The sequence below is a fragment of the Streptomyces sp. NPDC050619 genome, assembly GCF_040654815.1.
GTDB lineage: Bacteria > Actinomycetota > Actinomycetes > Streptomycetales > Streptomycetaceae > Streptomyces.
In genome coordinates this window covers 56,525-113,929 of the sequence record NZ_JBFAIR010000004.1, presented here as the reverse complement: position 1 = coordinate 113,929, position 57,405 = coordinate 56,525, and the positions used below count along the sequence as shown (strand labels likewise).

Genomic DNA, 57,405 nt, shown 5'->3' with positions numbered 1-57,405 from the left:
GACACCTACCGGCGACTGTCCCGGGAGATGATCAGCGCCGAGCGCGCGGTGTTCGTCAAGCTGCGCGACGGCCGCTATATCGACGACGAGATGCTGCGGATCCTGCTGCGTCGGCTGGACCTGGAGGAGGCGGCGGCCTACCGGGAGGCGGCGTAGAGGATGCGGCGTACTACGACCGGAGGGTGAGGCAGAGGAGGCGGCCTACCACGACCGGAGGGTGAGTCAGGGGAAGGGCCGGCCGGTGACGACGGCCGCCACCGTCGTTCCGCGCGCGAAGGCGCCCTCTTTCGCCAGGGCGACAAGTCCGTACAGCAACTTGGCGACATAGAGACGCTCGACGGGGAGCCGGTGGCGGTCTTCGAAGTCCTCGGCGAAGGCGTCGAGCTCGGGGGTGGTGCGCGCGTAGCCGCCGAAGTGGAAGCGGTCGTCGAGGTGCCAGGCGCCGCTTCGGCCGCCGAAGGCCCGTTCCTGAAGGTCCTGTATGCCGGCCGTCAGGAAGCCGCCCTTGAGGACGGGGATGCCTATGGTGCGTTGGCCCGGGGCCAGCCCCGCGGCCAGGCCCGCGAGGGTGCCGCCGGTGCCGCAGGCGATCGCGACGACATCGGCCTGTCCGGCCAGCTCCTCGCCGAGCGCACGGCATCCCCGTACGGCATGGACGTTGCTGCCGCCCTCCGGGACGACGTACGCCCCCTCGGCGTCCACCGCGCGCAGCACGGCCGCCAGCGTGCCCGGCTCGGTCTTGCGGCGATACGTCGATCTGTCGACGAAGTGCAGCCGCATGCCGTCGGCCGCGCACCGGGCCAGCGACGGGTTCAGCGGGCGGTGGGCCAGTTCCTGGCCGCGGACCACGCCCACGGTGGGCAGTTGGAGGAGACGGCCCGCGGCGGCCGTGGCGCGCAGGTGGTTGGAGTACGCGCCGCCGAAGGTGACGACGGTACGGCCGGCCGCGACCGCGAGGTTCGGCGCGAGCTTGCGCCACTTATTGCCGATCAGCTCCGGGTGGATGAGGTCGTCGCGCTTCAGCAGCAGCCGGACGCCGTGGCGGCTGAAACGGGGGTCCTCGACCTCCCGCAGGGGTGACGGGAGCCGGGGGCGTAGGGTGGCGAGGCTGGTCACGGCACCATTGTCACGCCGCAACTCCGGCTGCCGTCACTTCAGCCGGTCCCGGATCCGCTCCCGCATCGACGCCATTGTGAAGCCGCGCGGATCCACCTTCCCCGGCTGCCACTCCCGGTGCCCGATGACCGACCGTTCCGACCAGCCGTGGTGGCGGCAGATCGCGGCGGCGGCTTTCTCGATCGCCTCCAGCTGGGCGGCCGGCCAGGGGTCCTCCCCGTCGCCTAGGTTCTCGCACTCGAAGCCGTAGAAGTGGCGGTTGCCGTCGGTGTTGGCCTCGTTGTCGTGCGGCAGCGCCTTCTCGGCGATCACCGCGCGCAGTACGTCGTCGTCGCCGGGGCCCGCGTGGTTGGCCCGGCCGTAGCCGACGAGGTGGACTCTGCCGTCCTTGGTGATGACGCCGTGGCACAGCGGCCCCGGCAGGGCCTTGTGGCCGTCCCGGCAGAGCTTCACCGTCCGCTCGCTGCCCTTGGTCACCGTGTGGTGGATCATCACGCCGTGGACGGGTCCCCAGGGTCCCTTGTGGTTGCGGTTGTGGTCTTCCCAGTCGCCCACCTCGACGACGGTGAGCCCCTCCGCCTTCAGTGCGGCCAGGAACCTGCTCGCGGACATGGGTGAGGCCATGGCCCCCTCCTTCGCGCTGCGCGCCGACCGCCGTGCGCGGCCGTCTCCTACCGGTGCTTGTACCGGATTCGGACGATCCGGACTCCTCGTTCGCACAGTGTGCGAGCCGATTCGGACAAGATCATTCCGCTCGCCCGGACGGGAGCCGACGCGGGCGAAATCGCGCATGTGCCCAGTCACCGGTGATCCATTCCCGCTCTTTCGGGTAATAGCATCAGCACGCTCTGTCCTGGAAGGCTTGCTCCCGCACATCGATGCGCGGCGCAGATCAGTGCCGTGTACGACCGGGAGGGCAATTCCTTATGTCGGTAGGCGAAGAGATCCGCACCGAGCAGGACCGGCCGCAGCAGAGTCTCGGCACGGCGGCCGCGCGGAACCTGGCCACCACCACCAAGTCCGTACCCCAGATGCAGGAGATCAGCTCCCGCTGGCTGCTGCGCATGCTTCCCTGGGTGAACGTGCAGGGCGGCACGTACCGGGTGAACCGGCGGCTGACCTACGCCGTGGGTGACGGCCGGGTGACGTTCGTGAAGACCGGCGACCGCGTCGAGGTGATCCCGGGGGAGCTGCGCGAGCTGCCCGCGCTGCGGTCGTACGAGGACGAGGAGGTGCTCACCGAACTCGCCCGGCGCTGCGAGCAGCGGGAGTTCGCCTCGGGGGACGTGATCGCCTCCTTCGGCAGTCCGACCGACGAGGTGTACCTGCTGGCACACGGCAGGGTGGAGAAGTTCGGCACGGGCCCGTACGGCGATGACGAATCCCTCGGAGTCCTCGCCGACGGGGCGTACCTCGGCGACCAGGCGCTGCTCGACTCCGACGCCATCTGGGAATACACGGCCCGTGCGAGCACCGCGTGCACGGTCCTCGTGCTGCCCCGCCAGGATGTCGAGCAGGTCGCGGAGCGCTCCGACTCCCTGAGCGAGCACCTTCAGGAGCTGCGGGCGGCGATCCCCTCGCAGCGCACCAACAAGTACGGCGAGAAGGAGATCGACCTCGCGGCGGGACATGACGGCGAGCCGGACATTCCGCACACCTTCGTCGACTACGAGGCCCGGCCCCGCGAGTACGAGCTGAGCATCGCCCAGACCGTGCTGCGCATCCACTCGCGCGTGGCCGACCTGTACAACCAGCCGATGAACCAGACCGAGCAGCAGATCCGGCTGACGGTCGAGGCGCTGAAGGAGCGCCAGGAGCACGAGCTCATCAACAACCGCGCGTTCGGGCTGCTCAACAACTGCGAGTACGACCAGCGGCTCCAGCCGCACGACGGCGTGCCCAGCCCCGACGACCTGGACGAGCTGCTCAGCAGGCGGCGCGGCACCAAGCTGCTGCTCGCCCACCCGCGCGCGATCTCCGCGATCGGCCGCGAGCTCAACAAGCGCGGACTCGTCCCCGAGACCATCGACATGGGCGGCAACCGCATCCCCACCTGGCGCGGTGTGCCGATCTTCCCGTGCAACAAGATCCCGGTCACCGAGGAGCGCACGACCTCGATCATCGCCATGCGTACCGGCGAGGCCGACCAAGGTGTCATCGGCCTCCAGCAGGCCGGCATCCCGGACGAGATCGAGCCGAGCCTGTCCGTGCGCTTCATGGGCATCAATGAGCAGGCGATCATCAAGTACCTGGTGACGGCCTACTACTCGGCAGCGGTCCTCGTGCCGGACGCGCTCGGTGTGCTGGAGAACGTCGAGATCGGGCGCTGGAGGTGACGTTTCCGCACCTGAAGGCCGTGTCCCCGCCCCTCGGGGCGGGTACACCCCGGTCGTATGCGGTCGGTCACGGCACAGGTGCCACCGTCCGCGGACTCTCCGAGGGGGACACCATGGCCGAGTTCATGGCGGAGACGAAGCAGCACTCCACCGGGCATCCGCAGTCCACCGGCCATCCGCAGCCCACCGGGCATCCGCTCGACGGGCAAGAGGCGGCGCTCATCCTGGAGCAGTCCCGGGCAACGGTCGACCCCGAACTGCGCTCCGCGATCGAGTCGTTACCCGGCTCCATGCGCCGTGTCGCGCTCTACCACTTCGGCTGGGAGCACGCGGACGGCACACCGGCGGCGGGCAACGCGGGCAAGGCGATCCGCCCCGCGCTCGTCCTCACCGCGGCCGCCGCGCTCGGCGGACAGCGGGCTCGGGCCGCGGCGGTGCGGGCGGCCACGGCGGTGGAACTGGTCCACAACTTCACGTTGCTGCACGACGACGTGATGGACCGGGACACCACCCGGCGACATCGGGCCACCGCCTGGACGGTGTTCGGCGACGCCGACGCGATCCTCGCGGGGGACGCCCTCCAGGCACTGGCCCTGCGGCTGCTCGCGGAGGATCCGCATCCGGCGTCGGCGCAGGCCGCCGCCCGGCTCGCGGACTGTGTCGTCGAACTGTGCGCCGGCCAGCACGCGGACACGGCCATGGAACGGCTCGGCCCCCGCGAGGTCACCCTCGACGAGGTGCTGGTCATGGCCGAGGCCAAGACGGGGGCGCTGCTCGGTTGCGCCTGCGCCATCGGCGCGTTGTACGCGGGCGCCGTGGACGAGGACGTCGAGGCCCTGGACGCGTTCGGCCGTGAGGCCGGGCTCGCCTTCCAGCTCATCGACGACGTGATCGGCATATGGGGCGATCCGCGCAGTACCGGCAAGCCGGCCGGGGCGGATCTCGCGGCCCGCAAGAAGTCGCTGCCGGTGGTCGCGGCGCTCGCCTCCGGCACGCCGGCGGCCGTCGAACTCGCCGAACTGTACGAGATGCCGTACGAGAAGGGGGACGAGGAGGGGCTCGACCGCACGGCACTGGCCGTCGAGCGGGCGGGCGGCCGTGACTGGGCGCAGGGTCAGGCGGCCGACCGGATGGCCCGCGCGATGCAGGAACTGGCCCGTGCGGTGTCCGACCCGGAGGCGGCGGGCGGACTGCTCTCGCTGGCCGAGTTCGTGACCCGGCGCAGCAGTTGACGGGCGTCCCATAGGCGGGGAGGACGTCCGGCGCCGAGACCCCGGAGTCACCGCGGCCGTGCGGCTCCTGACACGGCACGGCCACACTCTGCGACGACTCCGGCCCGGTGGGTCCCGCACATCCCCACGGTGTGCGGGCCCCGCCTTGGCGTCGCTACCGGATGGGGCTACTGGGTGCGGCTATCGGATGGGGCTAGCGGATAGGCTCAACGGCCGTACTGGCAAACCGGTTGGCTGCGAGGGCGGGGACATGGGAGTGGCGATCCGGACGGCGGGCGAGGGCGACCGGGAGCTGGTCGTCCGGCTCCTGGACGAGGCCTTCCGGGACGATCCGGTCAGCGTGTGGGTCCTTCCCGGCGAGGAGTACCGCCGTGCGAGGCATGCGGGGCTGATGGCCGCGTTCACCGACATCGTGCTGGCCGACGGACGCGTCGACCTCACCGAGGACGGCACGGCTTGCGCACTGTGGCTGTCCGTGCCGGCGGACGACCACGCGGCCGACCCCGCCGAGGACGAGAGCCCGGCCCGGATACGCGAGGCCGTCGACCCCGGCAACGAACGCATCGAGCTGATCGGCAGGCTCACGGCCGGTGTCCACCCCGCGGACCGGGCCCACGCCTACCTGTGGATGATCGGCGTCGCACCCCAGCGCCAGGGCGAGGGCCTCGGCACCGCGCTCATCGCGCCGGTCCTCGACCGCTGCGACCGCGAGGGGCTGCCCGCCTACCTCGAGGCGAGCAACGCCCGCAGCCGGAACCTGTACGAGCGGCTCGGCTTCGAGCTCACCGGCCGCCCCCTCGACCTGCCGGACGGCCCGCGCATGTGGCCGATGTGGCGCGAGCCGCAGGCCCGTTAGCGTTCGGGCTCTCCGGCACCACCGACTCCACGATCCGCTCCACCAGCTCCACCAGCCCCATGAGCCCCACCAGCCCTTCCGGGACGCACACCTTGGGCAGGACGCCGTCCAGGACGCCCGGCAGGGGCAGGTGCTCCAGGATCAGCCCGAGCATCGCGAGACAGAGCACGGTGACGGTCTCGTCGCCGCCGGGCAGGGTGGCCTCGGGGTGGAACTCCATGCCGTACTCCAGGTCCCCGCGCACCGACTTGGCGGAGGGCCCACAGTTCGGGGCTCGGGGCGGCGGGTGGTGTGCAGGGGCATCTTCCAGGAGGGCGAGGTAACCGGCGCCGTCGGGCGTCGTTCTGCGGCTGTGGGTGGGCGAGCGGCTGGTGCGGCTGAGCGTTGGTCTGTCGCAGCGGGTCGCAGCGGGTCGCAGCGGGTCGTCGCGGTCGGTGAGGTAGTCCGAGGCCGTGCCCGCCGGCACCCCCGCCTGGGTGTTCACCGCGCGGAATGCCAGCCCACGCACCCCCTCGCGCGCGAGCACCTCGCCCCCGGCGTCGACGAGCGCGGCCCGGCGCTCAGGGCTGCCGGGGCCGGCCCCTGCGCCCACCTGCGCGAGTACGTCCGACGAACCGGGTCGTCAAGTCGTACCTGATCGTGTTCGAGTTCGACGACGTGCGTGCCTGTCACTAACGGGACGCTGGTGCGGACGTACAGCAGAGAGCGCTGACGCCCCCTTCGCCCTACCCTGAAGACATGGACAGCGACGAACATGTCTGTCCCGTCTGCGGACAGCCCGTCGATACGATCATCCGGCGGCACAAGACGCTGGGCGCGTGGGTGCCGGAGTGGGTTCCCGGCCCGTGCCGCAACCCCGAGTGCGAGGCGTACGGCGAGGAGGGGGCGGAAGGCGCCGAGCCCAAGAGTGAGGCTCGAAAGGTGGGCCCACAGACAGCTGGGACCCGGTCGGCGGCCCCTCCCACGGTCGAGTCCCCGAGATCCGCCGAGAAAGAATCCTGAAACGTGTCGAGAACCCCGGACCGGCTCCGACGTCCCCTGTGAGAGCCCCCGCAAGAGGGCGCAACCGAAGGCAGCCGAAGGAGCGGACTCATGGCGAAGTACCTGGTCATGGTGCAGGGCACACAGGCGGACTACGAGGCGATGGCCGGCAAGGCGTCCCCCGGCTCCCCGGCCTGGAGCGAGCAGGACGTGCAGGCGATGTACGCCTACATGGGCGCGATCAACGACGACCTCGCCGAGACCGGTGAGATGGTCGACGGGCAAGGGCTGACCGAGCCCGCGAAGACGCGCCTGGTCACGCTGGGCGAGGACGGCAAGGCCGTGATCACCGACGGCCCGTACAGCGAGACGAAGGAGCTGATGGCCGGCTACTGGGTGCTGGAGTGCGAGAGCCTGGAGCGGGTCACCGAGATCGCCGAGCGCGTCACCCGCTGCCCGCAGCCCGCCGGCGCGCCCAACTACCCCGTGGTGATCCGGCCCATCCAGGAAGGCGGCGGGGACATCGGCTGAGGAGACCGTGAGGGGCACGACCGAGATCGAGGACCTGCTGCGCCGGCACTCGCCGCAGGTCCTCGGCGCGCTGCTGCGGCGGTACGGCCACTTCGACGCCGCCGAGGACGCCGTACAGGAGGCGCTGCTCGCGGCGGCCGGGCAGTGGCCGTCGGCAGGGGTGCCGGACAACCCACGCGGGTGGCTCATCAGGGTGGCCTCGCGGCGGCTGACCGACGCCCTGCGGGCCGAGGAGGCGCGGCGGGCGCGGGAGGAGCGGGTGGCGGCGCTGACCCCGCGCGACGCGTTCGTCACCCGGGACCGGGCGCCCCGGGAGGACGACACCCTCTCCCTGCTCTTCCTGTGCTGCCATCCGGACCTGACCCCGCCCGCGCAGATCGCGCTCACGCTGCGCGCGGTCGGCGGTCTGACGACGACGGAGATCGCCCGGGCGTATCTCGTCCCCGAGGCGACCATGGCCCAGCGGATCAGCCGGGCCAAGCAGAAGGTGCGCGGGGTGCGCTTCGGACGGCCGGACAACTGGGTGGAGCGCCTGCCCGCCGTCCTGCACACCCTCTATCTGATCTTCAACGAGGGCCATACGGCGACCTCCGGCCCCTCCCTCCAGCGGCGCGACCTCGCCGGCGAGGCGATCCGCCTGACCCGCGCGGTCCACCGTCTGCTGCCCGACACCGGCGAAGTGACCGGCCTGCTGGCCCTGATGCTGCTCACCGACGCCCGCCGCGACGCGCGCAGCGGCCCGCACGGCGAACTGATCCCGCTCGACGAACAGGACCGCGACCGCTGGGACAAGGCGGCCATCGAGGAGGGCGTCGCGCTGGTCACCCGGGCGCTGAGCCGGGGACCCGCGGGCCCCTACCAGGTGCGGGCGGCCATCGCCGCGGTGCACGGCGAGGCGCCGTCCGCGCAGGCCACCGACTGGCGGGAGATCCTCGGCCTGTACGACGTCCTGGTGCGCCTGGTCCCCGGTCCGGTCGAACGGCTGGGCCGCGCGGTCGCCGTCGCCATGGTCCACGGTCCGCGCGCGGGCCTGGCCGAACTGGGCTCGCTGGAGGACGAGTTGAGCGGGGGCCATCGTCTGGACGCGGTCCGGGGCCACCTCCTGGAGCGCGCGGGCGCGTACGAAGAGGCCCGCGCCGCCTACGAGTCGGCGGCTGCCAAGACCCTGAGCCTGCCGGAGCAGCGCTACTTGCGGGCGCGGGCGGCGCGGGCGGCGCGGGCGGCGCGACTGCGCGGCTGAGGGGCTAGTTTGACGCCATGCGGGGTGCGGGTGCGGGAGACATGGGCATGACGGGTGCGGGAGAGAGACGCCGCCGGATGTGGCGATGGGCCGTGGTGGTGTGGGTGGTCGCCGTGGCTGTCGGGGGTGGCCTGACCCTGTGGCTCCAGGACGCGGCGGAGCCGACGGCGCCGTACTCGGGGGAGCGGGAGGAACCGAGCCCCAGGCCTTCACTGCCCGAAGAGTGGGGGACCCTGTGCCCGAGTCCCACGCCCGACGAGAACGGCAGGTCGGTCGTCCTCTGCGCGATCTCCACGGCTGGGTAGCCCGCCCGTCTCCGGATCGCGCCCCGTCAGGCAGTACGTGCCGCCAACCGGATCGCGCAGCACCGTCCAGTGTCGGCCGCGGGCGACCGCCGTCGCCCCGAGCCCCTCGTGAGCGGTGCGGGTCGCCTCGATGTCGGCGCAGGCGAGGTCGAGATGGGCGCGGACGGGGCGTTCCTCGCCGAGCCGTTGCAGCAGGATGCGGATCGGCAGCCCGGTCGGCGGCTTCACCACGTGGAATTCGGGGAGGGAGCCGGGCAGGGACACCCAGTCGGGCAGCAGGCCGCTCCAGAAGGCGACTTCGGCGTCGTAGGACGAAGGCGCGATGTCGAGGCACACCTGGTCGAGCCGGCTGCCGTGCGCGACGGGCGGCCGTACCGACTCGCCGTGCCACGGCACCGCGCAGAACAACTGCCCTGCCGGGGAGCGCAGGACGACCAACGAGCCGTGATCGGCCACCGTCCGCGCGCCGAGCCGCAGCGCCGAGGCGACGAACTCCGGTACGTCGGCCACGGCGAAGTCGAGATGCGCGCCGCCGTCGCCCTCGACGACTCCCTGGACCTTCACACAGGCGTCGGCCCCGTCCGCCAGGAGAGTCACGAACTCCTGTCGTTCACCCCGGAGTCCGGACAGCCGCGTGTCCGTCACCGCGGTCCAGAACTCGCAGGCCTGGGCGAACACTTCGACGGGCCGGTCGATGAAGGCGTAGGTCCACAGCACGGGTCGGCTCATGGCGGCGATCGTAGATCGGCGAAGCCCGGATTCCGCCCGAATTTCGGTTTCCGCCCGGCTTTCAGTCGCCGGACCGCTCCAGGAACCGCAGCATGTTCCCCGCCGGATCGCGGAACGCGCAGTCCCGCACCCCGTACGGCTGGTCCATCGGCTCCTGGACCACGTCCGCGCCGGACTCCTCGACCCGGGTGAACAGGGCGTCGCAGTCGGCGGTGGTGAAGATGACCCCGCGCAGCACCCCCTTGGCCAGCAGCCGGGCCATCGCCTCCCGGTCGGCGGGCGAGAAGTCCGGGTTCGCGCCGGGCGGCTCCAGCACGATCTCCACGTCGGGCTGGAGCGGCGAGCCGACGGTCACCCACCGCATCCCCTCGAACCCGACGTCGTTGCGGATCTCCAGGCCCAGTACGTCCCGGTAGAAGGCGATCGCCTTGTCGTGGTCGTCGACGGCGAGGAAACACTGTTTGAGTTTCAGGTCCATGCCCCGCAGATTAGGACCGTCTGGGCCGGGTGTACGTCCGCGCCACGCACGCCGGGATCGCCGCGCCCGCCTCGTGGGAGCGGGCCCGGTACGCGCTCGGCGTCTCGCCGACCAGCTCGGTGAAGCGGGAGCTGAAGGAACCGAGCGAGGTACAGCCCACGGCGAGGCACACCTCGGTGACGGTCAGATCGCCGCGCCGCAGGAGGGCCTTGGCGCGTTCTATACGGCGGGTCATGAGATAGCCGTACGGCGTCTCGCCGAACTCGGCGCGAAAGCTGCGCTGGAAGTGGCCCGGCGACATCAGGGCGGTGCGCGCGAGCGCCGGGATGTCGAGGGGCTCGGCGTACTCGCGGTCCATCCGGTCGCGTGCCCGGCGCAGTCGGACCAGGTCCTCGAGGGTCACCGCGCCAGCATGCCACGCCCTCCACCACACGCGCGCGTGGACCTGGAACAGCCTTTGCCTCCAGTTCGCCGGGGGTTGGCCTGCACTTGTTTGCATTGCGGAATGGACCACATCACGTTCCTGGTGGCCGTCGTCATCGTCACGGCGCTCGCCTTCGACTTCACCAACGGGTTCCACGACACGGCCAACGCGATGGCCACGTCCATCGCCACGGGGGCACTGGGGCCGAGAACCGCCGTACTGATCAGTGGGATTCTCAATGTGGTCGGCGCCTTCCTGTCCACCGAGGTCGCCAAGACGATCTCCGGCGGCATCGTGGACGACACCCTCGTCACCCCAGGGATGATCTTCGCCGGGTTGGTCGGGGCCATCCTGTGGAATTTGCTGACGTGGCTGGTCGGCCTGCCGTCGAGTTCGTCGCACGCGCTGTTCGGCGGGCTGATCGGGGCGGTCTGGGTCGGGGCCGGTTCCCACGGCGTGCACTTCGACAAGGTGATCGAGAAAGTACTGATCCCGGCGGTGGCTTCGCCGCTCGTGGCCGGCGTCGCGGCGCTGCTGGCGACCTACCTGGCCTACAAGCTCACGGCCCGCGCCCGCAAGCAGACGGTCACCAAGGGCTTCCGGCTCGGCCAGATCGCGTCGGCCTCGCTGGTCTCCCTGGCCCATGGCACGAACGACGCGCAGAAGACCATGGGCGTCATCACGCTGACCCTGATCTCGGCGGGCGCGCTCGGCCACGACGCCGGTCCGCCGGTGTGGGTGATCGCGTCCGCGGGACTGGCCATCGGCCTCGGCACGTATCTCGGCGGCTGGCGGATCATCCGCACCATGGGCAAGGGCCTGACCGAGATCCAGTCGCCGCAGGGCTTCGCCGCGGAGACGGCGTCCACCACCGTCATCCTGACCTCCGCCCACCTCGGCTTCGCCCTGTCCACCACACAGGTCGCCTCGGGCAGCATCCTCGGCGCGGGGCTGGGGCGGCGGCTGGCGGAGGTGCGCTGGGGCGTCGCGGGCCGCATGGTGATCGCCTGGCTGGTGACGCTGCCCGCGGCCGCGCTGGTCGGCGGCATCTCCGCGAGCGCGGTCAAGCACGGCGGGAACGCCGGCACGGTGGTCGTAGCCCTGGTCGGTGCGGCCGTCGCCGCGGGCATCGTGGCCGTCTCCCGCCGCAACCCGGTGCACGCGAACAACGTCAACGACACCCACGAGGTCACCCTCCGCGACGCCGAGCCGACACACGTCGGTACGGCCGCCTGAGCCACTGGAGTTCACGCATGAGTCTCGACTGGACCGCACTGGGCCAGGTCGCCGCGGTGAGCATCGGCGTCACCGTCGCGGTGGTCGTCGTCTTCGCCCTCGGCATCCTGGGCCTTGCCCGCTTCGAGGGGGCCCGGGCGGGGGGTGGCGGTGGTGGCGGTGGTGGGGGTGGCACATCGGCCGTCGGTCTCGCCCAGGCCGGGTTGTGCTTTGTCGCGTGTGCGGCGGTGGTGGTGTACGGGATCTATCTGATCGTGCCGCAGTTCCACTGACGCGCCCCTTCGGGGGTGTGGATCAATCCAACCGGCCGGTGACCCGTGCGCAGGTCACCTTCGGTCCGACTGTCTCGCTGTCCAGCACCGGCCCGTCACGTGAGACCGGCAGAGCCTCGGGACCGGTGCCAGTTCAGTTCCTCGATGTCGTGGACGTGGACGAGAAGGAGGGCCGGCGCGGAGGTGTTGTCGGGGATGACGCTGTTTCGGAGGGAAACCCATACGTATGTGCCGTCCCGGTGGGCGAGCCGCAGCTCTGCTCTCCCTCCTCTGGCGGGTGTTGCCAGCAAGGTGTTCCCGTCCTCGGGATGGACGAGATCGGAGAAGGTACAGCGGCGCATTTCCGTGGCCGATCTGCCCAGCATGTGGCACAGAGCGTCGTTCGTACGTATGACTCTGCCCGGCTGTTCGTCGAACAGCTCGGTCAACGCCATGCCCGAGGGTGCGTACTCGAAGGCTTCCCGGAAGGAGGTCTCGCTGGCGCGGAGTGCGTGCTGCTCGCGCTCCAGACGAGCCAGCGCACGTTTCATGTTCGCCTTCAGCTGGGCGTTGGCGATGGCAACCGAGGCATGGGCGGCGTACATCTGGAGCGCTTCCCTCCCCCAGGCACCGGGGCGACGTCCGTTGCGCGGCCGGTCGACGGAGATGACACCGATGAGGTCCTGCCGACCCTGGCTGCCGACGGAGTACAGGGGCGCGAAGAGCCGGTCACTGGGGTGCCACTCGTCGTCGAACTTCGGCACTAGTCCCTCGGTGTGCCACTGCGGCACGTCGTCGTCATCGAGCACCCGGCCCTCTGCATGAGGGATGAACCGCAGATCGCCCCACGCCTCGCCCATCGAGAGACGGCGCTCCCACGACGCGCGCGAGCCGACGCGGCCCGTGATCAGGGCCTCGGCGCGTTCGTTACCCGCGAAGGCCGCGACAACGAGGTCTCCGTCCGGCCGTACGAGGTTGAGGGTGGCCAATTCGTAGCCGAGGCCGACGACGACCCCGACGGTGACGGTCTGAAGGGTGTCGGCGAGGCTCTGGGCAGGGGAGAGCTGCTGGATCAGCTGGTCCAGCAGGCTCCGCAGGGTGGCGAGACGGATGTAGGGCTCGGACTCCGTGGCGTCCGTCGAGGCATTGGTGCTGGTCGTATGACTGGCCGTCCATGTACTCCAGCTGGGCCGTGACGCCGTCGGTAACGGCTCGTACGCCACGTTCCGAATGAAGGGCGCTCTGCCCAGGCTGTTGCGGCACAGACGGTGGGGCTCGGGTCTTCCCCTCATGCTGAGTTCGAGGCGTAGCTTCGTGTAGACGGTGTCCAGGTCGAGGAACTCGCCGCCCTCCAGCACCCCGTTGCTGATCAACCTGATCAGTTCGCCGGTGAACGCCGTGTACTGCTCGCCCGGGGGCGCGATCGCTACGGCGTTCTCGGCGGAGGCGGCGAGTAGATAGGTGCCTTCCACTTCGAGAACAGTGCCGGCGTCGGCCGATTGCACACCGAAGGCCCGTGCGCTGTAGCAGCAGTCGACCACGACGATCTTCCGGGCGGCGGGGCTCTGCTCGATCGAACGCCGGATCCACTCATACGGCGCCGCAGTGTCGTGCACCGACATCCAGTCGCTGTCCCCGACGGCCAAGTGAAGCTCGCCTGTTCGGGGCTCGATGAGACCGTGTCCCGCGTAGTAGACGACCAGCGTGTCCGTTGCCCCCTGGGCCGCCTCGGCCACCGGTTTGGACAGTTGCCGCGGGGTCTGAGGGTTCAGCACCACGCGGCAATGGTCGGGTGGAAGCCCCCAGATGTCCTGTTGGGTGAAGAGGCTCCCGAGCGTCTCCGCGCTGTGCGCCACGGCGGGCACGCCGTCGAGCGTCTCGTAGGAGCCGGCGCCTATGAGCACCGCTCGTGAGGCGGAGGGATCAGGCGGAGAGGCCATCCGGGCCCCCGGAACCGCCGAAGTCGTCGGGCTCGCCGGTGCCGCCGGAGTCGTCGACCAACAACTCGATGAGACGCCGGGCCTCTTCGGGGGAGGAGTCCGAGATCGTGATCGTCGGACCGCCGGGGCGATCCACGGTCACGGTCGGACGCTGCGGACGTGTCGCGCGCCAGGCGACCAGCGACATGGCGAGCGACGCGGCATTGAAACCAGAGGTCACCACGAGCGACACCAGGTCAACTGTGTTGCCCTGAGCACCTGGTGGCAAGGATCGTGAAGTACCGAGCGTCGGCTTCGCATGGCGGCGGGCGACTGGGTCCGCCATCAGCCACATGTGCAGCGACCGCAACTCGGCCTCCGGCACCCGCATGTCTCGGAACTCAAGCTTCAACTGCACCCGCAGCCCCTTGTCCCCCGCGCCCCTCACTGCCAAAGAGGCTACCGTTTGGCGAGCCGTCTCTCACCTTCGCCACCGTACGGTCAGTCCAGGGCAGTGTGGAGACGATCGAACTCCCCGGCACCATCACGGTCCGCGATCCAGAGCCGGTCATCGCGCACATGGCCTCGTACCCGGGCGTGGGCGGATCTGAGGTGCTGTGCGTGACCCTGCTGGGAAACCTCGAAGGGGCCCGGCCGGAGTGATCCGACCGAGCCCCTTCGGGATGCCCGTCGACCCGCGATGGTGCACCGATCGCCGGTCGGGGAGGCTGACTTGTGGTCAGGCCTTCTTGGTCTCCCAGAAGATCTTGTCGATCTGGGCGATGTAGTCCAGGGCCTTCTGGCCGGTGGCCGGGTCAGTGGAACCCTTGGCGGCCGAGAGGGCCTTCAGGGCGTCGTTGACCAGCTGGTGCAGCTCCGGGTACTTCTCGAAGTGCGGGGGCTTGAAGTAGTCGCTCCACAGTACGGAGACGTGGTGCTTGGCCAGCTCGGCACGCTGCTCCTTGATGACGGTGGCGCGTGCCTGGAAGTGCGGGTCGTCGTTGCCGGCCATCTTTTCCTGGACGGCCTTGACCGACTCCGCCTCGATGCGGGCCTGGGCCGGGTCGTACACGCCGCACGGCAGGTCGCAGTGGGCGCTGACCTTGACCTTGGGGGCGAACAGGCGGGAAAGCATGTAGCAATCCTTCCTCGTGATCGTCTTCTCAGGTGGGACATTACTCCCTGAGGGAGGGGATTTCGCGGGTGCCCCCATGGGCTTAGGGCAAAAGTCCGGGGTGAGACTGGGACTGGTGGAGGATGAATCGGGGAGGTGCCGGGTGATGCCGGAGCTGTCGCAGGAGACCGAGCGCAAGGGGGCCGTACTGCCTTTCGGGCTGGCCGAGGTGACGGGGCCGTCCATGGTGCCGACGCTCAGCCACGGGGATCAGCTCGTCGTGCAGTGGGGGGCCCGGATCAGGCCCGGTGACGTGGTCGTCCTGCGCCATCCGTTCCAGCAGGACCTGCTCGTCGTCAAGCGGGCGACGGAGCGCCGTGAGGGCGGCTGGTGGGTGCTCGGGGACAACGCGTACGCCGGTGGCGACAGTACGGATTACGGGATCGTGCCCGACGAACTGGTCCTGGGCAAGGTCCGCTTCCGCTACCGGCCGCGTCGGGCGGATCAGCGTTCGCCGTTCGCCGTCGCGCGCTGGGCGCTCTCGGCCGCCAGGCTCGTCCTGTCCGACCGGTCCGCCTCAAGGCGCTTCCGGGCGCGGTAGGCCGCCACGTTGGCGCGGGTGGCGCAGCGGTCGGAGCAGTAGCGCCGGGAGCGGTTCGTGGACGTGTCCAGGTAGGAGTTGCGGCACGGCGCCGCCTCGCACAGGCCCAGGCGGTCCACGCCGTACTCCGTCAGGTGGAAGGCCAGGCCCATCGCCGCTATGGCCGCGTAGCCGGCGGTCGCGTTGGACGGGTGGTCCGCCAGGTGCATGTGCCACAGCGGGCGGCCCTCGTCGTCCCGGTAGTCGTGGCCGGAGATCTGCGGGCTCACCGGGAACTCCAGGAGCAGGGAGTTCAACAGGTCCACCGCCAGCGTCTCGTTGCCCGTGTCCGCGGCCTCGAACACCGCCCGCAGCCGGGCCCGTACGCCCCGGAAACGGGTGACGTCCGCGTCCGTGGCGCGCCGGGCCACCCCCTCGTTGCCGCCGAAGAGGCCGTGGATCGCCTCGACCGAGGTCAGTGTGTCCTTGCCCCGGGCCGGTTCCTCGCTGTTGACGAGGCGTACAGCGTAGTCCGAGTAATAGGCCAGTTCCACTTGTAGTCCTTACGGAGGCGCTCTAGGGTCGTGGTGCGGTCGGGTAACAGCCGGTCGTGCTTCCAGGGTATTACGTGACATGCATTACGTGGCCTGTATGGCGTGGCCTGTATTGGCGTGACCTGTATGGCGTGACATCGCGCGACGGAGGGGTTCCATGATGGATGCGAACACGGACACGGGCACCAGCACCGCCGGTGCCGACTGGCCGGCCTGGCAGGAGAGCTGGGACCGGCAGCAGGAGTGGTACCTGCCGGACCGGGAGGAACGCTTCCGGATCATGCTCGACATGGTCGAGGCCCTCGTCGGCACCGCGCCGCGCGTCCTGGACCTCGCGTGCGGCACGGGCAGTATCACGGCCCGGCTGTTCGACCGGTTCCCGCAGGCCACCAGCACCGGCGTCGACCTCGACCCGGCGCTCCTCGCCATCGCCCGCGGCACCTTCGCGGGCGACGAGCGGGTCTCCTTCGTCACCGCCGACCTCAAGGACCCCGACTGGCCCGCGAAGCTGCCGTACGACTCGTACGACGCCGTTCTGACCGCCACGGCCCTTCACTGGCTGCACAGCGAACCCCTCGCGGCCCTCTACGGTCAGATCGCGGAGCTCGTCCGCGACGGCGGTGTCTTCATGAACGCGGACCACATGATCGACGAGTCCACGCCCCGGATCAACGCGGCCGAGCGGGCCCAGCGGCACGCCCGCATGGATCAGGCCAAGCGGGACGGCGCCCTGGACTGGGCCGAGTGGTGGCAGCTGGCCGGCAAGGACCCGGTCCTCGCCGAGCCCACCGCCCAGCGCTTCGAGATCTACGGCGAGCACGCCGCGGGCGACACGCCCTCCCCGGAGTGGCACGCGCGCGTGCTGCGCGAGAAGGGCTTCGGCGAGGCGCGGCCGGTGTGGTGCTCGCCTTCGGACACGCTGCTGCTCGCGTTGAAGTAGCGCCGGAGCGTACCGAACGGCAAGAGGCGGTTCGGAAAGGGGCGGTACGGAAGTCTCCGTACCGCCCCCTTGCTCGAGCTCTTTGAGCTCTTTCAGCGAAACGTCACAGCACCTTGGACAGGAAGGCCTGCGTCCGCTCGTGCCGCGGGTTCGTCAGGACGTCCCGCGGGCTGCCGGACTCGACCACCGCACCGTCGTCCATGAAGACCAGGCTGTCGCCGACCTCGCGGGCGAAGCCCATCTCGTGGGTGACGACGATCATCGTCATGCCGGACTCGGCGAGGTCGCGCATGACGTCGAGGACGTCGCCGACCAGCTCCGGGTCGAGGGCCGAGGTCGGCTCGTCGAAGAGCATCAGCTTCGGGTCCATGGCGAGGGCCCGGGCGATCGCCACGCGCTGCTGCTGGCCGCCGGAGAGCTGCGAGGGATAGCTGCTCGCCTTGTCGGCCAGGCCGACCTGGTCGAGCAGTTGCTGCGCGCGCTCCCTCGCCTCGGCCCGGTTCTTGCCCCTGACCTGGGTCGGCGCCTCCATGACGTTGTCCATGGCCGTCATGTGCGGGAACAGGTTGAAGCGCTGGAAGACCATGCCGATGTCCCGCCGCTTCTGCGCGACCTCGGTGTCCTTGAGCTCGTACAGCTTGTCGCCCTTCTGGCGGTAGCCGACCAGCTCGCCGTCGACGTACAGGCGACCGGCGTTGATCTTCTCAAGATGGTTGATGCACCGGAGAAACGTGCTCTTGCCGGAGCCGGAGGGGCCGATGAGGCAGAAGACCTCGCCGGTCCTCACCTCCAGGTCTATGCCCTTGAGGACCTCGAGGAGACCGAAGGACTTGTGGACGCCCTCGGCCTTGACCATCGGGACGGTGGAGTGCCGCACGGGCTGGTCCGTCTCGCTCGTCTTGTCGGTCATGCGCGCACGCCTCCCTTCGCCCGGCCCAGCGACAGCAGGTTGGCCTTCACCTTCTGAAGCGGTGTCGGCGCCAGCTGGCGGCTGGAGCCGCGGGCGTAGTACCGCTCCAGATAGTACTGACCGACGCTGAACACCGAGGTCAGCAGCAGGTACCAGGCCGCCGCCAGGAACAGCATCTCGGCCGGGGCGCCGGAGGTCTGGCCGATGTCCTGGGCTACGCGGAGCAGCTCCGAGTACTGGACCACGGACACCAGCGAGGTCGTCTTCAGCATGTTGATGACCTCGTTGCCCGTGGGCGGCACGATCACGCGCATCGCCTGCGGGATCACGATGCGGCGCAAGGTCTTGTTGTGACTCATGCCCAGCGCGTGCGCCGCCTCGGTCTGGCCCTCGTCGACCGAGAGCAGGCCCGCGCGGCAGATCTCGGCCATGTACGCGGCCTCGTTCAGGCCCAGCCCCAGCAGCGCTGTCAGCAGCGGTGTCATGAAGCTCGACCAGTAGTCCTTGTAGATCGGACCGAGGTCGATGTAGGTGAAGACGAGGCCCAGGTTGAACCAGACGATGAGCTGGACCAGGACCGGGGTGCCGCGGAAGAACCAGATGTAGAACCAGGCGATGGACGAGGTCACCGGGTTCTTCGACAGGCGCATCACCGCGAGCACGATGCCGCCCACGATGCCGATCAGCATGGACAGGACGGTCAGCAGGAGCGTCTTGCCCACACCGCCGAGGATGCGGTCGTTGAAGAAGTAGTCGGGAATCGCGCCCCAGTTGATGTCGCCCTGGGAGAACGCGTAGACGATCGCGACGAGCAGCGCGATCGCGACGACGGCGGAGACGTACCGCCCGTAGTGCCGGACCGGGATGGCCTTGATGGCCTCCGGGCCGGCCGGCGGGGTGTCCGCCGGCCCGTCCGTCTTGTCTGTGTCAACAGTCACCGATGTTGCCTTTCAGTGGCCGCGGCCGTGCGGTCACTTGCCTCCGTTGATGGCGGCTTCCTTGACGGCGCCGTCCTCGGCGCCCCACTTCGTGAGGATCTTCTCGTACTCGCCGCTCTTGATGACGGCGTCCATCGCGGCCTTCAGGGCGTCCCGCAGCTGGGTCTGGTCCTTGGCGACCGCGATGCCGTACGGCGCCGCCTCGACCTGTTCGCCGACGAGCTGGAAGTCCTTGCCGCCGCCGGAGGTCTTCACGGCGTACGCGGCCACGGGGAAGTCGGAGGAGCCCGCGTCGGCGCCGCCCGCGCGCAGGCGGGTCTGGGCCTGCTGGTCGTTGTCGAAGGCCTCGATGGCGATGGTCTTGCCGCCGGTGCACTTCTTCGCCTCGGCCTTGGCGAGGTCCTCGGATACCGTGCCGCGCTGGAGGACGATCCTCTTGCCGCAGAGGTCGGACCAGGTCTTGATGCCCTGGTCGTCGCCCTTCTTGGTGTAGATCGAGACACCGGCGGTGAAGTAGTCCACGAAGTCGACGCCTTCACCGACCTTCTTGCCGGTGTCGGGGTCGACGCCCTCCTGGCGGTCCTTGGTGTCGGTCATCGCGGACATGGCGATGTCGTACCGCTTGGAGCGCAGACCCGTGATCAGGGTGTCGAACGTGCCGTTCTGGAAGTCGAACGTCACACCGAGCTGCTTGCCCATCGCGGCGGCGAGGTCCGGGTCGATACCGACCGTCTTGCCGGAGCTGTCCTTGAACTCGACGGGCGCGTAGGCGATGTCGGAGCCGACCTTGATAACGCCCTGGTCGCGGATCTCCTGCGGCAGCTTGTCGGCCAGCGGGGCCGCGGTCGTGGTGCTGCCCGAGTCCTCGTCCTTGGTCTGGTCACCGCATCCGGTGAGCAGCAGGGTGCCTGCGACCGCGATCGCACCGACCGCTGCTAGCCGGGAGTGCGCTGCGGTCGTACGACGGGTGGAGCGTGCGGTCATGGTGGGTTCCTCCGGCGGATGGGTGGAGTTGCCGATGGGGCGGGCAGTCCGCCGATGGGTTCGGCAGGTGCCATGGGGCTTGGGTCGACAAGAGCACACGTCTTCGAGTGTCGCGACCTCGTGTGATGACCGCATCTTGCCATTTGGACGAAGGCAATCAGGGACGCAGCCATGTCAAAATCAGATAACGGGCGACCCCCGAACCGCACCAGGTCGGTACATCCCGACCGCACCATCTGCGGGAATCTGTCCTTCCGGCCGGAAGATCTTCGGTGCGTGACGGGATCCGGGCGTCGGCTCCGTGCCTGGTCGAGGCCGGTTCAGTGGCGTGCGAGCGGTCGTCAAGGGGCGGTCCAGAACTTGGGCCGGATCTTGCGCCATGATCCATGTCACCTGCCCGGGCCTCGTCGTTTCCCGGCATGTGACCTTGCGCTATGGACTCGTCGCCGATGCCGTCCGTCCGGTAAGAAGGTTCTTTACACCCCTCATCCGGGGCTCAGGGCGCGTGTGCGGCGCGCCCGTCGCGTATGTGCCCGTACGTATCCCGTACGTGTCGGACCCGGGCCGTGCGCGGTGCCCGCCCACTTCTCAACCAGGAGTGGCCACCCTCAAACCATGCAGACCTAAGGGGTAGAACAAAGTGGCAGCGGAGATCGTCAATCCTCGCAGCGACAGCAGTACGGAGCAGGAGGCCGGGGCCGAGCCCCTCGACTCCTTCGATCCGGCGTTCGCGCTGCACCGCGGCGGCAAGATGGCCGTGCAGGCCACCGTGCCGGTCCGCGACAAGGACGACCTGTCCCTGGCGTACACACCTGGTGTGGCGAAGGTGTGCAGCGCCATCGCCGAGCAGCCGGACCTGGTCCACGACTACACATGGAAGTCGTCGGTCGTCGCCGTCGTGACGGACGGTACGGCCGTGCTCGGACTCGGGGACATCGGCCCCGAGGCCTCCCTCCCGGTGATGGAGGGCAAGGCGATCCTGTTCAAGCAGTTCGGCGGTGTGGACGCCGTCCCGATCGCCCTGAACTGCACGGATGTGGACGAGATCGTCGAGACCGTGGTGCGGTTCTCGCCGTCCTTCGGCGGGGTCAACCTGGAGGACATCTCGGCGCCGCGGTGCTTCGAGATCGAGCGGAAGCTCCAGGAGCGGCTGGACATTCCGGTCTTCCACGACGACCAGCACGGTACGGCGGTCGTGACGCTGGCGGCGCTGCGGAACGCGGCGAAGCTGACGGGCCGCGGGATCGGAGAGCTTCGGGCGGTCATCTCCGGGGCGGGCGCGGCCGGCGTCGCCATCGCGAAGATGCTGGTGGAGGCCGGGATCGGGGACGTCGCCGTCGCCGACCGCAAGGGCATCGTGTCCGGGGACCGGGACGACCTGACGTCCGTGAAGCGGGAGCTGGCCTCCTTCACGAACAAGGCCGGGATCACCGGATCGCTGGAGGCCGCTCTGGAGGGCGCCGACGTCTTCATCGGCGTTTCCGGCGGTACGGTGCCGGAGCCGGCGGTCGCCTCGATGGCGGAGGGTGCCTTCGTCTTCGCGATGGCCAACCCGAACCCCGAGGTGCACCCCGATGTCGCGCACAAGTACGCGGCGGTCGTGGCGACCGGGCGGTCGGACTTCCCGAACCAGATCAACAACGTGCTGGCGTTCCCGGGGATCTTCGCGGGGGCGCTGCAGGTGCGGGCCTCCCGGATCACCGAGGGGATGAAGCTGGCAGCGGCCGAGGCGCTGGCGTCGGTGGTCGGGGACGATCTCGCCGCGGACTATGTGATTCCGTCGCCGTTCGACGAGCGGGTGGCGCCTGCGGTGACGTCCGCGGTGGCTGCGGCTGCTCGGGCGGAGGGGGTTGCTCGGCGCTGAGGTGCCGTGCCTTTGGTGCCTTTGAATGGCTCCGTCCGTTTGGGCGGGGCCATTTTTTTACCCACCCGCCCGTCCGTTCGGGTGGCGTGGGGGCGTCTTGAGGCGGGGCTGGGGTGGTTCGGCGGGTGCGGGTGGGTGCGGGTGCGTTTGGTGCTTGGTGCCGGGCGGGGTACTTCAGCCCGTCCGGCGCTTGAGGGCGATGCCGTTCAGGCCGACAGCGGGGGTCTGGGGGCGGCGGCCCCCAGTAACGCCCGCACCAACACCGGGCGCCGGAAACGAAGAGGGTGAGTGTCACACGGCCCGACCGTTCCCCGCACCGCCGGCGGAGCCTATCGTCAAGGTCATGTTCGCTGTCTACGCCGCCCGAATCGACCGCGACCAGCCGCTTTCCGGCCTGGAGTTGGGGGAGCGTCCGGCTCCCGAGGCCCGTGCCGGCTGGAGTGTCGTCAACGTCAAGGCCGCTTCCCTCAACCACCACGACCTCTGGTCCCTGCGCGGCGTCGGCCTCGCGGAGGACAAACGGCCGATGATCCTCGGCTGCGACGCCGCAGGTATCGACGAGGACGGCAACGAGGTCGTCCTGCACTCCGTCATCGGCCGGACCGGCCACGGCGTCGGCCCGAAGGAGCCCCCCTCCATCCTCACCGAGCGCTACCAGGGGACGTTCGCCGAGCAGGTCACCGTGCCGACCTGGAATGTCCTGCCCAAGCCCAAGGAACTCTCCTTCGAGGAGGCCGCCTGTCTGCCCACGGCCTGGCTGACGGCGTACCGGATGCTCTTTACGAACGCCGGCGTCCGGCCCGGTGACTCCGTGCTCGTACAGGGCGCCGGCGGCGGTGTCGCCACGGCCGCCATCGTGCTCGGCAAGGCGGCGGGGCTGCGGGTCTTCGCGACCAGCCGGGACGAGGCCAAGCGGAAGCGGGCGGTGGAGCTGGGCGCTGTCGAGGCGGTGGAGTCGGGGGCGCGGCTGCCGCAGCGCGTCGACGCCGTGATCGAGACGGTTGGAGCCGCCACCTGGTCGCACTCGGTCAAGTCGCTGAAGCCCGGAGGCACGATCGTCATCTCCGGTGCCACCAGCGGCGACCGGCCCTCGCACGCCGAGCTGACCCGGATCTTCTTCCTGGAACTCAAGGTCGTGGGGTCGACGATGGGGACCAAGGACGAGTTGGAGGACCTGCTCTCCTTCTGCGCCGCCGCCGGCGTACGTCCCGTCATCGACGAGGTGCTCCCGCTCGACCGGGCCCGCGAGGGGTTCGAACGGATGGAGTCCGGGGGGCAGTTCGGAAAGATCGTCCTCACGAACGGTTAGCGGTCGGTCAACGGCTCTTTCTTCTTTCCCAACGGCCGGTCCGGTTTTCCGGGCCGGCCGTTGGTCGTGTCAACTGCGGTTGACAGGTCGGGTGTGTCAACGTAAGTTGACGCCATGACCGAAGCAACGGATCTTGCCGAGCGCGCGGGCGACCGCGACCCCCGGATCGGGCTGCGGGCCGTCGCCGCGCTGCGCAGGCTGGTGGAGCAGCTGGAGGCGGTGCAGGTGCGCAGTGCGCGCAATCAGGGCTGGTCGTGGCAGGAGATCGCCGCGGAACTCGGTGTGAGCAGGCAGGCCGTGCACAAGAAGTACGGGAGGCGTTGATGTTCGAGCGGTTCACGAAGGATGCCCGGGACGTGGTGCGAGGGGCGGTCGAGCATGCCGACCGGTCGGGGGCGCAGTCCGTCGGCGCGGACCACGTGCTGCTCGCCCTGCTGGACCGGGAGGCCTCTCGCGCCTCCTTCGGTCTGGCGGCGCTCGGACTCGCCGAGCGCAAGGAGTCGGTACGGCGGGCGCTGACCGAGGCGCGGCGGCGCGCCGGACTGTCCCAGGCCGAGGCCGACGCCCTGGCGGGGCTGGGGATCGACGTCTCGGAGATCGTCGCCCGGGTCGAGGAGGTGCACGGCGTCGGGGCGATGTCCGGCGACCGGCAGGACAAGGGCAGGCGCCCTGCCTCCGGACCCGCGCGGTTCGGGCGCCGCCCCTTCGGCCGGAGCGCGAAGGACACCCTGGAGAAGGCCCTGCGTATCGCTGTCGCCCGCCGTGACCGTCATATCGGCGACGAACACATCCTGCTGGCCCTCACCGCCCGCCCCGGCGTCCCCGCCGAGGTCCTCGCCGACCACGGCGTGACGTACGAGGGGCTGACGCGTGTGCTGTACGGCGAGGGAGAGGCCAAGGCGGGCTGAGGGGGGCGGTCCCTTGTCTGATGGGGCATCCTCGGCTGGCAGGGGGCAATCGGCTGGCAGGGGGCCATCGGCTGATGGGGAGCCCGGCTGACGCGGGGCCATCGCCTGATGGGGCGGCTCCGCGACGGGGTTCCCGTCGGCCGATGTGGTGCCACCGGCCGACGGGGAACCCCGGCCGACGCGGGGCCACCGGCCGATGGGGCACCTCGGCTGACGGGGGAGCCCCGGCTGACGCGGGGCCACCGGCCGACGGGGAACCCCGGCTGACGCGGGGCCACCGGCCGACGGGGCACCCCGGCTGACGCGGGGCCACCGGCCGACGGGGCACCCCGGCTGACGGGGGACCACCGGCCGACGGGGAACCCCGGCTGATGGGGAGCCCCCGGCCGATGTGGCGCCACCGGCCGACGGGAAGCCCCCGCCCCATACGGAGCAGCCCTGGCCGACGGGGAGCCAACCCCCGGCCCATCCGGAGCAGCCCCCAGCCGACAGGAACCCCGGTCCCGTCGCCCACCGACAGGGAATCCCGGCCCCGTCGCCCAATACCGACGGAAGCGCGCGGTTCAGGACTTTGGTGCTCGCAGCAGTGCCCCGATGTGTGCCGCTGCCGTCGAGAGGTGGCGGCGGGCGTCGCGGAGCTGGTCGGGGGTGATTCCGTGGTCCCGGGCGGCGTCGCGGATGTCGTCCCGGAAGCGGTCCAGGAGGCGGTCCAGGTCGCGGGCCGGTTCGCCGGTGGGGTCCTCATGGGCCCATGACGGTTCGTACTCGGCGGGGAAGTCCTCCGGGGTGTACGAGTAGTCAGGTGCCGGTGCCGTCTTCTCGGCGTTGCCGTGGCCACGGCCGCCGAAGCCGAAGTCCTTTCCGAACTCGCCGAACTCCTTGGCCAGTTCGGTCAGGCCCTCTCGCACACCCGTCGGCCAGTCGCCCCGTGCGAAGTGGTCCTGCACCTGGTCCTGGACGCGCCGGGCGATGCGCTGCATCTCCTCCTGAGCCTGTTCCCGGGCCCGATCCTGCGCCTCCTTGGCCTGGCGGCGGGCCCGCTGGGCCTCCTCGCGGGCTCGCCTGCTCTCGTCCTTGGCGCGCCGGGCCTGCTCCTTCCACTCCTGCTTGACGCGGCGCATCTCCTCCTTGGCGGCGCGCCACGACTCCTTGTCGCCGTACTCGCCGTAGTCCCCGAAGGGGCTGCCCTGTTCGCCGCCGGGCTTGGCGCCCGCGCCGGCGCCCGCGGACCCGGCCGCGGTCCCTCGTCGCGCCTCGGAGGCCGCGGCCCGCATCTCGCGTCGCAGGTCACCCGCGGCGCCGCGCACATCGGCACGGATCTCGGCGGCGAGCTCCGCCACCGACTCGCGGATCTCCAGCTCCAGGTCGGCCAGTTCGCCGCTGCGGTCGGCCAGTTCGGCGCGGCCCGCGTCCGTGATGGCGTACACCTTGCGGCCGCCCTCGGTGGTGTGGGTGACCAGACCCTCGGCCTCCAGCTTGGCCAGACGCGGATACACGGTGCCCGCGGACGGCGCGTACAGCCCCTGGAAGCGCTCCTCCAGGAGACGGATCACCTCGTAACCGTGGCGCGGGGCCTCGTCCAGCAGCTTCAGCAGGTAGAGGCGGAGGCGGCCGTGGGCGAAGACGGGGGCCATGTCAGAGCACCTTCTTGTCGGTCGGGCCGTCGGTCGTGCCGTCGGCCGGGGCGCCGGCCCCGGAATCGGCGGTCTCCGCACGCGTTGCGGAGGTCTCGTCGAGGTCCCACGCCTTGTCCTCGGCCTCGTTCTCGTCGTCCGCCCTGGGCGGACGACGCAGCAGGGCGATCGAACCGGAGACGGTCGTCGCCCGCAGCTTGCCGGTGCCCGCGCCGAGGCGGCCGGTGATCTTGTGAGCGCCCCACTGGCCGTGCACCCGAAGGCCGTCGAAGGCGTTGGAGATGGTGCCGCTCGCGGTGTTGGCCTCGACTTCGGCGTCGGCGGGCTGGGGCAGCCGGATGGCGATCTCGCCCGAGACGCTGGTCAGCCTGACGTCGGTGGGCCCCTCCGGATCGAGGTCGACGATCATGGAACCGCTGACCGAGTCGGCCCGCACGGAGGGGCCGGAGCCCGCGACGACGGTCAGGTCGCCGGAGACGGAGTTGAACCGGAGGTCGCCGGTGACGGCCTGGGCCTCCAGGTTCCCGGAGACCGTGTCGGCGCGCACCGGGCCGGAGAGCCCGACCAGTGTCGTGTCACCGGTGACGCCCTTCACCACGGACGGCCCGCGCATCCCGGAGACGACGGCACCGGCGCTGACCACGCCCACCTCGACGAGGGTCTCGGCCGGGACGGCCAGGGAGACGACGGCACTGCGCCGCCAGCCCTTCCGGTCGAGCCACTTGAGGAAGCCCTTCCATGGCAGGTCGTCGTACGCCACCGTGAGTGTGCCGCCCTCCTGGGTCACCATCAGGGGTGGCCCCTTGATCTCGGAAATCTCCAGGCGGGCGGAACCTTCGTCCGTGCCCACCACGTTCACCGTTCCGTCGACGATGCGTACGTGGAGGGCCGTGACGGGATTGTCGAACGTGAGCTTGCCGGGCTCCGTGACGGACCACTCGGGCATGGTGCAACCTCCCCGTCGCAACGCGCCATATCGCGTCTCCTCGTATTCACGATATATCGCGGAAACGGAAAGTCAAGACACTCGCGGCTGACGGCACCCAGAACCTCAGGAGCTCCAGCTCCAGCTCCAGCTCCTACTCCTCGTCCTCGTCCTCGTCGTCCAACCGCGCCAGCCACGTCGCCAGACGCTCCACCGGCACCTCGAAATCCGGGTTCAGATCGACGAAGGTCCGCAGCTGCTCGGCGAGCCACTCGAAGGTGACCTCCTCCTCGCCGCGCCGCTTCTCGAGTTCTTCGATGCCTCGGTCGGTGAAGTACAAGGGATGCTCCGCTGGGGGATAAGGGGTGGTATTCAGCAAGGCTAGCGGGCCGCGGCAGCACGAAGGCCCGGCCCCGCATGACGCGGGACCGGGCCTTCAGCGACGTACAGCGTTACTGGCCGAGGCCTGACGGCCTTAAGGCCTCACGCCTCGAACACCTCGCGCACCAGCTGCTCCTGCTCGGCCTGGTGCCGCTTCGCGGAACCCACCGCCGGGGAAGAGCCGTGCGGGCGCGAGATGCGCCGCAGGCGCTCGCCGTGGGGCACGTCCGCGCCGACCGCCAGGTCCAGGTGGTCGATCAGGTTGAGGGCGATGAACGGCCAGGCGCCCTGGTTGGCCGGCTCCTCCTGGGCCCACAGGTACTTCTCGACGTTCGGGTACTTGGCGATCTCGGCCTGGAGCTCGGCACCCGGGACCGGGTACAGGCGCTCGATGCGGATGATCGCCGTGTCCGTGACGCCGCGCTTCTTCCGCTCGGCGTCCAGGTCGTAGTAGACCTTGCCGGCGGTGAAGACGACCTTCTTGACGGCGGCCGGGTCGACCGACGCGTCGCCGATGACCGGGCGGAACTGGCCGTTGGTGAACTCCTCCGCCTTCGAGGCCGCCGCCTTGAGGCGCAGCATCGACTTCGGGGTGAAGACGATCAGCGGCTTGTGGTGCGGGTTGTGCACCTGCCAGCGCAGAAGGTGGAAGTAGTTCGACGGGAGCGTCGGCATCGCGACCGTCATGTTGTTCTGGGCGCACATCTGGAGGAAGCGCTCCGGGCGGGCCGAGGAGTGGTCCGGGCCCTGGCCCTCGTAGCCGTGCGGGAGGAGCAGCGTGACGCCGGACGTCTGGCCCCACTTCTGCTCCGCCGACGAGATGAACTCGTCCACGACCGTCTGCGCGCCGTTGACGAAGTCGCCGAACTGCGCCTCCCACATCACGAGCGCCTCGGGGCGGGCCAGCGAGTAGCCGTACTCGAAGCCCATCGCCGCGTACTCGGACAGCAGGGAGTTGTAGACGTTGTACCGGGCCTGGTCCTCCGCGAGGTACAGCAGCGGCGTGAACTCGTCGCCCGTGGCGCGGTCGATCAGTACCGCGTGGCGCTGGCCGAACGTGCCGCGCTGCGAGTCCTGGCCGGACAGCCGGACCGGGACGCCCTCCAGGAGGAGGGAGCCGACGGCGAGGGTCTCGCCCATGCCCCAGTCGATCGTGCCGTCCTCGACCATGGTCGCCCGGCGCTGCAACTGCGGCAGCAGACGCGGGTGGACGGTGATGTTGTCGGGGACGTTGACCTGGGACTCGGCGATCCGCTTGACGACCTCCGTGGAGATCGCGGTGCTCACGGAGACCGGGAACTCCGCCTGCGGGTCCGAGGGCTCCACCGAGGCGGGCTGCGAGGTGGCCTCGCGGACCTCCGTGAAGACCTTCTCCAGCTGGCCCTGGTAGTCCTGAAGGGCCTGCTCGGCCTCTTCCAGCGTGATGTCACCGCGACCGATCAGCGACTCGGTGTACAGCTTGCGCACCGAGCGCTTCTTGTCGATCAGGTCGTACATCAGCGGCTGGGTGAAGGCCGGGTTGTCCGACTCGTTGTGACCGCGGCGGCGGTAGCAGATCAGGTCGATCACGACGTCCTTGTTGAACGCCTGGCGGAACTCGAAGGCCAGGCGGGCCACGCGGACCACGGCCTCCGGGTCGTCGCCGTTCACGTGGAAGATCGGCGCCTCGATCATGCGGGCCACGTCCGTGGCGTACATGGAGGAGCGGGCCGACTCCGGCGCGGCGGTGAAGCCGACCTGGTTGTTGATGACGATGTGAACCGTGCCGCCGGTGCGGTAACCGCGCAGCTGCGACATGTTCAGGGTCTCCGCGACCACGCCCTGGCCCGCGAAGGCCGCGTCGCCGTGGAGGGCCACCGGCAGGACCGTGAAGTCCGTACCGCCCTTGTTGATGATGTCCTGCTTGGCGCGGGCGATGCCCTCCAGGACCGGGTCGACCGCCTCCAGGTGGGAGGGGTTCGCGGCCAGGGAGACCTTGATCTGCTCGCCGTCGAGACCGGTGAAGGTGCCCTCGGCGCCCAGGTGGTACTTCACGTCGCCGGAGCCGTGCATCGACTTCGGGTCGAGGTTGCCCTCGAACTCGCGGAAGATCTGGGCGTACGACTTGCCGACGATGTTGGCGAGAACGTTCAGCCGGCCGCGGTGGGCCATGCCGATGACGACCTCGTCCAGGCGGGACTCGGCGGCCGAGTCGATGACCGCGTCGAGCAGCGGGATGACGGACTCGCCGCCCTCCAGGGAGAAGCGCTTCTGGCCGACGTACTTGGTCTGGAGGAAGGTCTCGAAGGCCTCCGCCGCGTTCAGCCGGCGCAGGATCCGCAGCTGCTCCTCGCGCTCCGGCTTGGTGTGCGAGCGCTCGATGCGGTCCTGGATCCACTTGCGCTGCTTGGGGTCCTGGATGTGCATGAACTCGACGCCGGTGGTGCGGCAGTAGGAGTCACGCAGCACGCCGAGGATGTCGCGCAGCTTCATCATCGACTTGCCGGCGAAGCCGCCGACCGCGAACTCGCGCTCCAGGTCCCACAGGGTGAGCCCGTGCTCGGTGATGTCCAGGTCGGGGTGCTTGCGCTGGCGGTACTCCAGCGGGTCGGTGTCGGCCATGACATGGCCGCGGACCCGGTAGGAGTGGATCAGCTCGAAGACGCGGGCGGCCTTGGTGACGTCGTCGTCGTGCGAGGCGTCGATGTCCTTGAGCCAGCGGACCGGCTCGTAGGGGATGCGCAGCGCCTCGAAGATCTCGTCGTAGAAGCCGTTCTCGCCGAGGAGGAGGTTCGCGACGATGCGGAGGAACTCGCCCGAGGCGGCGCCCTGGATGACCCGGTGGTCGTACGTCGACGTCAGGGTCATGACCTTGGAGATGCCCAGCTTGTTGAGCGTGTCCTGGGACGTGCCCTGGAACTCCGCCGGGTAGTCCATCGAGCCGACGCCCATGATGACCGACTGGCCGGGCATCAGACGCGGCACCGAGTGGACGGTGCCGAGGCCGCCGGGGTTGGTCAGCGACACGGTCACGCCGGTGAAGTCGTCCATCGTCAGCTTGCCGTCACGGGCGCGGCGGACGATGTCCTCGTAGGCCTGCCAGAACTCGAAGAAGTTCAGCGTCTCGGCCTTCTTGATGCCCGCGACGACCAGCTGGCGGTCACCGTTGGGCTTCACCAGGTCGATGGCGAGGCCGAAGTTGATGTGCGCGGGCTTGACCAGGGTCGGCTTGCCGTCCTTCTCCGCGAAGGAGTGGTTCATCGACGGCATGGCCTTGATGGCCTGCACCATCGCGTACCCGATGAGGTGCGTGAAGGAGATCTTCCCGCCCCGGGCCCGCTTGAGGTGGTTGTTGATGACGATGCGGTTGTCGAAGAGCAGCTTCACCGGGACCGCGCGCACGGACGTGGCCGTGGGGACCTCGACGGAAGCGTTCATGTTCTTCGCGACCGCGGCGGCGGGGCCGCGCAGCGTCACGAACTCCGGACCCTCGGGAGCCGCGGGGGCCGCGGCGGCGGGCTCGGCCTTGGGCTTCGCGGCGGCGGGCTTCGCCGGAGCCGGAGCGGAAGCCGGAGCCGCGGCCTTGGCCGGGGCAGCGGCCTGAGCCGGCGCGGCGGCCCGCGCGGGCGCCGGAGCGGCGGCCGCGGGCTGCGGGGCGGCGGGTGCCGGGGCGGCCTGGGCCGGTGGAGCAGCGGGTGCGGGCCGGGCGGTGGTGGTCCCTGCGGCCCCCGCGGCCGCAGTACCCGACGGGGCCGAGGCGGCGGGCGCCCCCGGCTTGTAGTCGGCGAAGAAGTCCCACCAGGCTCGGTCTACCGAATTCGGGTCCTGGAGGTACTGCTGATAGATCTCATCGACGAGCCACTCATTGGGTCCGAACGCCGCAGCGGGGTTCTTGCCCGCTTGGTCTGCGTCGGTCGAGATGCTCGAGTTACTGGGGGACTGTGGCGACACGGCGGCAACCGCCCTCTTCCGCTTCACAAGGTGATGGACAGCGGGAATAAAGGCTACGCCTCCCAGGCGGTGAAGGTCAGGTCGGGCCCGTTCATCGTCGTGTAAGTCACATCGAAGAGCGGGTTTCGGGGCTGGAAATGGCGGGAAACAAGCCAGGTTCCCCTGTCCAAGGGATGAGCGGGCCAGGCCCAGGCGCGACGAAGGCGCGGGCCTCTGCCTGATCACACGTGTCCGTCAGCACGGACGCCCGTGGATCTTGTGGCTCCACTTCGAACTTTACGTCAACTTGGCAAAGATGGAAGTCCCGGAAGGGTGACAAGGATCCGGCAACCCCGCTCGGATTCGGCCACCCCGATCCGACCGCCGTGCAGATCCACCGCCCAGCGGGCGATCGCCAGCCCCAGACCCGTACCGCCGTCGCTGCCGGGGCCGTGCGGCCGGTTGACGCTGCCACGGTTGAACCGCTCGAAGACGCGGTGCCACTCCGACCTGGGGATGCCGGGTCCCTCGTCCAGCACCTCCAGCTCGAGGGACTCGGGGGCCGGGCCGCGCCGCGCCTTGACCGTGACCCGGCCGTGCGGCGGGCTGTGCTTGACGGCGTTGTCGATGAGATTGGCCACGACCTGGTGGATCCGCTCCGGGTCCGCGTGCGCGGCCAGCTCCGGCGGGGTCACGTCGAGGTGCAGATGCACGTCCGTACGCGTGTGGCTGCCGGAGCCGGAGGCGATGCCCGCGCGCGCGGAGGCGACCATGTTGGCCTCCTTCAGCACGCCCGACAGATACGGCCACACCTCGAAACGGCGCTTCTTCAGCGGTACGACGCCGTTGTCGAGGCGGGAGAGGTCCAGCAGCGTCTCGACCAGGCGACCGAGCCGCTCCGTCTGTTTCAGGGCCGTGCGCATCGTCTCGGGGTCGGCCTCCGTGACGCCGTCGACGATGTTCTCCAGCACGGCCCGCAGGCCCGCGATGGGTGTGCGCAACTCGTGCGAGACATTCGCCACGAGCTCCTTGCGCTGCTGTTCCTGGGCCTCCAGGTCGTCCGCCATGCGGTTGATCGTCTGGGCCAGGTCGCCCAGCTCGTCCCGGCGGTGTTCGCGCACCCGGCGCGTGTAGTCGCCGTGCGAGATGGCCCGGGCCACCGCGTTCATGTCGTCCAGCGGCGCGGTGAGCGAGTGCGCCACGAACTGCGTGATCAGCAGGGTGGCGATCATCGAGAAGACCGTGATGAAGCGCAGCTCCGTCTTGGTCTGCACCGCGATCATCGAAAGCCCGGTGGTGATCAGCACCGAAGTGACGACCAGCGCACCCAGCTTCGTCTTGATCGAGAACGGGCGTACGCCGCCCCAGGGGTCCCCGGGGCCTCTCCGACCGGCCGGCCCGTCGCTCATGGCGTCGGCGTCTCCAGGGCGTAGCCCACGCCGTGCACCGTGCGGATCCGCTCGGCGCCGATCTTCCGCCGCAGCGCCTTGATGTGGCTGTCGACCGTGCGGGTGCCGGAGGCGTCCGCCCAGTCCCACACCTCGGCCAGCAGCTGCTCACGGGAGAGCACCGCGCGCGGGGTGTTCGCCAGGCAGACCAGGAGGTCGAACTCCGTCGGCGTCAGATGGACGTCCTCGGAGCGCACCCGCACCCGGCGCTGCGCGTGGTCGATCTCCAGCTCGCCGAGCCGCAGGATGCCGCTGCGCGGTGTCGCGGCGGCCAGCGCGGCCCGCTCGACGCGGCGCAGCAGGACGTGCACCCGCGCGGCCAGCTCCCGCATCGAGAACGGCTTGGTCATGTAGTCGTCGGCGCCGACCCCGAGCCCGACCAGCATGTCGGTCTCGTCGTCGCGCGCGGTGAGCATGAGGACCGGCACCGGACGGGCGGCCTGCACGCGCCGGCAGACCTCCAGACCGTCGAAGCCGGGCAGCATGATGTCGAGGATCAGCAGATCGGGCTGCCAGGCCTCGGCCGTGTCCACGGCGGACGGACCGTCCACCGCCGTTTGCACGAGGAATCCCTCGGCGCGCAGGCGGGTCGCGATGGCGTCCACGATCGTCGGATCGTCTTCGACGACCAGGACCCGGCGCTGTGCGCCCGGGGTAGCCGCCGTGCCGTTGTGGGAGGTGTGTGTCTGCTCCATCGCCCGCCCCTGAGGTGTGCTTTCCGGAACCATGTGGGGTGATCCCTTGTCCGCGCATGACTGCGCTTGACGCTTGAATGATCGGCGTCAGGTGAGCAGAGTACGGGGAGTCACCGCGCCTTTGCTATCCAGGTCGGACGGCGAGGTGTACGACGTCGGGAACTCCCCGGGCAACCGGGATCTCTTCGGTACGCACCCGCTGGAAACCGGCATTCCATAAGGTTCCCTCGAATTCCGGTGAGGGTTGGGCCGACCATACCGCCAGTACCCCTCCTGGCCTCAACACCCTTGCGCAGCTTGCCAATCCGGCCGATGTGTACAGGCTGTGATTGCCTTCGGTGACCGTCCAGTCGGGCCCGTTGTCGATGTCCAGGCACAGAGCGTCGAACGTGTCGGATGTCTCATTGACGTATGCGACTACATCGGTTTTCAGAATTTCGGTGCGTGGGTCGGCCAAGGCGCGTGCGGAGAGCGCGGAGAGGGGTCCGTCGCGATGCCAGTCGATGATGGCGCTCTCGCGCTCGACGACCGTGATCCGGCCCCAGCGGGGATTCCGAGCGGCATGCGCGAGCGAGAAACCGACCCCGAGACCGCCGATGAGCACGCTCGGCCGGGCCTGTGTGCCACGGGCGTCCAGCGCGGCGAGCGCCGCGTCGACGAGCCGCCGTTCCGAGCGGCCGTCGGAGGTGTCCATCAGGAAGCAGCCGTTGGCGATGATCTGCAGAAACGCGCCGTGGCGGCGCAGCACCACCTCGCCGTGGGGGCCCTCACGACGGTCCAGGACTTCGGGGGGTTCCGGGGTGTCGTACGCGGTGAACATCGCTCCATCTTGGCAGTTTCGCGTTGTGCCGGGCCGAACTTGGAAGTTGTTGTGAATGCCGGCTTCCGTGGCGTCCGTCATAGACAGCGCCGCGGGGGGCACGAAGGGTGGGAGCACAACGGAAGGAGCGCCCCACGTGGAACGAACTGCGCCGGCCGACACGACGGCGTCTTCCGCCGGGCCGCCCCCTCCGCCGTACGACGTGCCGTACGACGCGTGTCTGCCCGCCGTCTCCGGGCTGTTGGAGGCGATCCCGTGCCAGCGGGGGCCGGCGGCCGCGTCCGCGCCGGCCGGCCGGCGCCGCTCCCTCCGCCCCTGGCGCCTGCTGCCCACCCCCACGGGAACGCCGTTCACCTTCGGCTACACCGCCGTGCTCGCCCTCACCGCACTGGTCACCGACCACGCCGACCCCGCGCTCGTGCACACCCTGCACCAGGCCTCCAGCACGGATGTGGCGCACCTCGTGCAGACGCCCGTACTGGTGCTGCTGGCCAGCGCGTTGTGGATCGCGGGCGGGATGCTCTCACCGTTCGCGATCGGCTTCGTGTTCGTGCTCACCGCGCTGGAGCGGAGGACCGGCGGGGCGCGCACGGCCTGCGTCTTCCTGCTCGGGCACGTCCTCGCCACTCTCGCGACCGAGGTCCCGGTGGGGCTCGGGGTGTTGGTCGGTCACCTGCCCGACAGCTCGCTGCACCGACTCGACTACGGCGTCAGCTTCGGCGTCGCGGCCTGCGTGGGCGCACTGGCCGGGCTGCTCACCCCGTGGCTGCGCTGGCCGCTGCTGGCGGTTTTCGGCGGCATGCTGGTCCTTGACCTGCTCGCTTTCACGGACCCGATGACGAGCTACGGCCACCTGATCTCGCTGGGGATCGGTGTCGCGACCTGGCCCGCGGTGCGGCGGTGGCGTGCGGAACGGTGGCCCGACGATGAGGGATCGAGTGGGGATCAGCTCCCGCCTGCCGCCGCGAGCCCGCGCGCCAGTTCCGGGACACCGAGCCGGTGTTCGCGGGCGGGGTCGGCGCCGTGGAGCAGGTTCACCAGCTGGTACGGGTCGTCCCGCAGGTCGTAGTACTCGCGGAAGAGGACCTCGGCGGTGGCCTTGCCCGCTCGGGCTGCTCCTCGGCCATGTGCCAAGGGACCCCTTGTGAGCCGCTGTCAGCTGCCAGGTGGTGGTGTCCACACGTACGGCGTGGTCGTGGTGACCGCGTGGAAGCCCAGCCGGCGCAGGATGGGCGCGCTGTCGTCGGAGGCGTCGACGTGCAGGTACGTGACCCCGCGGGAGGCGGCAAGCCGAGCCCGCTCGGCCACCAGGGCGCGGTAGATGCCCTTCCCTCGCCACTCGGCGAGCGTGGAGCCGCCCCACAGACTCGCGAACTCCGTGCCCGCCCGGAAGACCAGCCAGGCGGCGCAGACCACCTCTCCGCCCGCCTCGGCGACGTACACCGCGACCTCGTCCGGAGCGGAGGCGACGCGGCCGATCAGGTCGTCGGCGAGCCAGCTCCAGTCGTCGTCCCAGACGGCCGACTCCATGGCGGCGATCCGCCGCATGTCCGCGTCCGCGGTGACCCGGCGCAGCGTGACGCCGGCCGGCAGGACCGGTTCTCGTACGGCCATCTCGGCGGCGCGGCCGACCAGTACCGTCTCCCGGTCCTCGGGCACGAACCCGGCCGCGCGCAGCCGGTCGGTGAGGTCGGCGGGCGTGTCGTGCGCACGGGTCTTCCACTCCACGGCCTCGCCGCGCGCCGCGAAGAAGTCCCGCTGGCGGGCGATCAGACGGTCCAGCGCGTCGCCGTGCACGCCGAGGTCGCGCGGTGCGCTGACGAACCCGCGCATCTGGTCGTCGTAGGCGGCGAGCAGGGTGGCTTGGGTGAGACACGCGCGCGTGGAGTCCGTCGTCCGGGCTGAGTTTCAAGCCCTTGCCGGGAAGGTCGAGGACCGGCTCGGTGTTCTTGGACATACGGCCGACGGGACAGCCGCGGGTATCGAAGCGATCACCCGGCGCGTCATGTCTGGCCTGGTCACAAGGCGGTTGGGGCGTGATCGCTCACAGCGAACGCGGCCCGGGGAACAATCCCGGGCCCCTGTGCATTGAGTCGGCATAGCTCAACTTGACTGCCTAAGGGGAGATCATGACCTCGACGTCCACACCGCTCACCCTGCCTGTGCTGCCGCTCGACGACGAGGTCGTGCTGCCCGGGATGGTCGTTCCGCTGGACCTCAACGACGCCGACGTACGCGCCGCGGTGGAGGCCGCTCAGGCCGCCGCTCGTTCGGAACCCGGAAAGCCCAGGATCCTGCTGGTGCCACGCATCGACGGGACATACGCGAGCACCGGTGTGCTCGGCACGATCGAGCAGGTCGGCCGGCTGGCCGACGGTGACCCGGGCGCCCTGATCCGCGGTCGCGGTCGCGTGCAGATCGGCGCCGGCACCACCGGCCCGGGTGCGGCGCTGTGGGTCGAGGCCACGCGGCTCGAGGAGAGCGTGCCCGAGCCGCTGCCCGGCCAGGTCACCGAACTGGTCACGGAGTACAAGGCCCTCGCCACCGCCTGGCTGCGCCAGCGCGGCGCCTGGCAGGTCGTGGACCGTGTCCAGGCCATCGACGACGTCTCCGCGCTCGCCGACAACTCCGGCTACTCGCCCTTCCTGACCACGGAACAGAAGATCGAACTCCTGGAGACCGCCGACCCGGTGGCCCGCCTGAAGCTCGCCACCCAGCAGCTGCGCGACCACCTCGCCGAGCAGGACGTCGCCGAGTCCATCGCCAAGGACGTCCAGGAAGGCGTCGAGAAGCAGCAGCGCGAGTTCCTGCTGCGGCGTCAGCTGGAGGCCGTACGCAAGGAACTGCGTGAGCTGAACGGCGAGCAGGAGGGCGAGGAGTCCGACGACTACCGCGCCCGCGTGGAGGCCGCCGACCTGCCCGAGAAGGTCCGCGAGGCCGCCCTCAAGGAGGTCGACAAGCTGGAGCGGTCCAGCGACCAGTCGCCCGAGGGCTCCTGGATCCGGACCTGGCTGGACACCGTCCTCGAACTGCCGTGGAGCGAGCGCACCGAGGACGTGTACGACATCCAGGGCGCCCAGTCGATCCTCGACGCCGAGCACGCCGGCCTGGAGGACGTGAAGGAGCGGATCACCGAGTACCTGGCCGTGCGCAAGCGGCGTACCGACCGGGGTCTGGGTGTCGTCGGCGGCCGGCGCGGCGGTGCCGTGCTCGCGCTGGTCGGTCCGCCCGGCGTCGGCAAGACCTCGCTCGGCGAGTCCGTCGCGCACGCGATGGGCCGGAAGTTCGTGCGGGTCGCGCTCGGCGGCGTACGGGACGAGGCGGAGATCCGCGGGCACCGGCGTACGTACGTCGGCGCGCTGCCCGGCCGGATCGTCCGCGCCATCAAGGAGGCCGGGTCGATGAACCCGGTCGTGCTGCTCGACGAGATCGACAAGGTGGGCTCCGACTACCGGGGCGACCCGGCGGCGGCGCTGCTCGAGGTGCTGGACCCGGCGCAGAACCACACCTTCCGGGACCACTACCTGGAGGTGGAGCTGGATCTGAGCGATGTCGTGTTCCTGGCGACGGCCAACGTCCTGGAATCCATCCCGGAGGCCCTGCTGGACCGTATGGAGCTGGTCCGGCTCGACGGCTACACCGAGGACGAGAAGATCGTCATCGCGCGGGACCACCTGCTGTCGCGCCAGCTGGAGCGGGCGGGGCTGAACACGGACGAGGTGGTCATCGACGAGGGCGCGCTGCGCAAGCTCGCCGGCGAGTACACGCGCGAGGCGGGCGTCCGCAACCTGGAGCGGTCCATCGCGCGGCTGCTGCGCAAGGTCGCGGCCCAGCACGAACTGGGCGAGCGGAAGCTGCCGTTCACCGTCGGCGAGGACGAACTGCGCGACCTGATCGGCCGGCCGCACCACGTGCCGGAGTCGGCGCAGGACCCGGCCGAGCGGCGGACGGCGGTGCCGGGCGTGGCCACGGGGCTCGCGGTCACGGGCGCGGGCGGTGACGTGCTCTTCGTCGAGGCGTCGCTGGCCGACCCGGAGACGGGCGCGGCGGGCCTGAGCCTGACCGGTCAGCTGGGCGACGTGATGAAGGAGTCGGCGCAGATCGCGCTGAGCTTCCTGCGCTCGCGCGGCGCGGAGCTCGAACTCCCGGTGGCCGACCTGAAGGACCGGGGTGTGCACATCCACTTCCCGGCGGGCGCGGTGCCGAAGGACGGGCCGAGCGCGGGCATCACGATGACGACCGCCCTCGCTTCGCTGCTGTCCGGACGCCTGGTCCGTACGGATGTGGCGATGACCGGTGAGGTGTCGCTGACCGGGCGGGTCCTGCCGATCGGCGGCGTGAAGCAGAAGCTGCTCGCCGCGCACCGGGCGGGCGTGACGACCGTCATCATCCCGAAGCGCAACGAGCCCGACCTGGACGACGTCCCGGCGGAGGTGCTGGACAAGCTCGACGTCCACACCGTCACGGACGTCCGCCAGGTCCTGGAGCTGGCGCTGTCCCCGGCGACGAGCGCGACGAGCGCGACGAACGGGGCCGCGTCGGAGGTTCCGGTGGCGGCGTGACGGACGTCATCGGATAGGAGAAGGCCCGGGTTCCGTGAGGGATGCCCGGGCCTTCGTCGTACGCGCGTCCGTCAGCCGTCGAAGAACTGCTGGCGTGAGCATGCCACTGGTGCCCGGACTGCCTGCCGATGAAGCTGTTGGTCCAGCCCTGCGAAATACTGGCGGAGCTGCGGCGATGACGGCCTTCGGCGGAAACTTTCAGTACGGGCGAAACCCAGGCAGGGGCTGACGTGCACCAAGACGGAAACGGCGACGGAAGCGGAGTCGAAGCCGAGGCGTCGCCGAGGAACGAGGACCGGGAGTTCCTGTCCTTGGAGCGGGAGCTGACGGTGTTCCTCCGGCGCGCCCGGGCGTCGTCGGGCGACATGGCCCGCGAGGTCCACCCGGACCTCGAGTCGGCGGCGTACGGCCTCCTGGTCCGGCTGGACGAGTGCGGCCGGCAGCGGGCCACGGAACTCGCCGCCTACATCGGCGTGGGGAAGGCCACCATGTCCCGCCAACTGCGCGCCCTGGAACACCTCGGCCTCATCGCCCGCGAACCCGACCCCGCCGACGGCCGGGCCTGGCTGGTCCACCTCACCGACGAGGGCCGTACCCGCGTCGGCAAGGTCCGCGAGGCGCGGCGGGCACGGTACGTGAGCCAGCTCTCGCACTGGGACCGGCAGGAGGTGGCGGAACTGGCGCGGTTGTTGCGGCAGTTGAACCGGGGGATGGAGAAGTAGCCAGGCAGATCTCGCATATGTGCCTGGGAGCAGGCCGCCTGGGCCTCGACCATCCGTGTCGGGCGACCAGTTCGAATTGCGCCCGTCGGCGAAGAACAGCAAATAGCTGTCCTTCGGCAACGGGATGGGCTCGCGCGACGCCTCGCGATGGACAACAAGTGAAGTCATGGCGGACAGTTCGGCGCAGGCGACTCGGCGACGCCTAGCTCCCTACGTACACCGTTCATTCATTTAGTCTTAATCTGAAGTCGCCTTGGCGTCGGTTTGACCGCGTGCACTTTGGGCCGATCAAATCAGCCTTTCTCCGCGATTGAATATATAAAGCCCTCACTGTGTGACATGGATCACTATTGCTTTCTATGAAGTTGGCATGCATATGATCCCCTCCATATTTGTGATGTTTGTGTGATGCATAGGGTGGGGCTGTGAAATCGCACTTAGGGGTACAGGTCTTGGCGTGGGCGTTGCTCGCAGGCGGATTGGTGCTGGTGAATGCTCCTGCCGCCGCTGCCGGCACTTCGGCGCCTCAGACGCCGTCCGAGCAGGCCGCGGCGTCTGGTGAGCCGGTTGAAGTCACCGCTGACCGCACGGAATACACGCAGACCTTCGCGAACCCGGACGGGACGTACACCCTGAAGCAGGCGACGTCGCCGCAGCGGGCGAAGGACGCCTCCGGAGAGTGGCACGACATCGACACGACCCTCACACACAGGGCCGATGGCACGATCGGGCCGCGGTATGCCGCCGTGGCGGAGTCGTTCTCGGCCGGTGGCGCCGGGGACATGGTTCGCCTGGAGCATGGTCGGCGGACGCTGTCCGTTCGGTGGTCCGGCGCTCTTCCCCGGCCATCGCTGGACGGTGCGACGGCCACCTACGCGGAGGTTCTGCCGGGCGTGGACCTGCAGCTGACCGCGATGCCGGACGGGTATCGGGAGGCGCTGAGGGTCAAGTCGGCGGAGGCCGCGCAGAACGAAGCCCTGGAGCAGCTGCGGTTCGCCGTCGCGGGCGAGGGCGTGTCCCTGGTCGCCGGGGCCGGCGGTGGACTGCGAGCGATCGACGCGGACGGCAACGCGGTCTTCACGGGCCCGGCGGGGCAGATGTGGGACTCGGCCGGGAACGCTGACGACGGCGTCCAGCCCCAGACGCTACGCATGGCGTCCCCCGAGGCGACCTCCGACCCGGGAACGGCCGACGCCTCGGACGCTGCGGACGATGTTCCCGTGCAGCCGGGTGCCGGTGACGCGAAAGCCACTCTGCCCGTGCAGGTCGACGCCGACACCATCGCTGTCGCGCCCGACCTGAGCCTGCTGCGAGGCGACGACACGGTCTACCCCGTCTACATCGACCCATCGGTTGGGCTTTCGCGCGCGGAGCGAACGGTGCTGTCGTCCGACGGCGACAAGTTCTACCAGTTCTCCGGCGAGTACGGCGTGGGGCGCTGTTCGAGTGCGGACGGCTACTACTGCGGCGAAAATTACGTGAACCGCATGTACTTCGAGTTCAGTCCCGGCGCCCTGGCCGGAAAGCACGTTCTGCACGCCACATTTCGCGCGCATGAGACGTGGTCGTTCAACTGCAATCCCTATACGGTCAAACTGGAGCGGACGGGGAACATCTCCGAGGGGACTCGGTGGCCGGGCCCGGCTATCGGAAATCTCATGGATTCCAGGACGGTGTCGGCAGGCCGAGGGGACAACTGCAGTCCCTCCCAGCCGGATTCCTGGATCGAGTTCAACGGCAGTCTGACGAAGAACGTGCAGGATTTCGCCGACGGAAAGTTCTCCCGCCTCACGCTGATGCTGCGGGCGTACGACGAAGGAGAACCGCGCGCCTGGAAGCGTTTCGACGACAACGCCGAGATCACTGTGGACTACGTGCCGAATCCCGGCGCACCGATCAACGTCGGCGTCATCCCGGGGGTGGCCGGTGCGAACGCGCGTGGCTACTGCCAGCCGGCGAGTGACCCGTTGGCGGTCACAGTGGACCAGCCCACGGTCCGTGGCCGGGTGGAGACGCAGATCTCGCCGGGAACCAATGACAGCAAGGGCCAGCTGAAGATCAACTACCGCATCGCGCGCCAGCTCGACGACAAGTCGTGGGAGGAGATCTGGGCGGACGATTCCCCGGACTCCGGCTACGTCCCGGACGGCACGCTGCTGGACAAACAGACCACGAAGCGCACGGACGGCACCACGTACCGCTACCGAGCCCGTACTCAGTCACACTGGTCGTACAGGGGCAGCAATGGTGACTTGTACTCCTCGTTCTCGCCGTGGTGCTACTTCGTCATCGACTCCACCGCGCCGAAGGCGCCGACGATCGAGCCGAAGGATCCCGTCAAAGGCTCTCCTTACGTGGAGTGCAGGACGAACGCGTGCACGCCCAAGGGCGGTCGGGGAGTCGCAGGCACGTTCGTGTTCAAGCCCAATGCCGCTGATCCGGACGACATCAGCAAGTACCGGTGGACGCTGTCCGGCCCGAGCGGACAAGTCGGGCCCGCGCGTACCGTCCTGGTCAAAGACGATCACACTGCCGAGGTCTCCAATGTCGTCCCGAGGATGGGAGGCACGCACCATTTGAAGGTGTGGGCCATCGACGTACGCGAGCGCACCGGTACGCCGGAGACCTTCGACTTCCAGGTGAGTCTGCCTCCGGGACCGGTCGGCCGCTGGCACTTCGATGACGGTGCTCCTGGTTCCGGGACGACCACGGCCAAGGACAGCTCGGCCGATGACCCGCAGCACGATCCGTCCGCGGCCACCCACGACCTGACGCTCCACGACGGGGCCGGGTTCTCCACCATGGCCCGGCGAGGCGACGAGGACACCTCGCTGTGGATGGACAGCACCAACCCCGACCTGCAACAGGCGTACGCCCAAGCACCCGCGCCAGTGGTGAACACTGCCCACTCCTTCACCGTTTCGGCCTGGGCATACCTCACGGATGCCTCGTCCAGCCGAATGATCGTGACCGCCCCCGGTGCGCAGGCGCAGGCGTTCGCGCTGTACTACTCGTCGTCCTCACGGTCGTATGCATTCCACTACACGGCAACGGACTCGGCCACGGCGGTCATCGTCAGGTCGGCGGCGACGGCGACCGATCCACCGCTGCGGATGTGGACACACGTGGCGGGTGTCTACACCGCCGCCACCGACTCCGGCGGCAAGCGGACGCCGAAAGCCGACACCATCCAGTTGTTCGTCAACGGCAAGGCACAGGGCGAACCGGTCAACCTGTACGCCGCCGCGCCCAGTTACGTTCCGTGGGAGGCGGGTCAGCGCCTTCAGGTGGGGCGGTCGATCGTACGCGGCACCGCGGGCCAGTACTTTCGCGGTCGCGTTGACGAGGTCGCCGTATGGCAGAGCGCCCTGACCGGTGAAGAGGTCGCCGAGGAGGCCGAGGCGAACGAAAACAACGCGCGAGCCGTCGAGTTGGTTGCCGACTGGAATGCGGAGAACTCGTCGGGAGCGTCAGTCGGTGAATTCTCGCCGTACCCGCTCAGTGCTATGGCTCTCTCGTCCGGCGCGCGCTTGGACGCGGATTCCAGCACCTTGGTTCTGGACGGCAAGGGTGGATATGCGTCGGTGACCGGGCCGGCGGTTGACGAGAGGGGCTCCTTTTCCGTCTCGGCCCAGGCCCAGCTCGACCCGGCCATGCTCAACAACAAACCGGACGGCTATCAGGCCCAGATCGCAGGCCAGTCCGGAAGCGGGGGAGCCTCCTGGGCCTTGGTGGTACGGAAGTTGGCGCAGGACGCCTATGTGTGGAAGTTCCTGCGCACCACGTCCTCCGGGACCACCGTCGCGACGGCTGATGTGACGGACCTGGCCGACCTCGCCGATACCAGCTCCCCGGTGACCCTGACCGGCGTGTACGACGCCCAGGACCAGGGTGGCCGTATGCACCTTTACGTGGGTGCCACGCTGGTGGACGACGGCACCAACAACGCGGTCACCACGCCCGGGCAGGGCACTGGGAGCCTGGCCATGGGCGGCACCTCCGGCAGCAGTTTCTTCGCGGGGCGCATGACCCGGCTGCGGATCTGGGTGGGTGCCATGACCCTTGACGATGTCCGCTCGCGCGTCATCTCCAGCGACTGACACGACCCCGGTGGGCGAAGCCGACCCGGGCTTCGCCCACCGGGCACGCCCACGAACGCTTGGCAGCCGGCGCGGCTGCACCCCTCATCTTGCCCGTCGTGCATGAGCACGCCGCCTACCCATGCCCCCCCAGGGGCTCTTGATGGAGCCTGGACATGAGACCCATGCCGCCGTACCGCCGCCGTACTGCCACCAAGACCCGAACACACTGGTACGGCCGAACAGCCGTCACCGCGGCCTTCGCCCTCCTGCCCGGCCTGCTCAGTCCGCTGACGGCCGTGGCCCAGGAGGTGCAGCCGCTCGGCCGCCCGGACGCACCCAAGCAGGTCTCGGCCAAGACGGTTCCCTTGAAGCCCGAGCAGACGGCGACTTCGCGCCTGATTGCCCGTCAGGAAGCCGCGAACAAGAAGGCGGCCACCCGCGCACTGGGCGACCAGGATGCAACAGCGGCCTGGCCGGCCCCCGCGACGACCACCCTCACCATCCCCGCCACCGGAACGGCCACCGCCACAGCCGGGTCTCTGCCTCTTTCCCTGTCCGCGCCCAGCGACCAAGCGGCCCGGACGAAGAAGGCGGCAGAGCGCGTCAAGGTCTCCGTACTGAGTCGTGCACAGACTCGGGCGCTCGGCATCAAGGGTGTCGCTCTCGCCGTAACGGGTCCACGCAGCGGGGGCACGGCCGAACTCGGCATTGGCTACTCCTCCTTCGCCGAGACCTACGGCGGAGACTGGGCCGGACGCCTCCAGGTCCGGCGATTGCCAGGCTGCGCGCTCACCGACCCCGGCAAGGCCTCATGCCGCAGTACGACGCCCGTAACCACCTCCACCAACGACCCCGGCGAACTCAAGCTCCACGCCCAACTCGCTTTCACCACAACCTCTTCCGCGGGATCGGCGACCACCGACGGCCAGACCATGGTGCTCGCGCTCGCCGCCGCCACCAACTCCGGCGGCGGCGACTACAAGGCCACCCCGCTGTCGGCCTCCTCCACCTGGCAGGCCGGCGGTTCCTCGGGCACCTTCACCTGGAACTACCCGCTCAAGACACCGCCTGCCGCTGCCGGGCCCAGCCCCGATCTGGCCGTCTCCTACGACTCCGGCAGCGTGGACGGGCGTACCGCCAACACCAACAACCAGGGCAGCCAGATCGGTGAAGGCTTCGATCTGACCTCGTCGTACGTCGAGCGCAAGTACGGCTCCTGCGACGACGACGGCCAGGACGACAAGTACGACCTGTGCTGGAAATACGACAACGCCTCACTCGTCCTCAACGGCAAGGCCACCGAGTTGGTCAAGGACGACACCAGCGGAACCTGGCGCCTCAAGGACGATGACGCGTCTGTCGTCACCCATTCCACCGGCGCCGACAACGCCGACGACGGTGACACCGGCAAGGACGGCAAGGGCGAGTACTGGACCGTCATCACCGGCGAAGGCACCAAGTACGTCTTCGGCCTCAACAAGCTCGACGGCGCGGGCAGTGACCGCACCAACAGCGTCTGGACCGTGCCCGTCTTCGGTGACGACGACGGCGAGCCCGGCTACAGCAGCGGCACCTCGCTCAGCGGACGTGCCAAGACTCAGGCATGGCGATGGAACCTCGACTACGTCGAGGACACCCACGGCAACGCCATGAGCTACTGGTACACCGCCGAGATCAACAACTACGACACGCTCGGCGACGACTCGACCGGTACCCGGTACACCCGTGGCGGATACCTCAGCAAGATCCTCTACGGCCAGCGAGCCGGTGCCCTCTTCTCAGCCACCCCCGCGGCATCCAACAAGGTCGCCTTCACCTACGACGAGCGCTGCATCCGCGCGGGCGACGACTGCGCCTCCCTGACCGAGAGCACGAGCCCACGCTGGCCCGATGTGCCCTTCGACGCCATCTGCAAGGACGGCGACAAGTGCACCGGCAACGTCGGCCCCACCTTCTTCACCCGCAAACGCCTGACGGGCATCACCACGTACGCCTGGAACGCGGTCCGCACACCGAGCGCCGACTTCGAGCCCGTCGACTCCTGGAAGCTGACGCAGCAGTACCTGGATCCAGGAGAGACCGGCGACTCCAACGACCAGTCCCTGTGGCTCCAGTCCATCGAGCACACCGGCGAGCACGGCACGCCGTTGTCGACCAAGCCGATCACCTTCACCAGCGAGTTCCTCACCAACCGTGTCGACGGCGAGGCCGACAACATCCTTCCCCTGGCCAAGCCGCGCCTGACCGGAATCACGACCGAGACCGGCGCCAAGACCGCCGTCACCTACGCAGCGGCCAACTGTGTCGCAGGTCAGGCCAAGCCCCGTCCAGACCAGAACACCGGCACCTGCTACCCGGTCTACTGGAGACCGAACGGGGGAGACGTGGACCCTGTTCTGGACTGGTTCCAGAAGTACCCCGTCACCGCCGTCAACACCACGGACCAGACGGGCGCCTCCGGCACCATCACCGACACGTACCAGTACTCGGGGGGCGGTGCCTGGCACTACAACGACGACCCCATGACCCCCGAGAAGGAGCGCACCTGGTCCATCTGGCGCGGCTTCGAGAAGGTCACCCACCTCACCGGCCCGAGCGCCGGCACCCGGAGCAAGACCGTCACCGTCTACCTGCGCGGCATGAACGGCGACCGCCTGCTCAAGGCGGACGGCAAGACCCTCGACCCGGACGCCCGAAGAAGCGCGCAGACCTCCGGTATCAAGGCGCCGTCCATCACCGACGCCGACCAGTACGCCGGCTTCACCCGGGAGACGGTCACCTACAACGGCGCCGACGAAGTCACCGGTACCGTCAACGACCCCTGGTCCCGCAGGACCGCCACCCAGCACAAGTCCTACGCGGACATCGAGAGTTACTACGTCCGCACCGGCGCCACCCACACCCGTACCAACATCACCAGCGGCGGTCAGCCGGTCGACCGCACCCGTACGACCGCCACCACCTACGACGGGTACGGCATGCCGCAGACCGTGGAGGACAAGGGCGACGACGCGGTTTCCGGCGACGAGACCTGCACCCGCACCTGGTACGCCCGCAACCCCTCCGCCGGCCTGACCTCACTGGTCTCCCGTGCCCGGACAACAGCCAAGCCCTGCGCCACCGCAGACAGCGCCCTCAATCTCCCCGCTGACTCCGCCACTTCCGGCGACGTCATCTCGGACACCGCCACGACCTATGACGCGACGGGCGCCTGGACCGCCGGCCAGATTCCCACACGGGGTGAGCCTCGTCGGACCGGCCGGGCCAGCGGCTACGACAGCAGCGACCAGCCGAACTGGCAGAAAGTCGGCACCACGACGTTCGATACCCTCGGCAGGCCCTTGGTCGTCACGGACACGAACGACGCACAGGTGAGCAAGACCACCTACACCCCGACAGCCACCGGGCCCCTCACCGCCACCGCGGTGGCCGACGCCAAGAACTTCACCACCAGCACGGTGATCGACTTCGCCACCGGCGCGGCCACCAAGGTCACCGACCCCAACTCGAAGAACACCGAGACGACGTACGACAGCCTCGGCCGCGTCACTCAGGTCTGGCTGCCCAACCGGCTGCGTCTCGCGGGAGCCACACCGAACCACACGTACGAGTACCACCTGTCGAAGGACACCGCGTCCTGGGTCTCCACGAGCGCCCTCACCCCGACGGCCTCGGGTTACACCACGACCTACACCATCTACGACTCCCTGTTGCGAGCGAGGGAAACCCAGTCGCCGTCCCCGTCCGGCGGACGCATCGTCAACCTGACCCAGTACGACACCCGCGGCCTGGTGAACTCGACCCTGTCGGACATCTGGGACGCGAGGAACGCACCGTCGGGCAACCCGGCCACCGTCGAGGGCGGCCAGGCACCCCTACAAGTGGACACCACCTACGACGGCGCGGCCCGCCCCGTCACCAGCGAGACCAAGGTGCAGGGTGTCCACCGCTGGACGACGACCACGAAGTACCAGGGCGACCGCGTCATCCAGACGGCCCCCGCCGGCGGCCAGGGCACGGCGACGCTGACCAATGCCCTGGGCCAGACGACTGAGACCCGCGAATACGCGACTCCCAACGCCACCGGGTTCTACAACCGCACCAGCTACACCTACACTCCTGCCGGCCGGCAGAAGAGCATCACGGCTCAGGACAACAGCGTCTGGTCCTACACCTACGACCTGTTCGGCCGTCAGATCGGCACCACCGATCCGGACAAGGGCACGGCCCAGACCCGCTACAACAACCTCGACCAGGTCGAATGGACCCAGGACGCGGAGAACCGCAAGCTGATCCACCAGTACGACGTGCTCGGCCGTAAGACCGACCTGTGGCAGACGGACAAGACGGTCGCCGCCAACAAGCTCGCCCACTGGGACTACGACCAGGTGGCCAAGGGCCAGCAGGACACCGCCACGCGCTACGTCGGCGGATCAAGCGGGCAGGCGTACGTCCAGAAGGTCACGAAGTTCGACGGCCTCTACAACGCCACCAACAGCCAGCTGAACCTCCCGGCCGACGACGCCCTCGTCACCGCGGGCGTCCCGCAGACGCTGAAGTTCGACGCCTCGTACAACGCCGCCAACCTGCCGTCAGGCATCGGGGACCCAGCCGTCGCCGGCCTGCCCTCGGAAGGCATCACCCCCACCTACGACACCCTCGGCAACCCGAAGACCCTCAACGGCACCACCGGCTACCTCCTGGGCGCCGCCTATTCCGAACTCGGCGACGTCACCACCCTCACGCTGGGCATGGACTCCACCAGCTCGGCCAGGAAGGCGTACCTCAACTACCGCTACGAGAACGGCACCCGCCGTCTGACCCGGTCCTACGTCACCGACGACACCCACGGCTACATGCCGCAGGACCTCAACTTCACCCAGGACGACGCGGGCAACGTCACCTCCATCACCGACGCCGCCACCCTCGGCGGCACCGGCCAGGTCGACAACCAGTGCTTCGCCTACGACGGCTACGGCCGCATGACAGAGGCCTGGACCCCCAAGACGGCCAACTGCGCGACCACGGGCCGCACCACGGCCAACCTCGGCGGTGCCGCCCCGTACTGGACGTCGTACGGCTACACCGCGTCCGGGCAGCGCAGCACCCAGACGCAGAACCTGGCCGCGGGCAACCAGACCACCAGCTACACGTATGGCACCACGACCGGTCAGCCCCACCCCCTGGACCACACCACCGGCACCAAGAGCTCCACGTACACGTACGACAAGACCGGCAACACCACACGCCGCCCAGGCCCCACGGCCACCCAAACCCTCGCCTGGAACAGCGAAGGCCAACTCGCGAGCCTCACCGAGGGCACCAAGAAGACGAACTATCTCTACGACGCCGACGGCACGCTGCTCATCCGCCGGGCAAGCGGCGACGGTGACACGATCCTCTACCTCGGCGACACCGAGGTCCGCCTGACGGTCAAGGGCACGACCAAGACACTCAGCGGCACCCGCTACTACACGGCGGGCGGTCAGACGATCGCCGTCCGTACCGCTACTGCGGGGGTCTCGGGCACGAAGCTGAGCTTCCTCGCCGGCGACCACCACGGCACGTCCAGCGTCGCGCTCGACGCCACCACCTGGGCCATCACCAAGCGCTACACGACCCCCTTCGGCGCCGACCGAGGTAAGACAGTCCTCGGCCCATGGCCCGACGACAAGGGCTTCCTCGGCAAGCCCGCCGATACCAGCACCGGCCTCACGCACATCGGGGCCCGCGAATACGACCCCACCATCGGCCAGTTCATCAGCGTCGACCCAGTCCTCGTCCCAAGTGCCCCGCAGTCCCTCAACGGCTATTCCTACGCGGACAACAGCCCGGCCACGGCAGCAGATCCCACCGGCCTGTGCCCGGACATCGACTGCAACACCCGGCCGGGACCGGGTTACGAGAACACCACGCCCGGACACGTGGCGGGGCCGCCGAAGAAGTCCGCGAACACGATCTACGCCGAGAACAACGAGAGCTACAACGGCACTGCCTCCGCCGGGACGGGCGACCGTGGCGGCAACCTCCTCGGATGCGGATGCGGGATCGCATCCCCCGGCGCCCCCTTCATTCCACTCAACATCGGTCTTGGCGATGCCCCAGATGTAGCTCAATACGTCGCCGAGATGGAGCAACAACCGATCCTGAGCCCGGCCGCACAAGAAGTGGCGCTCGCCGGTTGCGGTTGGATCCCCGTCGCCGGACTGGGGTGCGACGCCTACGACATCAAGCGTTCGTGGGGCGAAGGGGACTCTCTCGGTGTCCTGGCCGGGATCGTCGGTGTCCTGCCCTTCGGAGACTTCGCCAAGGCCCCCAGACAGGGGGACAACGTCGCCGACGCGCTCAAGGGCACGAAGAAGGCGACCACCAGTTGTAAGTGCTTCCTCGCCGGAACCGATGTCCTCATGGCCGACGGCACCACGAAGAACATCGAGGACGTCGAACTCGGCGACGAGGTCCAGGCCACCGACCCCGAAACGGGCGAGACCGGCTCGCGCGAAGTCACCCGCCTGATCATCACCGAGGACGACAAGTACTTCAACGAGCTGTCCATCGCCACGGAAGACGGCATCGAGCACCTGACCGCGACCCACGAACACCCCTTCTGGTCACAGTCCGAGGACAAGTGGATCGAGGCCGGAGCCCTGGAGCCCGGCATGACCCTGCTCACCGATGATGGCGACACCGTCATCGTCACCGGGAATCGGGCCTATACAAAGCACGCGAAGACCTACAACCTCACCGTTGATGACCTTCACACGTACTATGTGCTGGCGGGCGAGACTCCGGTACTCGTTCACAACAGCAACGGATGCGTGAACTGGGCCTCCAACAGCGTTAAAACGTGGGGTCATACATTCAGGACTCATGGCGCCGGAGCGAAGAACACGAAGTCTCTGACCGACCGCGCTCGTAGCACCGGGAATCAGCAAGGTCAGTGGCTGGATAATGATGCGGCTGCAGAGTTCTTGCAGGGACTCCATGTCGAAGGGGCCGGGCCCAGGTCGGTGCGCATTCCGGACGGGTTGGGGCAGGTGATTATGCCGGATGGGAGTATCGCCCAAGCGCGGGCAGCTACCATCGTCCCGAGTCCAAATGGGCTGTACAAGACGGGATTCCCGATCATTGGCCCGAACTAGGAGGCTGGAGAGATGAGCTTCTCTGTGTCGTTCAATCCGGCCGTGCCGTCTGGTGCTGCGGCTCCTGCTTCGGCGAGTCTGGAGTCGGTTGACGATTACGAAACCCTCGTTATGGAAGGGTGTAGCGCCCTATCCGATGCCGGAGGCAGCAGATTCCACATCGGCGGCTTCGGGAGTGATGAGTGGCCGCTCGATGTCGCGTATGACTTGTCTGCCTTCATGGAGCAGCTCCCGTTGCTTCTGGCGGGTGTGCGCGACCGTCGCGAAGTCGAGGTGGATCTCTACTCGCAGGGTGTCGAGAGGACTTTGACCTTCCGTCCAAGCGGGGATCTCGTGATGATTCACTGCGATTCGCGGACCAATTGGGTTCCGAATCCAGAGCGCGAGACCATTGCGCAGAGTGGGCTAGTCGCGATGCTCTCGAAATTGGCCGAAGACTTCGCCGGAGGGTTGAAGGCGATCAATTCCGAACTGTCGGAGGTCGCACCATTCGATCGTTGGCTGGAGGGTGAGGTGTAGCCTCGCTGTCCGATACCGCAACCCTCGCGTTGGATAGCGGCAGCAAAGGTGAAGCCCGGTCAGATGCGTCCTGGCGGGGCTTCTGCGGTGGGTGACGGCAGTAGTTGACGGCAACGTCAGTGGACGGTGGCTCCGCACAGCGGCGGGTCGTCGCCGTCGTCGCGGGTCGACTCGTCGCTGACAGGACCGTCAAGGGCGGTGCTGAGGGTGTCGATGCGTCGCGCTGGAGGCGGAGCCGGACGTGGGCGTAGACGGTGGCGGTGACGCCGATGTGGGCGTGGCCGAGGAAAGGCCCAGCGCCTGCACGACCGGCTGAACGAAGGCAGACGCCGACGCTGAACCGACCGCACGCGGCAGAGCGGCAGGACACGAGGCACCCGAGGCGAGCTGTTCAGAGTTTCTTTACTTGATCAAGGGCGACCCGCTTACGCGGGCCGCCGCGCGCCGGCGGTCGGTGCCCGCCGCCCGCTCCTGTCTGCCGCCCCGCTGGCGACGGCCGCCGACCACTCGGCGCGCAGTCGTCAGGCAAGCGAAACCAAACCGATCAAGGAAGCAACTCAGCACCCACAGCAGCGCCGCCCGGCCGACTCCGCTGAATGCCGCGCGTCAGATCAGGCTGCGGCAGCCTAGGCCGCGATCGACGCCGACGCGCGGGCCGCAGATCGAGCAACTCAGCCCGCTGCCAAACGGCCACGCCCGAGCGGGCAAATGCCGTAGCGGAACCATGAGGCGTGGCTGAGGCCGGTGCGGGGTTGCTGGAAGCACACGTGGCGGGTGATCTCTCAGCGCACCCGTCATCGTGGCTGACTTTCTGTGCCTGAGCGTGAAGGTGCGACGGGGATCAGGTGACCAGCGACGGTGGCGCGATCGTCCGTGCTCGGTCGTACAGGTCGAGTGCCGTCGCGTTCTTCAGATGAGGGCGCAAGAGACCGAACATCGCCTTCACTCGCTCGTCGGCGCGGCCGGACTGCACCTTGGGATAGTCGTCGAGGGCCTGGTGCCAGGTGGCACAGGCCGCTTCCAGGTGGCCGAGTTCCAACTGCCGTTCAGCCATCAGGCCACGACGGTGTACTCGGGTGCGCTGGTACACGCTGGGGCGGAGCCGGTCCGCTTGGTGCATGGCTTCGACGGCTCCGGCCTTGTCACCGAGTTCGTAACGCACCTGGCTGACGTGGTAGTTGAGCGAAGAGGGGTCGTACGAGCCGAACGCCTTGCCGCGTGACTCGGCACGGTCCATGGCCGCCTCGGCCTCCCGGATGTAGCGAAGCGCGCCCATACGGTCGCCGGTCTGCGCGGCGGCGTGCGCCTGCTGGCCGACGAGGAAGGCCAGCATCCGAGGGCCGGCTTTCGGGGAGGCGGCGGCAGCGGTGTCGGCCAGTTCCATGGCCTTCGCCCCGTGGCGGAGGTCGACCGCCTGGACGCTCATGCCCCGCAGGGTGGTGCAGTACGTCAGGTGGTCCTCGGCCGCGCCCGCCAGCTCCAGGGCCTTGACGTAGTAGCGCTGCGCGAGACCGTGCAGCCCTTCGTCCACGGCCATGTAGCCGGTCAGATAGAGCAGGTCCGAAGCGGCGGACAGCATCGCCTTACGTACATCCTCGGGTGCGTCAGCGCGCAGGTAGGAGGCCACAGTGTTGACCATGAACGAGGCTGCCATGGGGCGTGCATGGCGGCCGCCGAACTCGTCGTCCAGCTCCGAGACACGCTCGGTCATGGCGATGACCATGTCCACTTCGTTCATGCCGATGCGACTCGTGCGGCCGGACTGAATGGCATCGGCACGCCCGACTACATCAGGCCAGCCGGGAATGGTGACGGCCACGGAGAACAAGCCGGCACCCAGGACGCTGCGCCGGGACGGGTCCATATCCAGCCTCCCCAGGTCGATCACCCCTTCCACGGTATCCGCAGCCGCGGAGGAGCGATCGCGTGGAACGGGCAGCCCGGCCTCGGCATGGGTGACGGGGCGGCCGAGGCGGCGGGAGAGGGCTTCGAGGATGCATCCGCGCACCGCACCGCGAGGGACGGTGCCGCCGAGCCAGTGGCTCACCGCCGACTCGTCGTAACGCAGAGGAATTCCAGAAGGGAGAAAACGATGAACGTGGACGAGCTGTTCACCGGCGACCTGATCACCGGCGTCCCGGCCGTCGAGGCCGCGCTGCTCGACAAGATGCCGGGCGGTGGCGACAACAACGGCGACCACTGCAGCAAGTGATCAAGGGCTGACACCAGGCGGGGCGGGGCCGTACGCGGCCCCGCCCCGCCGCACGACATCGGAAAGGGACGACATGCTGACGATGCGTCTGCGCCTGGCCGATCTTCAGGAGCCCGAGTGGAGATCAGAGGGCGGCCGTTGGATCAACGGACAGAGCTGGATCGAGCCCGCGAACTTGTCCACATTGGTCATGGAGGTCAACGACGACCAGGCACCGCGCGTACGGATTCGCGTGAAGGAGTGCAAGCGGGACGAGGCCGACTTCGTCGCACTCACCATGGAGCCAGGGGAAGCCCGTCTGTCGGCGAGTGTCTTCGGCACTGCCCCGCTCTATCTGACAGAGAAGGGCGGCGAACTGCACGCCTCGTGGGACCTGACACTGCTGCGACCGCATCTGCGAGCCGACCGTCTGCTGCCGCGCGTCGTCGCCCGCACGCTGACGAGGCAGCACCGCTACACGTCCGAGACGCTCTTCGAAGGCGTCTACCGTCTCACTGAACGGGCAGTGGCCACACTCACCCCTCACGGACTCATCATTCGCTACCCCGAGCCCGCCGAACACGTACTTGAGCCACGTACGCTCCGGCCCGGCGTCGATCCACTCGCCGCTCTCGACGAGTTGCTGACCGACGTGATCCGCCAGACGCCGACCGCAACCGGATGCGTGGGTGTCGAACTGTCAGGCGGTGCCGACTCCGGGAACGTCGCCCTGGCTGTAAAGGCCGCCCGCTACCCCGAAGTGCACAGCTTCGGCTTGCTGGTGGGAGGAAGCACCGGCAGGCAACAGAGCGAGCGGCGTCGGGCCCTTGTGGAGCACTGCGGCTTCCGAGACACGGCTACCCCCGCCATGCAGCACCCGCCCTTCTGCCCCGGAGGCGTACGCGCCCTGCGCAGGCCGCACGATCCGGCGGGAGCCTTCTACCAGGAAGCCTTCGACGTCGTACGCGAGCAGGCAGCCGCCCGGCGGTGCGAGGTCATGTTCACGGGCAGCGGCGGGGACGAAGTCAACGCCCACCACTCCAGGACGCACGCCGAACTGCCGACGCCGGAACCCGTGCCGTGGCTCGGCGACAGAGCAGCCCGAGCGCTCGCCGAGGTCAACGAGCACCTGGCCCCCATCCCGGTATTGCCCGTACCGACGCTGATGGCGTTCGGAATGCACAACCCCGGCTTCCTCCGGGCCGGTATCTGGCCGGTGAGCCCACTCACGCACCCGCGGATCGTGCGGTTCATGGAGCAACTGCCGCACGAGCACAAGCGCGGCAAAGCGTTGTTCCGCGAGCGGATCAGACGAGTCGGGCTGCCCGAGTGGGTGGCTGCGCCGGCCGAACCGGAGAACTTCCTGGCCGTCCTGGAGAAGGGACTGCGGTCCTACGGGCTGCCCGTTCTGGACGACATGCTGAAGGAGTCCATCCTGGTGGACCTCGGCTACGTTGACGGCAAGGCTCTCGCCGAGGCACGGAGGCACGCCGACTCCGCGCCGGTCGTCCCCGACCTGCTGTGCGATGTGCTCGCCCTGGAGGTCGGACTGCGAAGCCTCATGTGACCAGCCCCGACACGAAAGCCGAGCACGTGGAAGCCACCAACCTGCTGTACCGCGATCCGGCACTCTACGACGTGGTCCAGTCCGACAGCACGAGCGCCGGAAAGTGCCAGACCCTGATCGAGTTGTACCGGCCGGACGCCCGGACCCTGGTCGACTTCGGATGCGGTACCGGCCGGGACCTGGAGATCTTGGCCAAGCGCTTCGAGTGCATCGGTGTGGACATCCAGCCCGGCATGGTCGACTACGCCCACCAGGCCCGGCCGGAGCTGGACATCCGCACCGGCGACATGCGCACCGTGCGACTCGGCAAGCGCATGGACGTGGTGACCTGCATGGGCAACAGCCTTGCCTACGTGCACGACAACAACGACATTGGCCAGGTCTTCGCCACCTTCGCCGCCCACGCCCGGCCGGGAGCGCTGCTCGTGCTGTGTTCCCCCGTCGCCCCGATCACCCGGACCAAGCCGACCACCGCCACGGTCGACACCCTGACGGGACCCGCGACCGTCACCATCCGCCACACGTGGGACCTGAGGACCCAGATCAACACCATGCACCGGCACTGGGCGCTCCCCTCGGGCGACGAGGCCCGAGATGAGATCCGCAGACGCGTCCTGTTCCCCCGCGAACTGGAACGCTACGCGGAGGGCGCCGGCTTCGAGGTCCTGGACATGCTCGACGGCACAGGGACAGGGCTTACCGGCCCAACGGCGTACACGGTGGCTCGACAAGCGCCGCGGTGACCGGCGGGCCGAGGAATGGCACCAGTGCCAGCCGTCCGACTCCTGACGGCAGTAGCGACGGCAACACCCACGGATTCCCCCGCACAAATACGGACGCCAGCGGAACGCAAATCACGCGCTGACCTGCGAATAAGCAGGTAGAGGGGTACCGCGTAGCACACGTACTATGTGCTGGCGGGGACCACGCCGGTTCTGGTTCATAATTCCGGTGGCTGCCTCACGTTGTCTTCAGCAATTAGCGAGGACTCGTCCCTGGTGAAGGCTGCGCAGGCCGACCTGGATAGCCTGTTCCAGCAGTTGTCGCGCGGAAATATGAATCCGGGACTCGGAAGTAAGGCATTGTCTGGAACGGATGTCACCTACGCGCGAGGGCGAAACGGTGGTCGCCTATTCTTTCGGAACGTTGACGGAGGGATTCAGATCGTTGGGAAATCCGATAAGGAAAACGAGTTCAAGGTGATTGCGAGGCTGAACCAGCTCTATGGCCAGTGATTCTCTCTACCGCGTAGAGAACCAGCAGTTCAGCGCCCTCTTCATGTTGGGTGCGGAGGACGACAAGGAAACCGTTGAGAACGTTGACGCAGAACTCAGCCTCCCGGATGGGACGCGATGGAGCGCCACGTTAATGACGCTACGTGCGATCGAACAGGTGATGAATCGATGGCAGGAGACTGGAGAGTGCGCCGGCGGCGCGTACTTCCAGTGTCCCGATCTTGTGATCATTCCAGAGGGTGGTCTGGCGGCGATGCTGGATTCCTTCAAGGGGATTATCGATTCAGGTGGACCTGAAGGAGTTTTGCAGTTCCTGGGTGACGACTAAATCGCCTATGGGTGCTCTGGTGGGGCGAAATAGAATGCTCCTTTCCCGTGTGACAGAGGCCGGGGCATCCTGGTTTTGACGGCAACGTCAGCGGACTACGACTGCGGCAGGTGGGTCGTCAGGGCCCTCGTCGGCCGGGTCGAGGGTGTCGGTCAGGGTTGTCGATGGCTTGGCGTTGGAGGCGGAGTCGGGCGTGGGCGTAGACGCCGGCGGTGACGCCGATGTGTGCGTGGCCGAGGAGTTCCTTGATCACGATGAGGTCTACGCCCTGCTCCAGGAGCAGGGTCGCGGTCGAGTGCCGGAGGTCATGGACGCCTCCTGGGCTGCGGCAGCAGGGGGCTCGTGTCCCACACACTGCCCCGCAGCCTCTTGTCCGCCCATTTCAGCCGTACGGAAGCGGGACCCGGTGCGTAGCGGCAGGAGTTGGAGAGCAGTTCGGATGTCAACAGGACGGCGGCATCGACGAGTTCGGGGAGGCCGTGGCGATCGAGGACGAGCTTGACGGTGGCGCGGGCGATGGCGGGGGCGAGGGGGTCGTGCGGTACGTGGAGGGTGTACTCCCACTTGGCGGGCGGATCGAGCAGCTGTTCGTCCATGGCAACACTCCCAGGTCGCACGACAGTTGGCCGGTACGGTGTAACCGGCCTGATACTCACCGTAAGGTCGAATGGATAACAAGTGCCACTAGATCGGCGACAATGGAATCCACTTGACTCGATCGGGTGAAATCGGCAGGCCGCACCACGACCAACAGGAAGGCAAGCATGGCCACTCGGAGTTTCATCACCGAACGGCAGCGGCGGCTGGGCACCGAACTGCGCCGCATGCGCGAGGACTCCGGGATGTCGATCCAGGGAGCCGCCGACCTCATGGGAACGAACCGTTCCCACATCACGAACACGGAGCTGGCCCGCTTCGGCATCAGCCCAGATCGTGTGCGCACCCTTGCCACGCACTACGCCTGCCCCGACGTGGCGTACGTGGAGGCACTGGCCGCCATGGCCGGAGAGAGGAACCGCGGATGGTGGGAGGAGTACCGGGGTCACATCGCGACGGGTGGACTCGACCTCGCGGAATTGGAGTACCACGCGACCAGCCTGCGCGTGTTCGTGGCCATGCACGTCCCCGGCCTGCTCCAGACCGAGGATTACGCTCGCGCAGTCATCGCCGAGACGGTCCCCGCCTGGCCACCGGCGGAACTGCGACGCAGGCTGTCACACCGCCTGAAGCGTCGCGACATCCTGGACCGCGAGAATCCGCCTGCCTGCACGTTCGTCGTCCATGAAGCGGCGCTGCGACTGCGGTTCGGCACTCCGGACATCATGCGCGCGCAGCTCAACACCCTCATCACATCCTCACAGCGTCGCAACATCACCGTTCGCGTCATCCCGTTCAGCGCCGGGGGCTTTCCGCTGCCAGGGCTGACCGTGATGTATGCGTCGGGGCCTGTTCCGCAACTGGACACGGTGCAGATCGACACCGCAAGCAGCTCGGAGTTCCTCGATGCGCA

The 57,405-nt window shown here is 68.9% G+C and carries 49 protein-coding genes and 3 pseudogenes (2 of these 52 only partly in view); 27 read left to right on the top strand and 25 right to left on the bottom strand.

All coding sequences use genetic code 11. From position 1 onward, the window contains the following. A protein-coding gene (locus AB0I77_RS08870) for a Na+/H+ antiporter (protein ID WP_363281700.1) crosses the window boundary here: on the top strand, positions 1 to 156 show its 3' end. Its footprint begins 1,440 nt before the window's first position; the window shows 156 of its 1,596 coding nt (coding positions 1,441–1,596); its start codon lies beyond the left edge, outside the window; its stop codon occupies positions 154 to 156. A gap of 66 nt (positions 157 to 222) precedes the next feature. Here the strand turns inward: AB0I77_RS08870 and AB0I77_RS08865 are convergent, their stop codons facing one another. After that, positions 223 to 1,116: a pyridoxal-phosphate dependent enzyme gene (locus AB0I77_RS08865; protein WP_363281699.1), complete on the bottom strand. Its 894-nt coding sequence runs from the start codon at positions 1,114 to 1,116 to the stop codon at positions 223 to 225. 33 nt (positions 1,117 to 1,149) lie between these two features. Then, a complete protein-coding gene (locus tag AB0I77_RS08860) occupies positions 1,150 to 1,740 on the bottom strand; it encodes a peptidoglycan recognition family protein (protein WP_363281698.1) in 591 nt (196 codons plus the stop codon). 302 nt (positions 1,741 to 2,042) lie between these two features. On the opposite strand from AB0I77_RS08860, the gene AB0I77_RS08855 reads away from it, so the two are divergent. The 3 genes from AB0I77_RS08855 (at position 2,043) to AB0I77_RS08845 (ending at position 5,540) form a co-directional block, all read left to right on the top strand. Further along, on the top strand, positions 2,043 to 3,452 hold the full coding sequence (locus AB0I77_RS08855) for a family 2B encapsulin nanocompartment shell protein (RefSeq protein WP_363281697.1): 1,410 nt from the start codon (positions 2,043 to 2,045) through the stop codon (positions 3,450 to 3,452). A 125-nt stretch (positions 3,453 to 3,577) separates the two neighbouring features. Continuing rightward, complete coding sequence (locus AB0I77_RS08850; protein ID WP_363282064.1) at positions 3,578 to 4,684, top strand: family 2 encapsulin nanocompartment cargo protein polyprenyl transferase; 1,107 nt, start codon at positions 3,578 to 3,580, stop codon at positions 4,682 to 4,684. A gap of 250 nt (positions 4,685 to 4,934) precedes the next feature. Further along, entirely contained in the window at positions 4,935 to 5,540 is a 606-nt protein-coding gene (locus AB0I77_RS08845) for a GNAT family N-acetyltransferase (RefSeq protein ID WP_363281696.1), read from the top strand. On the opposite strand, the gene AB0I77_RS08840 is transcribed toward AB0I77_RS08845, so the two are convergent. Further along, the gene (locus AB0I77_RS08840) at positions 5,467 to 6,132 is read right to left on the bottom strand and encodes a TetR/AcrR family transcriptional regulator (protein WP_363281695.1); all 666 of its coding nucleotides are present in this window, start codon (positions 6,130 to 6,132) and stop codon (positions 5,467 to 5,469) included. The genes AB0I77_RS08845 and AB0I77_RS08840 overlap by 74 nt on opposite strands. 146 nt (positions 6,133 to 6,278) lie before the next feature. Between AB0I77_RS08840 and AB0I77_RS08835 the strand changes: the two genes are divergently transcribed. The 3 genes from AB0I77_RS08835 (at position 6,279) to AB0I77_RS08825 (ending at position 8,292) form a co-directional block, all read left to right on the top strand. Next, positions 6,279 to 6,542 (top strand): hypothetical protein, encoded by a 264-nt coding sequence (locus AB0I77_RS08835; RefSeq protein WP_363281694.1) that lies wholly within the window; start codon positions 6,279 to 6,281, stop codon positions 6,540 to 6,542. Positions 6,543 to 6,632: 90 nt separating this feature from the next. Beyond that, positions 6,633 to 7,052 (top strand): YciI family protein, encoded by a 420-nt coding sequence (locus tag AB0I77_RS08830; protein ID WP_363281693.1) that lies wholly within the window; start codon positions 6,633 to 6,635, stop codon positions 7,050 to 7,052. A gap of 7 nt (positions 7,053 to 7,059) precedes the next feature. After that, a complete protein-coding gene (locus AB0I77_RS08825; protein ID WP_363281692.1) occupies positions 7,060 to 8,292 on the top strand; it encodes a sigma-70 family RNA polymerase sigma factor in 1,233 nt (410 codons plus the stop codon). Positions 8,293 to 8,501: 209 nt separating this feature from the next. Here AB0I77_RS08825 and AB0I77_RS08820 read toward each other — a convergent pair whose 3' ends face one another. From AB0I77_RS08820 to AB0I77_RS08810, 3 genes are all read right to left on the bottom strand, one after another. Further along, entirely contained in the window at positions 8,502 to 9,326 is an 825-nt protein-coding gene (locus AB0I77_RS08820; protein WP_363281691.1) for a VOC family protein, read from the bottom strand. Between the two features lie 61 nt (positions 9,327 to 9,387). After that, positions 9,388 to 9,804 (bottom strand): VOC family protein, encoded by a 417-nt coding sequence (locus tag AB0I77_RS08815; protein ID WP_363281690.1) that lies wholly within the window; start codon positions 9,802 to 9,804, stop codon positions 9,388 to 9,390. Between the two features lie 10 nt (positions 9,805 to 9,814). Continuing rightward, positions 9,815 to 10,207: a helix-turn-helix transcriptional regulator gene (locus tag AB0I77_RS08810; RefSeq protein WP_363281689.1), complete on the bottom strand. Its 393-nt coding sequence runs from the start codon at positions 10,205 to 10,207 to the stop codon at positions 9,815 to 9,817. 102 nt (positions 10,208 to 10,309) lie between these two features. Between AB0I77_RS08810 and AB0I77_RS08805 the strand changes: the two genes are divergently transcribed. Beyond that, the gene (locus tag AB0I77_RS08805) at positions 10,310 to 11,464 is read left to right on the top strand and encodes an inorganic phosphate transporter (protein WP_363281688.1); all 1,155 of its coding nucleotides are present in this window, start codon (positions 10,310 to 10,312) and stop codon (positions 11,462 to 11,464) included. A gap of 17 nt (positions 11,465 to 11,481) precedes the next feature. Beyond that, entirely contained in the window at positions 11,482 to 11,736 is a 255-nt protein-coding gene (locus AB0I77_RS08800) for a hypothetical protein (RefSeq protein ID WP_363281687.1), read from the top strand. A gap of 137 nt (positions 11,737 to 11,873) precedes the next feature. On the opposite strand, the pseudogene AB0I77_RS08795 reads toward AB0I77_RS08800, so the two are convergent. The 3 genes and pseudogenes from AB0I77_RS08795 to AB0I77_RS08785 all read right to left on the bottom strand — a co-directional run. Then, positions 11,874 to 12,827: pseudogene (locus AB0I77_RS08795) on the bottom strand (PAS domain S-box protein); the annotation flags it as partial. 192 nt (positions 12,828 to 13,019) lie between these two features. Further along, positions 13,020 to 13,655: pseudogene (locus tag AB0I77_RS08790) on the bottom strand (caspase family protein); the annotation flags it as partial. After that, positions 13,639 to 14,025, bottom strand: a complete 387-nt coding sequence (locus AB0I77_RS08785; RefSeq protein ID WP_363281686.1) for a hypothetical protein — start codon at positions 14,023 to 14,025, stop codon at positions 13,639 to 13,641. The gene AB0I77_RS08785 and the pseudogene AB0I77_RS08790, both read right to left, overlap by 17 nt. 125 nt (positions 14,026 to 14,150) lie before the next feature. Between AB0I77_RS08785 and AB0I77_RS08780 the strand changes: the two genes are divergently transcribed. Further along, positions 14,151 to 14,297, top strand: coding sequence for a hypothetical protein (locus AB0I77_RS08780; RefSeq protein ID WP_363281685.1), 147 nt, complete (start codon positions 14,151 to 14,153; stop codon positions 14,295 to 14,297). A gap of 76 nt (positions 14,298 to 14,373) precedes the next feature. Here AB0I77_RS08780 and sodN read toward each other — a convergent pair whose 3' ends face one another. Then, a complete protein-coding gene (gene sodN / locus AB0I77_RS08775; RefSeq protein WP_030928916.1) occupies positions 14,374 to 14,769 on the bottom strand; it encodes a superoxide dismutase, Ni in 396 nt (131 codons plus the stop codon). 145 nt (positions 14,770 to 14,914) lie between these two features. Here sodN and sodX point away from each other — a divergent pair, with 145 nt between their 5' ends. Continuing rightward, a complete protein-coding gene (sodX, locus tag AB0I77_RS08770) occupies positions 14,915 to 15,349 on the top strand; it encodes a nickel-type superoxide dismutase maturation protease (protein ID WP_363281684.1) in 435 nt (144 codons plus the stop codon). Here the strand turns inward: sodX and AB0I77_RS08765 are convergent. Further along, positions 15,253 to 15,882: a CGNR zinc finger domain-containing protein gene (locus tag AB0I77_RS08765; RefSeq protein ID WP_363281683.1), complete on the bottom strand. Its 630-nt coding sequence runs from the start codon at positions 15,880 to 15,882 to the stop codon at positions 15,253 to 15,255. The genes sodX and AB0I77_RS08765 overlap by 97 nt on opposite strands. Positions 15,883 to 16,042: 160 nt before the next feature. On the opposite strand from AB0I77_RS08765, the gene AB0I77_RS08760 reads away from it, so the two are divergent. Next, positions 16,043 to 16,822, top strand: coding sequence for a class I SAM-dependent methyltransferase (locus AB0I77_RS08760; RefSeq protein ID WP_363282063.1), 780 nt, complete (start codon positions 16,043 to 16,045; stop codon positions 16,820 to 16,822). 103 nt (positions 16,823 to 16,925) lie between these two features. Here AB0I77_RS08760 and AB0I77_RS08755 read toward each other — a convergent pair whose 3' ends face one another. The 3 genes from AB0I77_RS08755 to AB0I77_RS08745 are packed head-to-tail and all read right to left on the bottom strand — an operon-like array spanning position 16,926 to position 19,654. After that, a complete protein-coding gene (locus tag AB0I77_RS08755) occupies positions 16,926 to 17,678 on the bottom strand; it encodes an amino acid ABC transporter ATP-binding protein (RefSeq protein WP_363282062.1) in 753 nt (250 codons plus the stop codon). A 50-nt stretch (positions 17,679 to 17,728) separates the two neighbouring features. Further along, positions 17,729 to 18,670 (bottom strand): amino acid ABC transporter permease, encoded by a 942-nt coding sequence (locus AB0I77_RS08750; protein WP_363281682.1) that lies wholly within the window; start codon positions 18,668 to 18,670, stop codon positions 17,729 to 17,731. Positions 18,671 to 18,703: 33 nt separating this feature from the next. Beyond that, positions 18,704 to 19,654 (bottom strand): ABC transporter substrate-binding protein, encoded by a 951-nt coding sequence (locus tag AB0I77_RS08745; protein ID WP_363281681.1) that lies wholly within the window; start codon positions 19,652 to 19,654, stop codon positions 18,704 to 18,706. Between the two features lie 640 nt (positions 19,655 to 20,294). Here AB0I77_RS08745 and AB0I77_RS08740 point away from each other — a divergent pair. From AB0I77_RS08740 to AB0I77_RS08725, 4 genes are all read left to right on the top strand, one after another. Next, entirely contained in the window at positions 20,295 to 21,518 is a 1,224-nt protein-coding gene (locus tag AB0I77_RS08740) for an NADP-dependent malic enzyme (protein WP_363281680.1), read from the top strand. Between the two features lie 343 nt (positions 21,519 to 21,861). Beyond that, entirely contained in the window at positions 21,862 to 22,827 is a 966-nt protein-coding gene (locus tag AB0I77_RS08735) for a zinc-binding dehydrogenase (protein ID WP_363281679.1), read from the top strand. Positions 22,828 to 22,941: 114 nt separating this feature from the next. After that, positions 22,942 to 23,151, top strand: coding sequence for a helix-turn-helix domain-containing protein (locus AB0I77_RS08730; RefSeq protein ID WP_363281678.1), 210 nt, complete (start codon positions 22,942 to 22,944; stop codon positions 23,149 to 23,151). After that, complete coding sequence (locus tag AB0I77_RS08725) at positions 23,151 to 23,735, top strand: Clp protease N-terminal domain-containing protein (protein ID WP_363281677.1); 585 nt, start codon at positions 23,151 to 23,153, stop codon at positions 23,733 to 23,735. Before AB0I77_RS08730 ends, AB0I77_RS08725 begins: the two co-directional genes overlap by 1 nt. Positions 23,736 to 24,298: 563 nt before the next feature. Here AB0I77_RS08725 and AB0I77_RS08720 read toward each other — a convergent pair. From AB0I77_RS08720 to AB0I77_RS08690, 7 genes are all read right to left on the bottom strand, one after another. Continuing rightward, the gene (locus tag AB0I77_RS08720) at positions 24,299 to 25,369 is read right to left on the bottom strand and encodes a helix-turn-helix transcriptional regulator (RefSeq protein WP_363281676.1); all 1,071 of its coding nucleotides are present in this window, start codon (positions 25,367 to 25,369) and stop codon (positions 24,299 to 24,301) included. Between the two features lies 1 nt (position 25,370). Then, positions 25,371 to 26,315 carry a hypothetical protein gene (locus AB0I77_RS08715; protein ID WP_363281675.1) on the bottom strand — a complete coding sequence of 315 codons (945 nt, stop codon included), beginning with the start codon at positions 26,313 to 26,315 and terminating at the stop codon, positions 25,371 to 25,373. A gap of 133 nt (positions 26,316 to 26,448) precedes the next feature. After that, entirely contained in the window at positions 26,449 to 26,634 is a 186-nt protein-coding gene (locus AB0I77_RS08710; RefSeq protein ID WP_030190019.1) for a DUF6104 family protein, read from the bottom strand. A gap of 143 nt (positions 26,635 to 26,777) precedes the next feature. Then, on the bottom strand, positions 26,778 to 30,605 hold the full coding sequence (locus AB0I77_RS08705; RefSeq protein WP_363281674.1) for a multifunctional oxoglutarate decarboxylase/oxoglutarate dehydrogenase thiamine pyrophosphate-binding subunit/dihydrolipoyllysine-residue succinyltransferase subunit: 3,828 nt from the start codon (positions 30,603 to 30,605) through the stop codon (positions 26,778 to 26,780). A gap of 281 nt (positions 30,606 to 30,886) precedes the next feature. Continuing rightward, complete coding sequence (locus AB0I77_RS08700) at positions 30,887 to 31,993, bottom strand: ATP-binding protein (protein ID WP_363281673.1); 1,107 nt, start codon at positions 31,991 to 31,993, stop codon at positions 30,887 to 30,889. Further along, a complete protein-coding gene (locus tag AB0I77_RS08695) occupies positions 31,990 to 32,727 on the bottom strand; it encodes a response regulator transcription factor (protein WP_280891693.1) in 738 nt (245 codons plus the stop codon). Before AB0I77_RS08695 ends, AB0I77_RS08700 begins: the two co-directional genes overlap by 4 nt. A 124-nt stretch (positions 32,728 to 32,851) precedes the next feature. Then, a complete protein-coding gene (locus tag AB0I77_RS08690) occupies positions 32,852 to 33,547 on the bottom strand; it encodes a spermidine synthase (RefSeq protein WP_363281672.1) in 696 nt (231 codons plus the stop codon). Positions 33,548 to 33,797: 250 nt separating this feature from the next. On the opposite strand from AB0I77_RS08690, the gene AB0I77_RS08685 reads away from it, so the two are divergent. After that, entirely contained in the window at positions 33,798 to 34,616 is an 819-nt protein-coding gene (locus tag AB0I77_RS08685; protein WP_363282061.1) for a rhomboid-like protein, read from the top strand. Positions 34,617 to 34,702: 86 nt separating this feature from the next. Here the strand turns inward: AB0I77_RS08685 and AB0I77_RS08680 are convergent, their stop codons facing one another. Then, positions 34,703 to 35,380: a GNAT family N-acetyltransferase gene (locus AB0I77_RS08680; RefSeq protein WP_363281671.1), complete on the bottom strand. Its 678-nt coding sequence runs from the start codon at positions 35,378 to 35,380 to the stop codon at positions 34,703 to 34,705. A 296-nt stretch (positions 35,381 to 35,676) separates the two neighbouring features. On the opposite strand from AB0I77_RS08680, the gene lon reads away from it, so the two are divergent. The 5 genes from lon to AB0I77_RS08655 all read left to right on the top strand — a co-directional run bounded on the left by lon (position 35,677) and on the right by AB0I77_RS08655 (position 50,574). Then, complete coding sequence (lon, locus tag AB0I77_RS08675) at positions 35,677 to 38,109, top strand: endopeptidase La (RefSeq protein ID WP_363281670.1); 2,433 nt, start codon at positions 35,677 to 35,679, stop codon at positions 38,107 to 38,109. Between the two features lie 230 nt (positions 38,110 to 38,339). Continuing rightward, positions 38,340 to 38,831: a MarR family transcriptional regulator gene (locus tag AB0I77_RS08670; RefSeq protein ID WP_363281669.1), complete on the top strand. Its 492-nt coding sequence runs from the start codon at positions 38,340 to 38,342 to the stop codon at positions 38,829 to 38,831. Positions 38,832 to 39,319: 488 nt separating this feature from the next. Further along, positions 39,320 to 42,931 (top strand): LamG domain-containing protein, encoded by a 3,612-nt coding sequence (locus tag AB0I77_RS08665; protein WP_363281668.1) that lies wholly within the window; start codon positions 39,320 to 39,322, stop codon positions 42,929 to 42,931. A gap of 155 nt (positions 42,932 to 43,086) precedes the next feature. Next, complete coding sequence (locus AB0I77_RS08660) at positions 43,087 to 50,055, top strand: polymorphic toxin-type HINT domain-containing protein (RefSeq protein ID WP_363281667.1); 6,969 nt, start codon at positions 43,087 to 43,089, stop codon at positions 50,053 to 50,055. Positions 50,056 to 50,067: 12 nt separating this feature from the next. Beyond that, positions 50,068 to 50,574, top strand: a complete 507-nt coding sequence (locus AB0I77_RS08655; protein WP_363281666.1) for a hypothetical protein — start codon at positions 50,068 to 50,070, stop codon at positions 50,572 to 50,574. Between the two features lie 841 nt (positions 50,575 to 51,415). Here the strand turns inward: AB0I77_RS08655 and AB0I77_RS08650 are convergent. Next, complete coding sequence (locus AB0I77_RS08650) at positions 51,416 to 52,621, bottom strand: tetratricopeptide repeat protein (protein ID WP_363281665.1); 1,206 nt, start codon at positions 52,619 to 52,621, stop codon at positions 51,416 to 51,418. A 238-nt stretch (positions 52,622 to 52,859) separates the two neighbouring features. On the opposite strand from AB0I77_RS08650, the gene AB0I77_RS08645 reads away from it, so the two are divergent. The 4 genes from AB0I77_RS08645 (at position 52,860) to AB0I77_RS08630 (ending at position 55,895) form a co-directional block, all read left to right on the top strand. Then, complete coding sequence (locus AB0I77_RS08645) at positions 52,860 to 54,332, top strand: asparagine synthase-related protein (RefSeq protein ID WP_363281664.1); 1,473 nt, start codon at positions 52,860 to 52,862, stop codon at positions 54,330 to 54,332. Next, entirely contained in the window at positions 54,329 to 55,075 is a 747-nt protein-coding gene (locus AB0I77_RS08640; RefSeq protein ID WP_363281663.1) for a class I SAM-dependent methyltransferase, read from the top strand. The genes AB0I77_RS08645 and AB0I77_RS08640 overlap by 4 nt, the downstream gene beginning before the upstream one ends. Positions 55,076 to 55,330: 255 nt before the next feature. Beyond that, positions 55,331 to 55,567, top strand: a complete 237-nt coding sequence (locus tag AB0I77_RS08635) for a hypothetical protein (protein WP_363281662.1) — start codon at positions 55,331 to 55,333, stop codon at positions 55,565 to 55,567. Continuing rightward, positions 55,557 to 55,895 (top strand): hypothetical protein, encoded by a 339-nt coding sequence (locus AB0I77_RS08630; protein WP_363281661.1) that lies wholly within the window; start codon positions 55,557 to 55,559, stop codon positions 55,893 to 55,895. The genes AB0I77_RS08635 and AB0I77_RS08630 overlap by 11 nt, the downstream gene beginning before the upstream one ends. Positions 55,896 to 55,982: 87 nt before the next feature. Here AB0I77_RS08630 and AB0I77_RS08625 read toward each other — a convergent pair. Beyond that, a pseudogene (locus AB0I77_RS08625) lies at positions 55,983 to 56,205 on the bottom strand (tyrosine-type recombinase/integrase); the annotation flags it as partial. Further along, on the bottom strand, positions 56,201 to 56,491 hold the full coding sequence (locus tag AB0I77_RS08620) for a hypothetical protein (protein ID WP_363281660.1): 291 nt from the start codon (positions 56,489 to 56,491) through the stop codon (positions 56,201 to 56,203). The gene AB0I77_RS08620 and the pseudogene AB0I77_RS08625, both read right to left, overlap by 5 nt. A 168-nt stretch (positions 56,492 to 56,659) precedes the next feature. Here AB0I77_RS08620 and AB0I77_RS08615 point away from each other — a divergent pair, with 168 nt between their 5' ends. Beyond that, a protein-coding gene (locus AB0I77_RS08615; protein WP_363281659.1) for a helix-turn-helix transcriptional regulator crosses the window boundary here: on the top strand, positions 56,660 to 57,405 show its 5' portion. 106 nt of this gene lie beyond the right edge of the window; the window shows 746 of its 852 coding nt (coding positions 1–746); the start codon lies at positions 56,660 to 56,662; its stop codon lies beyond the right edge, outside the window.

What these genes read in the sequence shown, in the direction of transcription:
- AB0I77_RS08715 (WP_363281675.1), bottom strand. Translation starts at nt 26,315, where the DNA reads ATGCCCGAGTGGTCCGTCACGGAGCCCGGCAAGCTCACGTTCGACAAT.
- AB0I77_RS08680 (WP_363281671.1), bottom strand. Translation starts at nt 35,380, where the DNA reads ATGCGCGGGTTCGTCAGCGCACCGCGCGACCTCGGCGTGCACGGCGAC.
- AB0I77_RS08830 (WP_363281693.1), top strand. Translation starts at nt 6,633, where the DNA reads ATGGCGAAGTACCTGGTCATGGTGCAGGGCACACAGGCGGACTACGAG.
- AB0I77_RS08720 (WP_363281676.1), bottom strand. Translation starts at nt 25,369, where the DNA reads ATGGCCCCCGTCTTCGCCCACGGCCGCCTCCGCCTCTACCTGCTGAAG.
- AB0I77_RS08755 (WP_363282062.1), bottom strand. Translation starts at nt 17,678, where the DNA reads ATGGTCAAGGCCGAGGGCGTCCACAAGTCCTTCGGTCTCCTCGAGGTC.
- AB0I77_RS08850 (WP_363282064.1), top strand. Translation starts at nt 3,578, where the DNA reads ATGGCGGAGACGAAGCAGCACTCCACCGGGCATCCGCAGTCCACCGGC.
- AB0I77_RS08785 (WP_363281686.1), bottom strand. Translation starts at nt 14,025, where the DNA reads ATGCGGGTGCCGGAGGCCGAGTTGCGGTCGCTGCACATGTGGCTGATG.
- AB0I77_RS08735 (WP_363281679.1), top strand. Translation starts at nt 21,862, where the DNA reads ATGTTCGCTGTCTACGCCGCCCGAATCGACCGCGACCAGCCGCTTTCC.
- AB0I77_RS08745 (WP_363281681.1), bottom strand. Translation starts at nt 19,654, where the DNA reads ATGACCGCACGCTCCACCCGTCGTACGACCGCAGCGCACTCCCGGCTA.
- AB0I77_RS08630 (WP_363281661.1), top strand. Translation starts at nt 55,557, where the DNA reads ATGGCCAGTGATTCTCTCTACCGCGTAGAGAACCAGCAGTTCAGCGCC.
- AB0I77_RS08855 (WP_363281697.1), top strand. Translation starts at nt 2,043, where the DNA reads ATGTCGGTAGGCGAAGAGATCCGCACCGAGCAGGACCGGCCGCAGCAG.
- sodN (WP_030928916.1), bottom strand. Translation starts at nt 14,769, where the DNA reads ATGCTTTCCCGCCTGTTCGCCCCCAAGGTCAAGGTCAGCGCCCACTGC.
- AB0I77_RS08695 (WP_280891693.1), bottom strand. Translation starts at nt 32,727, where the DNA reads ATGGAGCAGACACACACCTCCCACAACGGCACGGCGGCTACCCCGGGC.
- AB0I77_RS08700 (WP_363281673.1), bottom strand. Translation starts at nt 31,993, where the DNA reads ATGAGCGACGGGCCGGCCGGTCGGAGAGGCCCCGGGGACCCCTGGGGC.
- AB0I77_RS08645 (WP_363281664.1), top strand. Translation starts at nt 52,860, where the DNA reads ATGCTGACGATGCGTCTGCGCCTGGCCGATCTTCAGGAGCCCGAGTGG.
- AB0I77_RS08620 (WP_363281660.1), bottom strand. Translation starts at nt 56,491, where the DNA reads ATGGACGAACAGCTGCTCGATCCGCCCGCCAAGTGGGAGTACACCCTC.
- AB0I77_RS08815 (WP_363281690.1), bottom strand. Translation starts at nt 9,804, where the DNA reads ATGGACCTGAAACTCAAACAGTGTTTCCTCGCCGTCGACGACCACGAC.
- AB0I77_RS08820 (WP_363281691.1), bottom strand. Translation starts at nt 9,326, where the DNA reads ATGAGCCGACCCGTGCTGTGGACCTACGCCTTCATCGACCGGCCCGTC.
- lon (WP_363281670.1), top strand. Translation starts at nt 35,677, where the DNA reads ATGACCTCGACGTCCACACCGCTCACCCTGCCTGTGCTGCCGCTCGAC.
- AB0I77_RS08845 (WP_363281696.1), top strand. Translation starts at nt 4,935, where the DNA reads ATGGGAGTGGCGATCCGGACGGCGGGCGAGGGCGACCGGGAGCTGGTC.
- AB0I77_RS08690 (WP_363281672.1), bottom strand. Translation starts at nt 33,547, where the DNA reads ATGTTCACCGCGTACGACACCCCGGAACCCCCCGAAGTCCTGGACCGT.
- AB0I77_RS08805 (WP_363281688.1), top strand. Translation starts at nt 10,310, where the DNA reads ATGGACCACATCACGTTCCTGGTGGCCGTCGTCATCGTCACGGCGCTC.
- AB0I77_RS08655 (WP_363281666.1), top strand. Translation starts at nt 50,068, where the DNA reads ATGAGCTTCTCTGTGTCGTTCAATCCGGCCGTGCCGTCTGGTGCTGCG.
- AB0I77_RS08800 (WP_363281687.1), top strand. Translation starts at nt 11,482, where the DNA reads ATGAGTCTCGACTGGACCGCACTGGGCCAGGTCGCCGCGGTGAGCATC.
- AB0I77_RS08835 (WP_363281694.1), top strand. Translation starts at nt 6,279, where the DNA reads ATGGACAGCGACGAACATGTCTGTCCCGTCTGCGGACAGCCCGTCGAT.
- AB0I77_RS08660 (WP_363281667.1), top strand. Translation starts at nt 43,087, where the DNA reads ATGAGACCCATGCCGCCGTACCGCCGCCGTACTGCCACCAAGACCCGA.
- AB0I77_RS08725 (WP_363281677.1), top strand. Translation starts at nt 23,151, where the DNA reads ATGTTCGAGCGGTTCACGAAGGATGCCCGGGACGTGGTGCGAGGGGCG.
- AB0I77_RS08860 (WP_363281698.1), bottom strand. Translation starts at nt 1,740, where the DNA reads ATGGCCTCACCCATGTCCGCGAGCAGGTTCCTGGCCGCACTGAAGGCG.
- sodX (WP_363281684.1), top strand. Translation starts at nt 14,915, where the DNA reads ATGCCGGAGCTGTCGCAGGAGACCGAGCGCAAGGGGGCCGTACTGCCT.
- AB0I77_RS08760 (WP_363282063.1), top strand. Translation starts at nt 16,043, where the DNA reads ATGGATGCGAACACGGACACGGGCACCAGCACCGCCGGTGCCGACTGG.
- AB0I77_RS08730 (WP_363281678.1), top strand. Translation starts at nt 22,942, where the DNA reads ATGACCGAAGCAACGGATCTTGCCGAGCGCGCGGGCGACCGCGACCCC.